The 57671-nt window shown below is 40.1% G+C and carries 51 protein-coding genes and 1 riboswitch (2 of these 52 cut by a window edge); of the genes, 42 read left to right on the forward strand and 9 right to left on the reverse strand.

Annotated features, from left to right (window positions below; all coding sequences use genetic code 11):
* Positions 1–534, reverse strand: partial view of a glycerol-3-phosphate 1-O-acyltransferase PlsY gene (plsY, locus tag BDR01S_RS11405; RefSeq protein WP_066249832.1) — the 5' portion only. The gene continues 87 nt to the left of window position 1, outside the view; 534 of the gene's 621 nt are visible here — the first part of the coding sequence; it begins with the start codon at positions 532–534; its stop codon lies beyond the left edge, outside the window.
* A 151-nt stretch (positions 535–685) separates the two neighbouring features.
* Between plsY and BDR01S_RS11410 the strand changes: the two genes are divergently transcribed.
* From BDR01S_RS11410 to BDR01S_RS11445, 8 genes are all read left to right on the forward strand, one after another.
* Positions 686–1333, forward strand: a complete 648-nt coding sequence (locus tag BDR01S_RS11410) for a pentapeptide repeat-containing protein (RefSeq protein WP_066249835.1) — start codon at positions 686–688, stop codon at positions 1331–1333.
* Between the two features lie 155 nt (positions 1334–1488).
* Positions 1489–2067 (forward strand): RNA polymerase sigma factor, encoded by a 579-nt coding sequence (locus tag BDR01S_RS11415; RefSeq protein ID WP_235846547.1) that lies wholly within the window; start codon positions 1489–1491, stop codon positions 2065–2067.
* The gene (locus BDR01S_RS11420; RefSeq protein WP_066249838.1) at positions 2064–2543 is read left to right on the forward strand and encodes an anti-sigma factor family protein; all 480 of its coding nucleotides are present in this window, start codon (positions 2064–2066) and stop codon (positions 2541–2543) included. The genes BDR01S_RS11415 and BDR01S_RS11420 overlap by 4 nt, the downstream gene beginning before the upstream one ends.
* Positions 2540–3619 (forward strand): DUF6677 family protein, encoded by a 1080-nt coding sequence (locus tag BDR01S_RS11425; RefSeq protein ID WP_066249840.1) that lies wholly within the window; start codon positions 2540–2542, stop codon positions 3617–3619. Before BDR01S_RS11420 ends, BDR01S_RS11425 begins: the two co-directional genes overlap by 4 nt.
* Positions 3620–3703: 84 nt before the next feature.
* Positions 3704–4624, forward strand: a complete 921-nt coding sequence (locus tag BDR01S_RS11430; RefSeq protein WP_066249843.1) for a hypothetical protein — start codon at positions 3704–3706, stop codon at positions 4622–4624.
* Between the two features lie 225 nt (positions 4625–4849).
* The gene (locus BDR01S_RS11435; protein ID WP_066249846.1) at positions 4850–5791 is read left to right on the forward strand and encodes a diacylglycerol kinase; all 942 of its coding nucleotides are present in this window, start codon (positions 4850–4852) and stop codon (positions 5789–5791) included.
* Between the two features lie 102 nt (positions 5792–5893).
* Entirely contained in the window at positions 5894–6457 is a 564-nt protein-coding gene (locus BDR01S_RS11440; RefSeq protein WP_066249851.1) for a cysteine hydrolase family protein, read from the forward strand.
* A 64-nt stretch (positions 6458–6521) separates the two neighbouring features.
* Complete coding sequence (locus BDR01S_RS11445; RefSeq protein WP_066249853.1) at positions 6522–7985, forward strand: nicotinate phosphoribosyltransferase; 1464 nt, start codon at positions 6522–6524, stop codon at positions 7983–7985.
* 301 nt (positions 7986–8286) lie between these two features.
* Here BDR01S_RS11445 and BDR01S_RS11450 read toward each other — a convergent pair whose 3' ends face one another.
* Positions 8287–8610, reverse strand: a complete 324-nt coding sequence (locus tag BDR01S_RS11450) for a hypothetical protein (protein ID WP_066249855.1) — start codon at positions 8608–8610, stop codon at positions 8287–8289.
* Positions 8611–8797: 187 nt separating this feature from the next.
* On the opposite strand from BDR01S_RS11450, the gene rlmD reads away from it, so the two are divergent.
* The 5 genes from rlmD (at position 8798) to BDR01S_RS11470 (ending at position 11866) form a co-directional block, all read left to right on the forward strand.
* A complete protein-coding gene (rlmD, locus tag BDR01S_RS11455) occupies positions 8798–10177 on the forward strand; it encodes a 23S rRNA (uracil(1939)-C(5))-methyltransferase RlmD (protein WP_066249857.1) in 1380 nt (459 codons plus the stop codon).
* Positions 10178–10214: 37 nt separating this feature from the next.
* Entirely contained in the window at positions 10215–10586 is a 372-nt protein-coding gene (locus tag BDR01S_RS11460) for an MmcQ/YjbR family DNA-binding protein (protein ID WP_066249860.1), read from the forward strand.
* A 385-nt stretch (positions 10587–10971) separates the two neighbouring features.
* Positions 10972–11103, forward strand: a complete 132-nt coding sequence (locus BDR01S_RS26495; protein WP_268874674.1) for a hypothetical protein — start codon at positions 10972–10974, stop codon at positions 11101–11103.
* 54 nt (positions 11104–11157) lie between these two features.
* Positions 11158–11469, forward strand: coding sequence for a hypothetical protein (locus BDR01S_RS11465; RefSeq protein WP_066249863.1), 312 nt, complete (start codon positions 11158–11160; stop codon positions 11467–11469).
* Between the two features lie 109 nt (positions 11470–11578).
* Positions 11579–11866: a putative quinol monooxygenase gene (locus BDR01S_RS11470; protein WP_066249865.1), complete on the forward strand. Its 288-nt coding sequence runs from the start codon at positions 11579–11581 to the stop codon at positions 11864–11866.
* Between the two features lie 87 nt (positions 11867–11953).
* On the opposite strand, the gene BDR01S_RS11475 is transcribed toward BDR01S_RS11470, so the two are convergent.
* Positions 11954–12454 (reverse strand): hypothetical protein, encoded by a 501-nt coding sequence (locus BDR01S_RS11475; RefSeq protein ID WP_066249870.1) that lies wholly within the window; start codon positions 12452–12454, stop codon positions 11954–11956.
* Positions 12455–12710: 256 nt separating this feature from the next.
* Positions 12711–12891: riboswitch (cobalamin riboswitch) on the forward strand.
* A 181-nt stretch (positions 12892–13072) separates the two neighbouring features.
* Between BDR01S_RS11475 and metE the strand changes: the two genes are divergently transcribed.
* Positions 13073–15364 carry a 5-methyltetrahydropteroyltriglutamate--homocysteine S-methyltransferase gene (metE, locus tag BDR01S_RS11480; RefSeq protein WP_066249873.1) on the forward strand — a complete coding sequence of 764 codons (2292 nt, stop codon included), beginning with the start codon at positions 13073–13075 and terminating at the stop codon, positions 15362–15364.
* Between the two features lie 291 nt (positions 15365–15655).
* Positions 15656–18979 carry a DEAD/DEAH box helicase gene (locus BDR01S_RS11485; RefSeq protein WP_066249877.1) on the forward strand — a complete coding sequence of 1108 codons (3324 nt, stop codon included), beginning with the start codon at positions 15656–15658 and terminating at the stop codon, positions 18977–18979.
* A gap of 142 nt (positions 18980–19121) precedes the next feature.
* Here the strand turns inward: BDR01S_RS11485 and BDR01S_RS11490 are convergent, their stop codons facing one another.
* A complete protein-coding gene (locus tag BDR01S_RS11490) occupies positions 19122–19487 on the reverse strand; it encodes an SET domain-containing protein (RefSeq protein ID WP_066249881.1) in 366 nt (121 codons plus the stop codon).
* Positions 19488–19730: 243 nt separating this feature from the next.
* Between BDR01S_RS11490 and BDR01S_RS11495 the strand changes: the two genes are divergently transcribed.
* Both BDR01S_RS11495 and BDR01S_RS11500 read left to right on the forward strand, forming a co-directional pair.
* A complete protein-coding gene (locus BDR01S_RS11495; protein WP_157406155.1) occupies positions 19731–20111 on the forward strand; it encodes a DUF5655 domain-containing protein in 381 nt (126 codons plus the stop codon).
* A gap of 249 nt (positions 20112–20360) precedes the next feature.
* Positions 20361–21374, forward strand: a complete 1014-nt coding sequence (locus BDR01S_RS11500) for a DUF418 domain-containing protein (protein WP_066249886.1) — start codon at positions 20361–20363, stop codon at positions 21372–21374.
* A gap of 165 nt (positions 21375–21539) precedes the next feature.
* Here the strand turns inward: BDR01S_RS11500 and BDR01S_RS11505 are convergent, their stop codons facing one another.
* Entirely contained in the window at positions 21540–22022 is a 483-nt protein-coding gene (locus BDR01S_RS11505; RefSeq protein WP_066249892.1) for a PM1805 family lipoprotein, read from the reverse strand.
* A 642-nt stretch (positions 22023–22664) separates the two neighbouring features.
* Here BDR01S_RS11505 and BDR01S_RS26585 point away from each other — a divergent pair.
* Both BDR01S_RS26585 and BDR01S_RS11515 read left to right on the forward strand, forming a co-directional pair.
* A complete protein-coding gene (locus BDR01S_RS26585; RefSeq protein WP_066249894.1) occupies positions 22665–24059 on the forward strand; it encodes a M28 family peptidase in 1395 nt (464 codons plus the stop codon).
* A gap of 210 nt (positions 24060–24269) precedes the next feature.
* A complete protein-coding gene (locus tag BDR01S_RS11515) occupies positions 24270–25733 on the forward strand; it encodes a PAS domain-containing sensor histidine kinase (RefSeq protein ID WP_066249896.1) in 1464 nt (487 codons plus the stop codon).
* A gap of 67 nt (positions 25734–25800) precedes the next feature.
* On the opposite strand, the gene BDR01S_RS11520 is transcribed toward BDR01S_RS11515, so the two are convergent.
* Positions 25801–26337: a ribonuclease H-like YkuK family protein gene (locus tag BDR01S_RS11520; protein WP_066249899.1), complete on the reverse strand. Its 537-nt coding sequence runs from the start codon at positions 26335–26337 to the stop codon at positions 25801–25803.
* Positions 26338–26608: 271 nt separating this feature from the next.
* On the opposite strand from BDR01S_RS11520, the gene BDR01S_RS25355 reads away from it, so the two are divergent.
* The 4 genes from BDR01S_RS25355 to BDR01S_RS11540 all read left to right on the forward strand — a co-directional run bounded on the left by BDR01S_RS25355 (position 26609) and on the right by BDR01S_RS11540 (position 29466).
* Positions 26609–26929 carry a hypothetical protein gene (locus BDR01S_RS25355; RefSeq protein ID WP_066249900.1) on the forward strand — a complete coding sequence of 107 codons (321 nt, stop codon included), beginning with the start codon at positions 26609–26611 and terminating at the stop codon, positions 26927–26929.
* Between the two features lie 143 nt (positions 26930–27072).
* Positions 27073–28146, forward strand: coding sequence for a DUF2157 domain-containing protein (locus BDR01S_RS11530; RefSeq protein ID WP_066249903.1), 1074 nt, complete (start codon positions 27073–27075; stop codon positions 28144–28146).
* Positions 28139–28669 (forward strand): GDYXXLXY domain-containing protein, encoded by a 531-nt coding sequence (locus tag BDR01S_RS11535; RefSeq protein WP_066249906.1) that lies wholly within the window; start codon positions 28139–28141, stop codon positions 28667–28669. The genes BDR01S_RS11530 and BDR01S_RS11535 overlap by 8 nt, the downstream gene beginning before the upstream one ends.
* Positions 28670–28869: 200 nt before the next feature.
* A complete protein-coding gene (locus BDR01S_RS11540; protein ID WP_066249908.1) occupies positions 28870–29466 on the forward strand; it encodes a biotin transporter BioY in 597 nt (198 codons plus the stop codon).
* A 651-nt stretch (positions 29467–30117) separates the two neighbouring features.
* On the opposite strand, the gene BDR01S_RS11545 is transcribed toward BDR01S_RS11540, so the two are convergent.
* A complete protein-coding gene (locus BDR01S_RS11545) occupies positions 30118–31065 on the reverse strand; it encodes an ABC transporter substrate-binding protein (protein ID WP_066249910.1) in 948 nt (315 codons plus the stop codon).
* A 346-nt stretch (positions 31066–31411) separates the two neighbouring features.
* Here BDR01S_RS11545 and BDR01S_RS11550 point away from each other — a divergent pair, with 346 nt between their 5' ends.
* Genes BDR01S_RS11550 through BDR01S_RS11565 form a run of 4 tightly spaced genes read left to right on the forward strand, consistent with a single transcriptional unit; the run spans position 31412 to position 35276 of the window.
* Positions 31412–32410, forward strand: coding sequence for a FecCD family ABC transporter permease (locus BDR01S_RS11550; protein WP_066259590.1), 999 nt, complete (start codon positions 31412–31414; stop codon positions 32408–32410).
* Entirely contained in the window at positions 32410–33429 is a 1020-nt protein-coding gene (locus BDR01S_RS11555) for a FecCD family ABC transporter permease (protein ID WP_066249912.1), read from the forward strand. The genes BDR01S_RS11550 and BDR01S_RS11555 overlap by 1 nt, the downstream gene beginning before the upstream one ends.
* 14 nt (positions 33430–33443) lie before the next feature.
* Positions 33444–34268, forward strand: a complete 825-nt coding sequence (locus BDR01S_RS11560; protein WP_066249915.1) for an ABC transporter ATP-binding protein — start codon at positions 33444–33446, stop codon at positions 34266–34268.
* Positions 34269–34280: 12 nt separating this feature from the next.
* Entirely contained in the window at positions 34281–35276 is a 996-nt protein-coding gene (locus tag BDR01S_RS11565; RefSeq protein WP_066259593.1) for an NAD(P)/FAD-dependent oxidoreductase, read from the forward strand.
* Between the two features lie 150 nt (positions 35277–35426).
* Here BDR01S_RS11565 and BDR01S_RS11570 read toward each other — a convergent pair whose 3' ends face one another.
* Positions 35427–36629 carry an MFS transporter gene (locus tag BDR01S_RS11570; RefSeq protein WP_066249917.1) on the reverse strand — a complete coding sequence of 401 codons (1203 nt, stop codon included), beginning with the start codon at positions 36627–36629 and terminating at the stop codon, positions 35427–35429.
* A gap of 400 nt (positions 36630–37029) precedes the next feature.
* Between BDR01S_RS11570 and BDR01S_RS11575 the strand changes: the two genes are divergently transcribed.
* Together BDR01S_RS11575 and BDR01S_RS11580 are read left to right on the forward strand one after the other, a co-directional pair.
* Positions 37030–38403 carry an alkaline phosphatase gene (locus BDR01S_RS11575; protein ID WP_066259599.1) on the forward strand — a complete coding sequence of 458 codons (1374 nt, stop codon included), beginning with the start codon at positions 37030–37032 and terminating at the stop codon, positions 38401–38403.
* 109 nt (positions 38404–38512) lie between these two features.
* On the forward strand, positions 38513–39184 hold the full coding sequence (locus BDR01S_RS11580; protein ID WP_066249919.1) for a DUF4352 domain-containing protein: 672 nt from the start codon (positions 38513–38515) through the stop codon (positions 39182–39184).
* A 76-nt stretch (positions 39185–39260) separates the two neighbouring features.
* Here BDR01S_RS11580 and BDR01S_RS11585 read toward each other — a convergent pair whose 3' ends face one another.
* Positions 39261–40103 (reverse strand): hypothetical protein, encoded by an 843-nt coding sequence (locus BDR01S_RS11585; RefSeq protein ID WP_066249922.1) that lies wholly within the window; start codon positions 40101–40103, stop codon positions 39261–39263.
* 232 nt (positions 40104–40335) lie between these two features.
* Here BDR01S_RS11585 and BDR01S_RS11590 point away from each other — a divergent pair, with 232 nt between their 5' ends.
* From BDR01S_RS11590 to galT, 13 genes are all read left to right on the forward strand, one after another.
* Positions 40336–40716 carry a GntR family transcriptional regulator gene (locus BDR01S_RS11590; RefSeq protein ID WP_066249925.1) on the forward strand — a complete coding sequence of 127 codons (381 nt, stop codon included), beginning with the start codon at positions 40336–40338 and terminating at the stop codon, positions 40714–40716.
* Positions 40713–41615, forward strand: a complete 903-nt coding sequence (locus BDR01S_RS11595) for an ATP-binding cassette domain-containing protein (RefSeq protein ID WP_066249928.1) — start codon at positions 40713–40715, stop codon at positions 41613–41615. Before BDR01S_RS11590 ends, BDR01S_RS11595 begins: the two co-directional genes overlap by 4 nt.
* Entirely contained in the window at positions 41596–42345 is a 750-nt protein-coding gene (locus tag BDR01S_RS11600; protein WP_066249930.1) for a hypothetical protein, read from the forward strand. Before BDR01S_RS11595 ends, BDR01S_RS11600 begins: the two co-directional genes overlap by 20 nt.
* Positions 42342–43067, forward strand: coding sequence for a hypothetical protein (locus BDR01S_RS11605; RefSeq protein ID WP_066249933.1), 726 nt, complete (start codon positions 42342–42344; stop codon positions 43065–43067). The genes BDR01S_RS11600 and BDR01S_RS11605 overlap by 4 nt, the downstream gene beginning before the upstream one ends.
* A 160-nt stretch (positions 43068–43227) precedes the next feature.
* Positions 43228–44787, forward strand: coding sequence for a response regulator transcription factor (locus tag BDR01S_RS11610; RefSeq protein ID WP_157406156.1), 1560 nt, complete (start codon positions 43228–43230; stop codon positions 44785–44787).
* Between the two features lie 13 nt (positions 44788–44800).
* The gene (locus BDR01S_RS11615) at positions 44801–46564 is read left to right on the forward strand and encodes a sensor histidine kinase (RefSeq protein WP_235846548.1); all 1764 of its coding nucleotides are present in this window, start codon (positions 44801–44803) and stop codon (positions 46562–46564) included.
* A gap of 175 nt (positions 46565–46739) precedes the next feature.
* Entirely contained in the window at positions 46740–48026 is a 1287-nt protein-coding gene (locus BDR01S_RS11620; RefSeq protein WP_066249938.1) for an ABC transporter substrate-binding protein, read from the forward strand.
* A gap of 193 nt (positions 48027–48219) precedes the next feature.
* A complete protein-coding gene (locus tag BDR01S_RS11625) occupies positions 48220–49146 on the forward strand; it encodes a carbohydrate ABC transporter permease (RefSeq protein WP_235846550.1) in 927 nt (308 codons plus the stop codon).
* Positions 49139–49963: a carbohydrate ABC transporter permease gene (locus BDR01S_RS11630; protein WP_066249944.1), complete on the forward strand. Its 825-nt coding sequence runs from the start codon at positions 49139–49141 to the stop codon at positions 49961–49963. Before BDR01S_RS11625 ends, BDR01S_RS11630 begins: the two co-directional genes overlap by 8 nt.
* 65 nt (positions 49964–50028) lie before the next feature.
* On the forward strand, positions 50029–53064 hold the full coding sequence (gene lacZ, locus BDR01S_RS11635) for a beta-galactosidase, LacZ type (RefSeq protein ID WP_066249947.1): 3036 nt from the start codon (positions 50029–50031) through the stop codon (positions 53062–53064).
* Positions 53065–53228: 164 nt separating this feature from the next.
* Positions 53229–55466: an alpha-galactosidase gene (locus BDR01S_RS11640; RefSeq protein ID WP_066249949.1), complete on the forward strand. Its 2238-nt coding sequence runs from the start codon at positions 53229–53231 to the stop codon at positions 55464–55466.
* A gap of 139 nt (positions 55467–55605) precedes the next feature.
* Positions 55606–56787 (forward strand): galactokinase, encoded by a 1182-nt coding sequence (locus BDR01S_RS11645; RefSeq protein WP_066249951.1) that lies wholly within the window; start codon positions 55606–55608, stop codon positions 56785–56787.
* Positions 56788–56820: 33 nt separating this feature from the next.
* Positions 56821–57671: the 5' portion of a UDP-glucose--hexose-1-phosphate uridylyltransferase gene (gene galT / locus BDR01S_RS11650; RefSeq protein ID WP_066249953.1), read on the forward strand. 634 nt of this gene lie beyond the right edge of the window; 851 of the gene's 1485 nt are visible here — the first part of the coding sequence; it begins with the start codon at positions 56821–56823; its stop codon lies beyond the right edge, outside the window.

Below are 57671 nucleotides of genomic sequence, written 5' to 3' on the forward strand. Positions count from 1 at the left end.
GATATTCGAGCGATGCAGATAAATGAGGAATAACGAGAATAATGTAAAAATAAGTTCAAATTCAACTTTGGAAGACACAAAAGAATAGACGAGCATACTAATACCAACCGTGATGGAGCCGATAAAAACGTACTTTGTTAAAAAGATGACTAAAAAGAAAGCAACATACGCAATAACTAATAGATAAATATTGACGACTAATAAGGCCCCCGCAGTGGTGGCAATCGCTTTTCCACCCTTGAAGCCTGCAAAAATCGGAAAGCAATGCCCAACAACAGCTGCTAACCCAAAGTAAAGGGGTTCTGCATCAAGGTTGAAGTAAATAGGCAGGTAGGCTGCCAAGGAGCCTTTGGCAAGGTCTATGATCAATACGAAAATAGCTGACTTCTTACCGAGAACTCTCAAAGTATTGGTTGCACCAGGATTTTTACTGCCATGGTCCCTGATATCCACCCCAAAGACCAACTTGCCCACAATTAGTGCTGTGGGAACGCTTCCAATTATGTAGGAAGCTAGAATCAACAGCCAGAACATAAGCACCATCCCCTATCTATTCTTTTAGTAAATTCGTATTATTTATAGATAATATCACATTTCAGTGGTATTATTTTGTTGAATTCTCCCGAGATACTTATTAAAAGACATACGCACAGCACTTGATGAACGACATTACCTCTTGAAAAGGATGATCCATTTGAGTCAGAAGCTTAAAATTCAAAAGCCAAAAATTCCAACCCAGTTAACTCCCTTTGATTATAATGATAGAGAGGATTCATATATTAACATGGCACTTATTAGTGACTGTTCAATTTCACAAGAGGAAGTTGAAAAGATAAGATTCGAAGAGGTTGTGTTTAGAAATGTTACCTTTCTAGATGGATCATTTCGCTTTGTTCAATTAACCGATGTTATTTTTGAACGGTGCGACTTGTCCAATGTCGATTTTACCGATGGAATCATCCATCGTGTCGAGTTTCGGGATTGCAAACTATTAGGATTAAATCTTGCTGATGCTGCGCTAAGAAATGTCTTATTTGAGAATTGTAATTTAAATATGGGCTCGTTTGGATATGCCGATTTGAAGGAAATGAGGTTTGAAAATTGTTCCCTTCGCAGTGCAGATTTTTATGAAACAAAGTTTAATAAATTAGGGTTTAAAGAGTGTGATCTCGAGGATGTGAATTTTACAGGAACCTCACTTAAAGGAGTGGACCTTAGCACCTGCAAATTTAACCACCTAAACCTCTCACTAGATAGTGTGGCCGGGTGCATAGTTTCTGCAGATCAGGCGATTGGTTTTGCCAGGCTGTTAGGATTGGAAATTAAAGAGTAATTTACTTATATATTTGCTAAAACCGTGCGGCTTCCACCCGCGCGGTTTTTATGTTCAACCATTACAAATATCACCATGGTATGATTAATTGAATGGGAAAAAATATTTTTTAAAAAATAGTGTAGGGGTTTTTCAATAGCCTTTCGTCTATTAAGGTGAGTAACAAAAAAGGAAAGGGGGAGAGAACCATTAATGAAGCAGTCTTAATAGAAAAGGTGTTGGACGGCAATGATCATGCCTTCCGCCTTTTGGTTGAGAAGTACCGCAATGATGTGTTCCGGACCATATTTGCCGTTCTTCGCGACCAAAAGGAAGCAGAAGATGCAGCACAAGAAGTATTTATGAAAATCTATCTGTCTCTCCCCCAATACCAAAATCAAGGTTTCAAAACGTGGATGACACGAATTGCCGTTAATCATGCGATAGATATCAAAAGAAAACAGGTGAGAAGAAGAGAGGAAGTGGCAGAAGAGCTCGAGTTGCCGTTAACCTGGACAGCGAAGGATAGTGTGGAAAAAGAGATCATTGAAACGGACCGAAGAAGGCTCGTCAGGAAAAAGCTTGATGAACTGCCGGACAACTACCGTGATGTCATCTACGGATTTTACATTGCGGAAAAAAGCTATCAGCAAATGGCTGAGGAGCAAAATGTCCAGGTGAAAACAATCGAAACGAAGCTGTACCGGGCACGTCATTGGATGAAAAAGAATTGGAAGGAGGACGATTTTTCATGAAGCATTACACTTATGATGAGTGGCTGCAATACGTTAAGGACGAAATTAGTGAAAAAGACAAACAGGAACTAGAAGATCATTTATATACGTGTGACCAATGTCTAACCCATTACTTACTGGCGATCGAAGCAAATGAAACATCGCTTCCAATTCTATCAGACATAAGCGAGTTCACCGATTCAGTCATGGCAGAGATTTCAAAACAAAAAATTGTGGTGCCTGACACCAAAACCAAAACTGAAATTAAGAAGAAACCTTTTTATCAGCAGGCGGTGTTCCATTATTTATTAGCGGCGGCGGCGACGATTTTGTTGACTTTCACTGGTGCTTTTCAATCGCTCGCTACGTATGCGAATTCGTTAGAAAGCCCGCAACAGCAAGTTCAGGAAAAAAAGCCTTCGGTGACTGAAGGAGTTATTAATAAAACTTTTGCATGGATGGATTCACTAGAAAAAAAGGAGGCAAATAAGAAATGAAAAATCCGACAAAAGCATTGACCTTATCCTTATTCCCAGGTCTTGGTCATATTTATTTCGGCAACATGTTTCGAGGAGTACTTTATTTAATGGCCGTAATGGGGCTGGCATTCGTTACTGTCATTGGGTTGACAACGAATAATCAGGAAGTTTCAATTGTTACCTTTATGTTAGGAATTTTCATTTACCTCATCAGTTTTATCGACATGGGTGTGCAGGTCTCCAAACATAAAAAAGCGCTGAAGACAGCGAACCCGGATGAGCCTCAGCTACAGATTGCCCAAGATTCAGAACGGTTTTATACGATTGTTTTATCGTTTATCCCAGGCTTAGGGCACTTCCAAATTGGATTGATGAACAGAGGCTTAACACTTTTGGCCACGTTTTTGGGGCTGGGGGTAATGGTTACCTTTGTAACAGCTCTTTCCAATCGTGGTGAATTTATGGTCTTCATGGCCGCCCTGCCGATTATCTGGGTCTACGGATTCTTTGATGCCGTACAACAAGTGAATAAAAAGCAGCGCGGTGAGGAATTAGTCGATCGTACGATTTTTGAAGACTTTGAAATGCGCCGTGAGGATGGAAAAAAGAGTAAGTCGATTGCGACTTTTCTTTCAATCTTCCCAGGGGCAGGCCATCTCTATTTAGGCTTACAGCGCCGGGGCATCCAGTTAATGGCAGCGTTTCTCTTTTCTATCTATATTTTAGATATCTTACGACTTGGTATCTTCTTGTTCTTGATCCCAATTATTTGGTTTTACAGCTTTTTTGATGCGATGCAAAAGGTTTCAAAGTACGGCGAAGACGAGATGGAGGACGTTCCGATTATTGCTTATTTCCTTAATCATCAGAAATGGGTCGGCATTGGCCTAGTCTTGTTGGGACTTTACTATCTCGTGATGAACGTCCTGCTTCCAGCTTTTTCGCCATTCATAAACAGGCTCATTAATATCGATGTGATGTATTGGGTTCAAAGTTATTTTCAAACGGGGCTTGTTTGTCTGCTGTTGATAGGCGGAGGAATCAAACTTTTATCTGGAAGCAAGCAAAAGCAGGGGGCTGAAAAGAATGAGTAGGTGGGGAAAAACAATTGCAGGCGCAGCGATTATCGGATTCGGGATTGGGTTCCTTTTTAGAAAAAGAAAGGGAGGGGAAGCAGTATGAGAACTTGGCGTGTTGGAACGTTTTCGATGGGGGCCTCGCTCGTTTTCCTTGGTCTCTTCCTGTTTTTTTCAAAGTTTTTGGGGTTAGATCTTGTACAGGTTATGACGGCTTGGTGGCCGCTTTTATTGGTTGTTCTTGGGATTGAAATTCTCGTTTATTTATTTTTGTCACGACGGGAAAAGCAGGTGTTAAAATATGATTTCCTTAGTATTTTCTTTGTCGGAGTGATTGGAACGGCGGGGATTGTGTTTGCGATTTTAAGTACAACAGGAATTATGGGGAAGGTGGAAGAAGTGATGGCGAGGGAAGAACGCTCGTTTGAACTGCCTGCTTTCTCCTACCAAATCGATGACAGCATCAAACGGGTGGTGGTCAGGACGGTCGGCCATCAGATGACGGTCGAGTCGACGGAGGAAAAAGAGGTTTCTATGTTCGGTACCTACCGGGTACAAACAGCTAAAAAGGCGAAGTTACTCGAAAGTGCAGATGATATGGTTTCGGCCAACCAAAAGGGGGATACGCTTTATTTAAATATGAAGTCCCTGCCAAACGATATTGGCCTATTTAATGGTTATGGAGAGACAGCTGCGACGCTTTTGGTTCCGAAGCATGTAAAGCTTGAGGTGATTGGCAGTGATAATTCACTCACCTTGAAGCCGCGCGCACTTGAGAATGACTGGAATATTGAAAGTGTGTCATCGATTGTGGTCGATGTGGCGGAAAAAAGCAATTTGAAGGTGGATGCAATTGGCGCCCAAGAGGTAAGAGGGAAAGAGGGCGACTGGAACGTGGCTAAAGAAAAGGCAGACGATGGAACGGATAATGGCAGGAAAAATGCGGTGTATCAATCGGGTGAAGGAAAATACAATATTACTATTGCCAATGCCTATGAGATTAGCTTGAATACAAATCAGTAAACATATGGAGCGCTCCAGTCCTGTCGTGCGCTAAACGGGCGCTTCCGCTTTTTTGTTTTTTTTTGCAAAAAAATAAAAAAGCGGTATGATAGGAAATGAATGTTTGAGGGTTATTAGTAGATACGCTTGGCAATATGTTTGTCAGTGAGAATGAGAATTGGTAGAATATTGAAGTGAGTGGATAGTTATTACCGATGTTGATTTCAAAAATAGGATGATGAAACGATGAAAAGAGCAAGACTGATTTACAATCCTACCTCAGGACGTGAAATTCTAAAGCGGAATCTTCCGGAAATTCTCCAAAAGCTAGAAATAGCTGGGTATGAGGCTTCTTGTCACGCGACGACTGGGGCAGGGGATGCGACGGAAGCAGCACGGTTAGCTGTTGAGCGCAAGTATGATATTGTCATCGCAGCCGGCGGTGATGGAACGATTCATGAAGTAGTCAATGGTCTAGCAGAACAGGAGTATCGGCCAAAATTAGGAATTATTCCAGCCGGAACAACCAATGATTTTGCCCGTGCCTTGCAGATTCCGCGAGATATCGGAACTGCAGTGGATATTATTACAAAAGGGGAAATGATTCCGGTCGATATTGGACGCATCAATGATCGATATTTTATAAATATTGCTGGCGGCGGTAGAATTACCGAGCTTACATATGAAGTACCAAGCAAATTGAAAACGATGCTCGGCCAACTGGCCTACTATTTAAAAGGGATGGAAATGCTGCCTTCCATTAAACCTTCTGACGTTTCTATTGAATATGATGGGAAATTGTTTGAAGGGGAAGCGATGCTGTTTCTTGTCGGTTTGACCAATTCGATCGGTGGCTTTGAGAAACTAGCACCTGATGCCTCTATAAATGATGGCTTATTTTCACTGCTGATTTTGAAGAAGACCAATCTTGCTGAGTTTATCCGGATTGCCACATTGGCTCTTCGCGGGGAGCATGTCAATGATCCGAATGTCATCTACACACAAGCCAACCGCATTAAAGTTCATGCGACGGAAAAGGTTCAATTAAACTTGGATGGCGAATTTGGCGGATTGCTGCCAGCTGAATTTGAAAACCTCTATCGTCACTTAGAGGTGTTTGTACCACTTGAAGATATTCGTCCGAATGACCGTCCAACTGATTGGGAATCGGGGAAAAGATATAGCTAAGATGTCCGTTCCATTGGAGCGGGCTTTTTTGCAATTGAAAAAGGGAAATTTGTAAGTGTTCTCGAATATTTTGTAGGATGGATGATAAATAGTTGAAAAGCAATGAAGGGGCGATGGGAATTGAAGGCGTTAATTAATATTGATTATACTTACGATTTTGTAGCTGTGGATGGGGCACTGACGTGCGGGGTGCCTGGACAAAGGATTGAAGGGAAGATCGCTGCGTTAACAAAAGAGTTTATGGCAAGTGGGGATTATGTCGTCTTTGCCATAGACGTCCATGACAACGGAGATGAATTCCATCCGGAAACCAAACTGTTCCCGCCACACAATCTGCGTGGAACCTCAGGCAGGGATTTGTTTGGATCCTTGAAGGAGGTATATGAAAGGAATCGTCAGCTTGAAAATGTCGTGTTTATGGATAAAACGCGGTACTCTGCGTTCGCGGGAACAGACCTTGAAATCAAATTACGGGAGCGTGGAATTACCGAAGTTCATTTGGTCGGCGTTTGTACGGACATTTGTGTCTTACATACTGCTGTTGATGCTTACAATAAAGGCTTTAAGATTGTCGTTTACAAGGATGCCGTTGCTTCTTTTAATCAGGAAGGTCATGAATGGGCACTTGGACATTTTGAACAATCCCTAGGAGCAAACGTTAAATAGACTTTCGAGGGTAATATTGGTTATAATAATGGAAAAGCTGAAATAGTACTTCGGAGGTCTGATTATGAAACACTTTTATCACGATGATAGTTTAACTCTGCATACGGATCTATATCAGATCAATATGGTGGAAACGTATTGGAGAGATGGGATACATAATAAACGTGCGGTCTTCGAACTATTTTTCCGCAAGCTTCCGTTCGGGAACGGCTATGCAGTATTCGCTGGATTGGAGAAAGTCATTCAGTTTATACACGGCTTCCGCTTTAGCGAGGAAGACCTCGAGTATTTGCAAAATGAAGTAGGTTATAAGGAAGATTTTATCCAATATCTTAAAGAGATCCGTTTCACCGGAACCATCTGTGCAATGAAAGAAGGCGAGCTTGTTTTTGGCAATGAACCGATCTTACGTGTCGAGGCTCCACTTGCGGAAGCACAATTGATTGAAACAGCGCTGCTTAACATTGTGAATTACCAAACATTAATTGCGACGAAGGCATCGCGAATCAAGCAAATCGTCGGTGATGAAGTAGCGATGGAATTTGGGACAAGGCGTGCACAGGAAATGGATGCAGCGATTTGGGGAACGAGAGCCGCATACCTTGCCGGTTTTGATTCAACGAGCAACGTAAGAGCGGGGAAACTGTTTGGTATTCCTGTATCTGGAACACATGCCCATTCGTTGGTCCAAGCGTATAAAGACGAATACACGGCTTTCATTAAATATGCACAAACACATAAGGATTGTGTTTTTTTGGTTGATACATATGATACACTTCGGCTCGGCGTTCCAAATGCGATTAAAGTCGCAAAAGAGTTGGGCGATAAAATTAATTTTATCGGTATCCGCCTGGATAGCGGAGATCTTGCTTACCTATCGAAGGAAGCAAGAAAAATGCTGGATGAGGCAGGTTTCACTAATGCTAAGATTGTGGCCTCAAGTGATTTAGATGAATATACAATTATGAGTTTAAAATCACAAGGTGCAAAAATTGACAGTTGGGGTGTGGGCACAAAGCTGATTACCGCTTACGATCAGGCAGCGCTTGGTGCCGTTTATAAAATTGTGTCGATAGAGAATGATAACGGAAAAATGGAGGATACGATTAAGATCTCTTCCAATCCGGAAAAGGTGACGACCCCAGGATTGAAGCGGGTTTATCGTATTATCAATAATACAAACCACCATGCAGAAGGGGATTATATTGCATTAGCGGATGAAAAGCTCCCGGAAAAGCGCGTGCGGATGTTCCATCCAACCCACACGTATATGAATAAGGTGGTTACCAACTTTACGGCAAAAGAATTACATGATGAAATCTTTTCTAAAGGCGAGCTTGTTTATGAAATGCCTTGCTTGGAAGAATCTCGTGATTATTTGAAGCAAAACCTTGATGCACTTTGGGACGAGTATAAACGGATTACGAATCCAGAGGATTACCCAGTCGATCTAAGTCAAAAATGCTGGGATAATAAGATGAGAAATATCGAAGAGGTTAAAGAAAAAGTTGAAGCAATGAAAAAGTAACAATGCGGGGTATTTTAATAAAAGGAAATTTTTGACACTATAACAAGTTGATTGAAGCGCCTGGAGCGGAAATCAACATCCAAGTAACAGAACCAAATAAAAAGGGCAGACTTCAGTGCGGGGGGGAATTTACTCCCCCATCGAGTCTGCCCTTCATTTATTTTTGCTTAAAAAAATCCACAAAAGCATGGAAAATTTCGACGCCCTGGTAGGTTAGCATGCTTGCAGCTGATAGTGAAAAGAAGCCAATGATTACAAAGCGGATCCACATATATATTTCCTCCCTTATTTTGGTGTTAGCTTAGAATTCGGGAGAGTGGATCACATAGTTTGATTGATGAAAAATAGGGATAAGGAAAATATGGCTTTTTTTCAAAATTATTGACAAATAAATAAGCGGTGTTGCAGCTGTTAAAAGGATGAACGTAAGCACAAAATGAATTTGAATGTCTAGGGGCAGCTTTTTTTGATCATCCCATTGCCCTTTCGAGGCACCATCATCTACATTGATGACGGCTTTGAAATTAGCGTGCGAGTGCGGAAGTGAATAAGCCAAGTGGATGAAGGTGAAAGCAAGAAAGGCAAGGAGTAAAGGCACGGCAAGGTTCTTCTTCAACTTGATCATCATTCACTCCTTCCAATAATGAGATTGTTTTAATCATATACACTTTTATTATATTTGAAAATAAAAATATTCTGACAATTTTCTTGGTTTTTTTTATAAAAAGGGCTTTTGCTCTTTTGAAGTTTCGCAAACTGTCAGGCTTTGTGATACAATCTTAGCTAGTCAAAACAAGCAAAGGAAGAAACGAATGAGCAGAATTGTACCGGTAAATAAAAATGATTATATAGATGTTGTTTTTGAAGATTTAACCCATGACGGAGCGGGTGTGGCTAAGATTGATGGCTATCCGTTATTTGTTCCCAATGGACTGCCTGGTGAAAAAGCAAAAGTTAAGGTGATTAAGACGGGCAAAGGCTATGGCTTTGGGCGTCTGGTTGAGATTTATGAAAAAAGTCCTTACCGAGTGGAGATTGAGAGCAGTGAGTTCCATAAATATGGCGGCTGCCAACTTGAGCATATTAGCTATGAAGGACAGTTGAAATATAAAGAAAACCAGGTCCGTCAGGTGCTCACACGTATCGGAAAACTGGAGGATGTAGTCGTTCATCCAATTTTGGGAATGGACAATCCTGTGCATTACCGCAACAAGGCGCAGGTGCCGGTTGGGGAAAAGGACGGCAAACTGATTGCAGGCTTTTTTAAACCGAGGAGCCATGAAATCGTTGATACGAATGAGAGTATCATTCAGTTGCCTGAAATCAATGAGGCGGTACAGGTGGTCAAGGAGATTTGCAGTGAACTAAGGATTCCGGCTTATCATGAGGAATCACATAAAGGCGTACTAAGACATATTATGGCCCGTTATGGTCAACAAACGGGTGAACTCATGGTGGTCGTTATAACAAGGACGGCTGACCTTCCTCATAAAGACAAGCTTGTGGAGCAAATTGTAGCACAACTTCCGAAGGTAAAGTCGATTGTCCATAATGTCAATTCAAAGCGCACCAACGTGATTATGGGTGAGAAAACGAATGTTTTGTGGGGGAATGAAGTCATTTATGACTTTATCGGTGATGTTAAATTTGCTATATCTGCGCTGTCCTTTTATCAGGTTAATCCCGTTCAAACCAAGGTTTTATATGATAAAGCCCTTGAATATGCCGACCTTAGCGGCGAAGAAAGCGTCATTGACGCTTATTGCGGGATTGGGACGATTTCCTTATTTTTAGCACAAAAAGCAAGAAAGGTATTCGGCGTAGAAGTGGTTCCAGAGGCAATAGAGGATGCGAAGCGGAATGCAGAATTAAATGGTATGACGAATACAGAGTTTGCGGCTGGGGAAGCAGAGGTCGTGATTCCGAAGTGGTATAAGGAAGGGAATTCAGCCGATGTCTTAGTCGTTGACCCGCCGCGCAAAGGCTGTGATGAGGCTTTGCTGCAAACGATTATTGAAATGAAGCCGAAAAAAGTCGTCTATGTCTCCTGTAATCCAGCTACCCTTGCAAGAGATTTGCGAATCCTGGAGGACGGGGGATACAAGACGGTGGAAGTGCAGCCAGTCGATATGTTTCCGATGACAACGCATGTGGAATGTGTTTCGCAGCTAGTTTTAGTAGAAGGCAACTAACTATACAAAATAGTTTCGATTATAGGTGAATAAATAAATGAAAATACAAGAAACGGCACTCATGCTTGAAAATGTGCGCAAGATCTGTCTTGCACTGGACGAAGCTTTTGAACATATCGACGGATTTGGTCACAATACTTTTAAAGTAAATAGAAAATCTTTCGTAATATCGGGTGAAAGCGAGAAAGGATTTAGCTTGTCGTTCAAGTCAGATCGAGAAACTCAAGCTATATTGTTACAGAAAGAGTATTTTTTCAAAACCCCACATATTGGGCATCACGGGTGGGTATCTATTCAAAATCCGGCTGAGGAAGACTGGGATGAATTGACTGATCTCATTCAAGAAGCCTATTTACGTGCGGCACCGAAGCGTTTGGTTAAGAAATGGAATGAGTTGCATAAAAAGTGAGAGAATTAAGCCCTTTCTTCGGAGTGGGCTTCTTTTTGTGAGGATTAGAGAAAGACCGATTTTGATGAAGTTCGCGCATAAATGTGATTGATGCCAATCAGAAAAATCCTTCTTAAATTGAAACGATGTTCACGTAATTGTACTAAATTTTTAGAAAAGACAAAATTATTATTAAATGCAGTATGATATAATTCTACCGAAAAGGAGGTGGAATAATGTCGAAACAACCATAAAAGCAATAAATATTATCGAATTTAATCCCTTTCTATTAAACCTGCAATCTTCCCCTTTCATTCTCATCATTTTAAATCCACTATCTTGCGCCTCTTTAATAACTTCCTGTTAAAATGCTGAAGCTAATAAAATCACTTAATTACTAAAATCAATGGGAATATTGCCGCTAAAACGTGAAATAAAGGCCATCGTTCTGCATTTTACCACGGATAATACGACCCTAGAACTTCTAAATGAACGATTCAAACAGATGAAGGAAAAAGTAAATGAAATTCTAAGTTAAGCTCCCGACTAAAGGTTATGGTAAGTAATTTTATATATCTGAAGGAGGATAATAATGGGTCACGATATATCAGGATACAATAAAGCAGGAGAAGAAATTGCTTATGCTCGTTTTAGCATGGGGAATCATAATGCTACCATACTGTATAATTTACTTGATGCAAATAATTACTATGCAGGAGTTAGTGGATCAGGCGGCAGTTCTACCTTCTCGATACAACAGATTGAAAAGGCTTTGAATGGCTACAAACAATTTTATAAAAATAGTCATTTCTTAACTTTGGATCAAAAACAAATCTCGGAGTTTATACAAAATTGTTTAGCAACTGCCAAAGTAGAAGGTAGTGTAGGAGTGTATTTTGGCTAATGTTTTAAGGTTTTGACGAAATCGACAAGGTTGATTTTTGCCGTCGTGCTTTATTATATAATAAAGGGGATAGTCAAAACTAACTAAATAAGAATGGGGAGCTAGTAAAATGATTAGAGTTGTTGCGAAAGGTAAACTGAAACAAGGTGTAAAGTTAGAAGAATATTTAACACTTGCCAGAGAACTCGTTACTGAAACTAATAAAGAAGAAGGTTGCATTTCTTACGCTCTTCATGAAGATATTAATGACCCAACCATTGTTACTATGATTGAAAAATGGGTGGATGAAGAGGCAATAGAACAACACAACAGCAGCGAACATGTTAGGAGAATTGTGCCAGGACTAAGGGAATTAAGAGAAAGTACAGAAATAAATCTGTACAAAGAAATTAAATAAATAGTTTTCATTAAACTAAAAAAATGCCTGGAATTAATATTCTGGGCATTTTTAATTGGAAACCTTAAAATTTAACATAGCTAATTGTTAAATAGGAATAAGCATATGGATTAGAAATATAACCGTAAAGGTCATTGCGATGATTCGGTGGAACTTTTTTCGAAATCCAGATGCTTTTTTGTGACGTAAATATCCAGCAAACAATGTGACAAGTAGAAAGATAAAGGAAGTATAACCCATCAACATCTTGATATGACCGTAACCAAGGATAGGACCTATTTTAAAAAGATTAATCCAAGAATGACCGATAATAAGGAGTGTAGCTGTAATAGCTATTTTAATATGCCACTTCATGAAATATCTGGAGAAGGTGGCAAGCCGAATCTTAACTTTCCTTTGCTTGGTTTTACGAATGAGTAGAAAAATAAAATACATATTCACATTAAAGATAAATAAGATCATGGCGATTTGAGCTGAAAATTGGCTAATTACAATCAAAATGGAGTCATGCGGACGAAAAAACCAAATATAAATGATGGAGCCTATAATAAGCAAAAAATTAGAAAACGTCCATATTCTATGGTACACACAAATCCCTCTTTCTGGTTGGGGCTTTTTAGTTTTTGCAAGGATTTAAATATTACTCATTTCAAAAATCACCAGTAAAAATCCAACCTATCAACTAAGAGAAAGTACAGAAATAAATCTTTATCGAGAAGTAAAATTAATGTGGCAGTGTGGATAATGGAATTTGGAATTCACATTCAGTATATCATCATATGAGATCAATTTTTCAGAAAATTGTATACAGCAAATTATGAATATGTTATAGTTATTCAAAATTACATATCGTGTAAGAATTGGTGCCAAGCTACGGCTTGGCTTAATAGGGAAGAACGGTGTAATTCCGTCGCTGTCCCGCAACTGTAAATCGGAGTGAATCACAAATACCACTGTCTTAGGACGGGAAGGTGTGAGGAGCCATGATGATAAGCCAGGAGACCTGCCAAATTCCAGTACACACCAGATACCTACGTGGAAATAGGTGGTGACAGTCATTTGTACGACAAACGAGTTATGAGCAGCGATGTTTATGCAAGTTTTTATTAGCATATCGATAACTTGAATGTAGAGCCATTTCCATTTTGCGGAGATGGCTTTTTTGTATTTGGGACTTGTAGTTTATAAAAGTAGGAGGAATGAAGCATGAATTTAGTCAGTACAGCCATTGGTTACCCGTACATTGGGGAGAATCGAGAGTGGAAACGTTGTGTCGAATCGTTTTGGAAGGGTGTGAAATCAGAGGAGCAATTTATTGCAGAGATGAAAACGCACCGCTTGAATAATTTGGAGCGTCAGCAATCACTAGGCTTAGAATACCTAACCGTTGGGGATTTTACCTTTTATGACCGCATGCTTGATCTTGCAACAATGTTCGGACTGGTTCCCAATCGTTATCAGTGGACAGGTGAAGAAGTCGACATAACAACCTATTACGCAATGGCGCGTGGGGCAAAGGATGTGGTCGCTTGTGAAATGACGAAGTGGTTTAACACAAACTATCACTACATCGTCCCTGAATATGAAGGCCAGTCCTTACAATTAACGAAGAACTACCTGCTAGATTATTTTACAGAAGCGAAAGAAGAATTAGGTCTGAACACAAAGCCGACCATTATTGGTCCGTATACGTTTGTGAAACTAGCAAAAGGGTACGATGCCAAAACCAAAGCATTTTTTATTTTAAAACTCATCCCGCTCTATGCACAAGTATTCCAGCAGCTTGTCGATGCAGGGGCAAAGTGGATTCAAGTGGAAGAACCAGCCCTAGTCCTATCGCTAACAGCAGATGATGTAAAATTAATCCAAGTTATTTACAAACAATTAGCAGCAGAGGTACCAGCTGCACAAATTATGGTACAAACCTATTTTGAAGGATTATCAGCGTATGAAGAACTATCTCAATTACCGGTTGCCGGGATTGGTCTCGATTTCATCCATGGTGCCGAAGAGAATATGGCTTCCCTTCGTAAACACGGCTTCCCGCAAGATAAAGTATTAGGGATGGGTGTCGTCAATGGACGTGATATTTGGCGGGCGAATTTGGCTGAAAGAGCGACCCAGACGAAAGCTGTTTTATCCTTAAGCGGTGTAAAAGAAGCGTGGATTCAGTCTTCATGCAGTTTTCAGCATGCCCCTGTGACGACCAAGTCGGAAACGCGTCTAGATGCCACATTAAAAGACGCCCTGTCATTTGCTGATGAGAAAATCGTTGAGTTAACAGATATCACATCCTATATACGTGACGAGGCATGGACTGGAAATAAGAGCGTATCACAAAGTATGATGGCGACCCAAGCTTTAGCGCAACATAAGGCGAGGAAGAATGCGCGTGTGAAGGAGCTTGTATCACAAGTAACACCTGAACATTTTGCCCGTCCAATGACATTTAAAGAACGTCAGCCTGTGCAGAAAGAGGCACTAAAGTTACCAGACTATCCAACGACAACCATTGGCAGCTTCCCTCAGTCCAATCAAGTAAAACGTACACGGACAGCATGGCGTAAAAAAGAAATGACGGAAGCTGAATATACAGCGTTTCTAAAAAGTGAAACCGCCCGTTGGATACAAATTCAGGAAGAAATTGGACTGGATGTGTTAGTCCATGGTGAATTTGAACGTACAGACATGGTGGAGTACTTTGGAGAAAAGCTAGAAGGCTTTGCTTTTACAGAAAAAGCCTGGGTCGTATCCTATGGGTCACGCTGCGTCAAACCACCAATTATTTATGGTGACGTCGAGTGGATAGGCCCAATGACAGTGAGGGAAGTAGATGAGGCACAGCAATTAACGTCTAAGTATGTGAAAGGGATGTTAACAGGTCCTGTCACAATCTTAAATTGGTCGTTTGTCCGTGATGATCTTTCACGTGAACAAGTCGCCAACCAACTAGCCTTAGCACTACGAGAAGAAATTCAAGCGTTAGAAGATGCAGGCATTGCCATTATTCAAGTGGATGAACCGGCATTACGTGAAGGATTGCCGTTACGGAAAGAAAACTGGGCCGACTACTTGGCATGGGGAGTCAATGCCTTTAAGTTAGCGACTTCAAGTGTGAAGAATGAAACACAAATTCATACACATATGTGCTATTGCGAGTTTAATGATTTTATTGAACCGATTCGTGCCCTTGACGCAGATGTGATTTCGATTGAAACGTCTAGAAGCCATGGGGAACTGATCCAATCGCTTAAACAAAATCCATATGAACTTGGGATAGGTTTAGGAGTATATGATATTCATAGCCCGCGTGTACCAAGTGAAGAAGAAATCGATGCGATTTTAAACGATAGTTTAGAAGTGATTTCAAAAGATCAATTCTGGGTCAATCCAGATTGCGGTTTAAAAACACGTCAGGAAGAAGAAACCATTGCATCGTTAAAAAACATGGTGGCGGCCGCTCGGAACCTACGCCAACAGCAGAAACAAACGGTATAAATCTAATCTTAATGAAAATAATGTAAGAATAATTGATGAAAAAACAGCCATTCACCGCGAACCGCACCACTTGTCTTGTCAAAGGACATGTTGCGGTTTTTTTATTTGTATTTGTTTTTCAATGAAATCCTTAAGAAAAATCCGCAGCTTGAAACTGAATTAAGTATGCCATGATTACTGTAGAAAATTTACATATGTAAAATTGTATTATTGCAGTCTAGAATATTAGATAATAGGAAAATATGAAAGTAATAGTCTATTTCCTTTGATGCTTTAGGTGGAGGTAAATTTATGTTTGAGCAATTAACAAAAGATAATATAAAAGATCTGTTTACAAATGCAGTTTATCGTCGTGGGCTTGGTTACTTTCAAGAAGGACGTGTCAGAGATTTATCTCATGATCCCATTAAAAATATCTGGAGTGCAAAAGTAAGAGGGTCAGAAACCTATCAAGTGACAATTGAGGATGATAGGTTAGGAATTTCCTCAGATTGCAACTGTCCTGCCTATGGTAAATACTGGGAGCCGTGTAAACATATTGCTGCAGTTATGCTGAAAATTCACGACAATACCCAGGGGGAAATTATCTTTAGTAACCCTCATCGCGATAACCAAAGTTTTCTTGATAGGAAACGAATACAAGAGAAAGAATTACAAAATCGACAATTGGAACTAGAAAGGCAAAGGGAAGAAAGACAAGCAGCTTATGTCAAGCAGCTGACGAATCAATTTATTCAAAACTTCTCTAGTATATTACAAGGTAGTAAGGAACAGAAGATAGAGAGAATCAAGGAGCCCTTACTAGTAGAATGGATACTGAAAGTATATAAGCCGTACTACGCAACAAAACAATTTCTAACATTAGAAATGAAGGTAGGCCAAAAGAGGGCCTATATTGTAAAGAATATTAAGGATTTTCTTAAGACTATAAATATACAGGTCCAGTACCCGTTTACAAAAAGTTTTACCTATGACCCGATAGAACAAGAGTTTACCCCGAATGATCTGGAGATTATTAACCTTTTGCAGGATGCGATTAAGTACGAGGAGATCTACCAGGAATTCCAATCTCCTTATAATAGAAGCTATGGTTCATCAGATGAACGGGCACTTACGATTCCCCCGATGATTGCGGCAGAGCTACTTAAAAGGCTTGAAAACAGAGAGGTTCACTTTGAACATGGTAGAGAAGCTTTTAATCAGATTGTAATCGATCAATCGGAATTGCCTTTTACGATACAATTAGATAAAGGAAAAGCAGATGAGTTTCAATTAGACTTGACTTCACTAGCTAATTTTACCTTCTTAGATCTATATGGATATATCATCGTAGATCATCGCTTTTATAAGATTTCGGTTGAACAGCAGCTACTCATCAAGGAATTGAAAAAACTGATTGAACAGTCAAACAATCCTGTTCTACCAATTGCTAATGATCAAATTGAACCGTTTATCTCTCAGGTGGTGCCTAGTATTGATAAGATTGGACAATTGGAGATTACGGAAAACGTATCAAGCAATATTGCAAAATTCCCCCTAGAGGCAAGGATTTATGTTGACCGAATCGACGATCTCCTCCAGGCTTCACTTGAATTCCATTACGGTGAATATAAGATACATCCGTTTGAGCAAACGACTCCTGAAAAGAGCGGTCCAATTTTAATGAGGGATGCAGAAAAGGAACAAGCAATCATGGAAGTGATTCAATCTACTTCTCTAAGATTCGAAGGAAAACTTCTTTATGTTGAAGGCGAAGATGGGATATATGAATTTTTATATGAAGTTTTACCGCGGCTTGAAGACAAAACAGAAATTTTCTTAACAAGTGCCGTCAGGTCATTTGTATTACCGGACAAACATGCACCCGTTACCAATATCGACGTCGATTCTTCAGGTAATTGGCTGGAGGTGAGCTTTGATATGGCAGGGATTGAGCAGAAGGAGATTAGGAATATTCTACAATCTGTTGTGGAGAAGAAAAAATATTATCGACTGCCAAGCGGTGCGTTCGTCTCATTGGAATCACAAGAATTTCGAACGATTCAAAACATGCTTCAAGAGTTAAAGATTAAACCATCACAATGGGAAAAAGACACGATTCAGCTTCCAATATACAGAGGAATGCAGCTGGATGAATTGGTTGATAAGGAAAATGGCAGCAAAGCCAAATACGGAAAGCCATTTCGTCGGTTATTAAACCGTTTGAAAAACCCTGAAGAGTTGGAATTTGAGTTGCCTGATTTGCTGCAGGCTAAATTAAGAGACTATCAGAACTATGGCTTCCAATGGTTTAAAACGCTTAGCTACTACCGTTTGGGTGGCATTCTTGCAGACGATATGGGGCTTGGGAAGACCGTGCAAAGTATTGCCTTTATTTTATCAGAAAGAAATGGGAACAAAAACGCGAAACCAGCGTTGATTGTAGCCCCGGCATCACTTGTCTACAACTGGAAAAATGAATTTCAAAAATTCGCTCCATCATTAGCAACGGATGTGTTGATTGGAACACCGCAAGAGCGGTTGGAACGGCTGCAAAGTGATTTGTTACCTGATGTTTGGATTACATCTTATCCAACCTTAAGGCAGGATATTGATTCTTATGCACAGCATGAATTTAGTACGCTAATATTAGATGAAGCACAGTCGATTAAAAATTATGCAACTAAAACAGCGAAGGCGGTAAGGGATATTCAAGCAGAAACATGTTTTGCACTTAGCGGGACACCAATAGAAAATTCAATTGATGAGCTTTGGTCCATTTTTCAAACGATTATGCCAGACTTCTTTCCAAATCAGAAGGCGTTTCGTCAGATGGAACCCGCTAAGGTAGCAAAGATGATTCGCCCGTTTTTATTGCGAAGAGTGAAGAAGGATGTATTAAAAGAATTACCAGACAAAATTGAAACGGTCAACTATTCTGAGCTTACAAAGCAACAAAAAGAGCTATACCTTGCTTATCTTGAAAGAATCCAGAAGGAAGCAAAAGAATCGCTTCAAGGAGAAGGCTTCCAAAAAAGCCGTATGAAGATCTTAGCTGGTTTGACAAGACTCCGTCAATTATGCTGCCATCCTTCCTTGTTTTTGGAAAATTATCAAGGCGATTCAGGTAAGCTTCAACAACTAATGGAGATCGTCAGTAATGCCATAGAGAACGGCAGGCGACTGCTAATCTTTTCACAATTTACAAGTATGCTTTCGATTATACGTGAACAGTTATCGAGTTCTGGTTTGAATTTCTTCTATTTGGATGGGCAAACAGCACCTAAAGAACGGGTCAAAATGGTTGATCGGTTCAATCAAGGTGGGGCTGATATCTTCCTCATTTCTTTAAAAGCAGGAAATACAGGACTCAATTTAACAGGAGCGGATACGGTGATCTTATATGATCTTTGGTGGAATCCAGCTGTTGAGGAGCAAGCAGCCGGAAGGGCCCACCGAATTGGCCAAAAAAAGGTTGTTCAAGTCATCAGATTAATCACACAGGGAACGATCGAAGAAAAAATATATGAGCTCCAACAAAACAAAAAAGAACTCATCGAAACCGTCGTCCAACCTGGAGACCAAGCAACTTCAAGAATAACGGAACAAGAGATTAGGGAAATATTAAATATTTAGGTGCCTGATACTACGTATTATATGTATATAACAAAGCTCTTCCTAAATATCATTAGGGAGAGCTTTTGGTGTAAATTATTATCCAAAAGAGTCCTTATCCGGATTTCTAATGGGATAGGGGCTCTTTTTCACATATGTTTACTTATTCCTCAAACCATAATCGCGTTTTGTCATCAGGGTCACCATTATAATTAATCCGTATTTCGTCTCCTTCTTTAATATCGGCATATGCATAAAAATTGATTGTTCCTTTTTTTAATTTCCTTTTGAAAATGGCATTTGGTGTGCGGGAATGATTGAATAGCGACCCAATACCTAAGGCTAACGCGCATTCATCGAAATCTTTTCCCCACCAGAATACATAGTCGATCAAAGTTGTTTTTTCCAAATACTTAAACTCTTCTTTTGGAAAGATGATGACAGGTGAAACCTCCAGAAGTTCATCTTTCTTAATATCCCGAGTGGCAAAAATTCCTCTCCCGTATTGAGATTGCCTTACCTCCAACATAGCTCTATTTACCTCCATTTTTCAAACATCTCAGGTGCATTTATTTATTAAGGTATGAAAAAGGAAAGTGTTTGGTATGGGTCCACAGTGCAGATGTTGTAATCATCAAAGGACGACGATTTAACTTTATATATCCAATTTATGGTTTTATACTAAGGGGAGAAGAGTTAATTGACATTGTCATTGTCAATGGTGGTGAGGAGTGTTTTGTAACCTATAATATAAAACGGGGTGGGATAAATGGTGAATCCGTCTTATCGAGAAGATGTAGAACGTTTCTTTACCGGCCAAGAAAAACATATTTCGTTGTTCCATGCTGTGGAAGCGATGATAAATTCGATCGGTCCAGTAACCATTGAAGTGAAGAAATCCGTTATCTCTATTGGTACAAAAACAAAATTTGCCTGGGTATGGATGCCACAGCCCTGGTCAAGTACACGTCCTGAGGATTGCCTTGCCCTGACCTTTGTGGTTGACCGATATATTGAAGACGAAAAAATTGTAGAAGCAGTTGAGCCGTACCCTGGCCGCTGGATTCATCATGTTATTATTCAAGTGGAAGATGATTTAAATGATGATGTATACCGGTGGCTGAGTGAAGCATATACTTTTTCTCAAAATTGAGGGAAGTGCTTCGAGCAATGGAGAAGACTTAATAATCCTGATGTGTACCTTTTGAAGTTTTCGAATGATAAACTGACAATTGATAGGCTATGGCAGTGTTAGAGATTAATAGATTGTAATGGATCCGTGAGTTTGGAATGAGGATGAGGAACATAAAACACAAAAAGGCTGACAGTATCAGCCTTTTTGTATTTGCCTCGATAGGTGAAAGTTGAGTAAGCGGTTATAATGATAATGGAGTTGATTTAAATGAATACAAAGGAGTTAACCAAACGGATTGATACCCTCGATTATTTGCGGGGATTTGCGCTCCTGGGCATTATTCTGGTGAATATCATTCCGTTATTGTCGGTTAAATTACCTGTTCCTGGAACCACCGATGCATCGTATTTAAGATTCTTATACTTGCTTGTAGAAGGTCGCTTTTATACGATCTTTACCTTTTTATTTGGTGTGGGGTTCTATATTTTTATCTCACGGGCAAATGCGAAGGGGAAAAATGGGTATGTTTTGTTTTTGCGGCGGATACTTGTATTGTTTTTCTTTGGGTTAGTTCACGTGCAATTTCATCCAGGGGAAGCCTTAACCGTTTACGCTATTTGCGGTCTGATCATTTTGCCTTTTTACAAAGCTAATAAGCTGGTAAATCTTGTGTTTGGAACGGCAATGTTGGTTGTACTGGGCTTTTTTGCAGAAAAAATCTTCATGGTCGTTCCGTTGATGTTGCTAGGCATCGCCGCAGGGCAATATCAGGTGTTTGAACAAATATTAAATTGGAAAAAGACATCCATTTTTACTTGCCTTATATTTGTGGTAAGTGTGGCAGGTCTGATTTATCAATATCAATACGCACCATTTGTGTTTGGAAATGGATCTGATGAGAATTTCTTAGAAACGCAGCGATTCTTGCATATCGGAATCACAATCGGCCCAATTGTCTCTGCATTTTATGTGGGACTGCTGATTTTGCTTCTCAATTTTCCTATTGTCCGGCAGGTTTTATCTCCTCTAAAAAGCTATGGACGAATGGCGCTAACAAACTATGTTTCGCAAACAATCTTAATCCTAGGTTTGGGGCAGGTGCTAAATTTAGTCGATCATTTGAGCTATATCCAATCACTGGTTCTATGTATGGCTATTTATACCATCCAACTGACTTTCAGTACCATTTGGCTCCGCTACTTTCGGTTCGGTCCATTAGAATGGGTGTGGAGAATGCTGACTTATTTCGAATGGATGCCGATCCGTAAAGCAGCTGATTAATGTGGTTAACATCACCTGTTGCGGCCCCGATAAATTTAAATAGGTCAGTCCTCCTTCCGTTTTTTTTAAGAGAAGGGGGCTGACCTTTTTGGCTATTTAGTTTATGCATTAGCTTCGGCAACTAGAAAAACTATAGTTTCCGTTATTAGTTTAGGAGAATTTTTGTTAGTTTTTAATGTCTACATCGTGTTCCTTTGCAAGTTTATTTAATTTTGTTTGATATTCCCGGATATGCGATCTGGCATCCGCTAGCATATCGTTCGCTTCCTGGATCAAATCTGCGTCCTGGTTTTCTAAAGCCTGTTTAATTTTTGCAAAGGCATTCATTTGAATATTTGCCCCTTCTATATATATTTCGTGAATTTCTCGTACCTCATCTGTTTTAATCTTTACAGATTCTAGCTCTTTAACAAATTCGGAGTAATTCGGAATAACGTCTTTCATTAACGCATCGTACATTGTTTGATCATCCTGATAATTTGTACCCGAGACCCCTTCATAGGCTGAAACGGCAGTACTCTCCAGTTTTCCTACTTCCTTCATTTCTTTGTTTACATAATTAAGTAAGTCGTCCTGGACTGGATCACCAGAGCATCCTGACAATAACAATATAAGGGGTATGATTAAGGCAAATAGCCTTTTTTTCATTTGAATCACCTCCTATTGCCCAATTTATGAGGCAGAGGAAGTCCATTATGAGCAGGGAAAATAATATTTAATGAATGGCCATAGTATTACTTTTGAATATATCAGGGAGGAAAATCAGGACGTGTTATTTGTTATTGACCGTGCAACAGCTGTTGAGGGCGAAATTGGGAAGAAAGAAATCGGCTAAAAACGGGTAGGTAAAAAAAGGCGAATATTTAGTAGGCACGTATTTTGGCAGGAAAATATCTATCAAACTGCGTGCTTTTTGTATGTGAAGATTTTGTCATTTTTGCGCAAAAATTGAGGATTTATCCTATTAGGGGATAGGGGAATGCAAAATATGTTCCTTTTCCTCGAAGCAGGTCATTTATAGGTAGAATAATCTATCTTTTTCTAGATGTTTAATCCCAGGCGGATGAGATGATGTACTCAAAAGTGGCTATTTTTAAGTGATATGTATGTTAAATTAAGACTACTAAGTTTTGATAGTTTTCTTAAAAGGAACTATGTTTTTATACTCCACATAGTGTAAATCTGCCGGAATTAGAGGGAATATATAGTACTTTGTAGAACGATTATTGTTTACTAAATTTTCTAATATAGGAATAATAAAGTAGATTGATAATAAAAAGGGGGAATTACATGTTTCGTCGTAAATCTATTATTACTATTCTAGCAGCCAGTATGGTTTTGTCGGGCGGGGCCGTTTATGCCCAAACAAACGGTGCACCAAATGGACAATCAGCCACAGCCTTTGACAATAAGATTATCAAGAAAATTAGTGCGGATAATATGTATAACAATATTGCACTATTATCTGAACAGCCAAGGGAGGCTGGAACCGAAGGGGAAGTTCGTGCCGTAAAATACATAGAGGGCCAATTTAAGAGCTTAGGCTTTGAGACAAAGGTATTACCATTCCCAATCTATGATTATCGGACAAACCATGTTTGGGTGAAAATTGGTGGAGCCGATATCACAGGAACCGCACCACGTGCTTTTAGCGGCAGTGTAAGTGGAAAGGTGACGAAACAACTAGTGAATGTTGGTAAAGCGAAGCCTGAAGAGATTGGCGATGAGGTGAAGGGGAAAATTGCCTTGGTGGAACGTGGCGACATAACGTTTATCGAAAAAGTGCAAAATGTTTTAAATAGAGGTGCAGTGGGTGTACTCATGTATAACAATAGTTCTAATGGTAACGCCTTTGGCCAAGCGCAAGAGGGGCAAAATATTCCGGCTGTAGCGATCACACAAACACAAGGCTTGGAATTGGTTGGAAAATTAAAGTCTGGACCGGTTGAGGTAACCTTAGACGTCGATATCGAAAAAATCGAGAAAACATCCTATGTTGTTGAAGCTAAATTGAAGCCAAACAAGAATAAGGATACAGGTCAAATTGTTACTGTCGGTGCCCATCATGATTCAGTTCGTGGTGGCCCAGGTGCAAACGATGATGCCTCAGGTGTATCTGCTGTTCTAGAATTAGCGAGGATTTTTGCGAAAGCACCAATTGATACAGAAGTTCGCTTCTTAACATTTGGTTCGGAGGAACGAGGTTTAGTAGGGTCATCTTTCTATGCTTCACAGCTTCCGAAAAGTGATGTGAATCGCATGGTTGCCCACTTCCAAATGGATATGATCGGCGGTCGGGATGCCGGAGCGGATAATCCAGCGGGCGGATTAATTATGTATACGATTGACGGTAAGAAGAACCTTGTTACCGATTTGGGAGCAGCAGCAGGATTAAGGACGATGGATGTAGCGATTCCTTATGGCCAACTAGGTCGAAGCGACCACCAGCCGTTCCACGAATTAGGAATTCCGTCAGCACTATTCATTCATTCACCAGTTGAGCCTTGGTACCATCAGCCAACCGATACTCTAGATAAAATCAGTAAGGAAAAGCTGCAGCAGGCCGCCGAGATTGTTGGCTCGTCCGTGTATCAAATAGCCCGTCCAGACACCCCGGCCTTAGAAAATGCACGAGTGGCACCAGGGACTGTTGATTACGATTTTGAGGACCGCCCAGTCGATTAATAAAAAGAAATAGCAACGCTTGGCCACCTATCACTGTGGTCCAAGCGTTTTTTAGTACCAACACACATAATTGTCCTTGTGGGGTGGATGAAATCAGGTAAATGTCTTTCTGTGGTGCCTGACACCATTTTGAAAATACTTCTTTTCTTTATCGAAAAACTCTGTAAAATGGAGAATGAGAGAATATATGATGTGTTTGGAGAGATCTCTATGTCGAAGAATGTCCCGATTTTTACGAATGAGAAGGAATCTGTGGTGTATAATCCAGATGATTTAATTGACTTATTTCTTGACTGTACAGCAGACGCGATTTGTATGGTTGATATGGAGAATCGGTTTATTCGGGTCAACCATGTGTATACCAAAATGTTTGGCTATTCTGAGGAAGATGTCATAGGAAAAAGGGTGGAGGAATTTTCAGCTCCTGAATTCGTGCATGATATTATTGAATCAGTCAAAGGCGGTGAAGCATTTCCGGATATGGTTACCAAAAGGTACCATAAAGACGGAACCATCCTTGATATAGCTGTTTCATATTCCCCTTTTAGAAGCCCATGTGGGGAAATCATTGCTGTCCTTGCGATTTTCCGTGATATAACGGAGCATATAAATATTGAAAGAGAATTGAAAAAGACGCGAGAGATGTACAAACTAATTACCGAAAATGCAACGGATATGATCAAGGTCTATTCGAAAGATAATAAGATTGTCTATGCTTCTCCTTCCCATGAAAAAGGTATTGGATATACCTCTGAACAGTTAATTGGTAAAAGCGTTTATGATTTTATCATGCCAGAGGAAAAGGGGCATTTTGAAAAAGTATATCAGAGGTTAATAGACACAGAGGAACCGCAACTTCTGCAAACGAAGATACGTACAGGCGAAAATCAAGTGATATATTCTGAGACCACAATTTCTCCCATTTTTAATGAACAAGGAGAAATTGATTCCTTTGTCACCGTCGGCAGAGATATTACGGACCGGGTAAAAAATGATGATGCCCTCCGAAATTTAGATCGCCTTTCAATCATCGGTCAATTAGCTGCTGGAGTAGCTCATGAGATCCGAAACCCTTTGACTTCATTAAAGGGATTCTCAAAGCTATTAAAAGATACAACGAACAAAGAAAAACAAGATGACTATTTATCTATCATAATGAACGAATTAGATCGTATAGATATGATAGTGAATGAATTTATGTCCTTGGCCAAACCCCAAGCCATTCAATTTGATCAAGAAAATCTAAATGCAATCCTAGAAAGTACGGTTAATATCTTACATCCACAAGCATTATTACATAATGTACAAATAACTAACCAATATCAAGATGATACGATTGATTTGCTTTGTAATCCCAATCAGCTGAAACAGGTTTTTGTTAATTTTTTGAAAAATGCCATCGAATCTATGCCCTTAGGTGGAAATGTCAATATACATGTTCAGAGAGTAGAGGGCAATCGAGTGCAGATTTGCTTTTCGGATGAAGGGATGGGTATTGACGGCGAACTTATGCGTTATTTGGGAACCCCGTTCTATACAACCAAGGATAAAGGAATTGGGCTTGGTTTAACTGTCAGCAACAAAATCATCCAGGAACATAACGGCACCATGAAAATCGAAAGTCAAATTGGCAAAGGCACCACAGTAAAAGTTGAACTGGAATGTCTTTTATGAGGATGTAAAAAAAAGAGTGTCAGGCACCACTAAAAGGACGATTGTCTTTTCGTGGTGCCTGACACTCTTATTTGGTGTAACGATTGGCATAGCTGGAAGCAACAAAGGCGTTTGGTTTAATTTTCGGTTCAACCCCCATTGATTCGATTCTGGTGACCATTTCTTTCACAAACTCACTTGTTTTGTTTCTTTTGCCCGCTCCAATATCAATGTGACCCTCCATCGTGAAGGTTGCCCCTTGATATATGTTGGGAAGGACAAGATTGATTAACTCACTTTTTCTTTCCTCCGTGAACATCGAAACGACTTCCTCGGTTAATGATAGTTCAAGAGATATTCGCTCATGTAAATGAGTCATCTTTCTTGGAATGACCACCTTCTTAATGCACGCCCATACTCCATTTCCTTTATTTTGGATGACAAGCCCCGTGATAAAAACAGTCGTTGATTTATGGACTTGAGAATCAGTTCCGACCATTAGTCGGTAGTTCCCATTTGGATCTAACTTCATGAATGTTACGATCCGGTCAAAGACTAGATCGAATGACATCCCATTCTCCTGAAGATTTTGAAACAAATCGTGATAAGCCTCGTTTTTTTTCATATTGAAGCACCACATCTTTCCTTTCCAACTAAAAAAGTTTAAGTCTCGCTTCTTATTCCTATCTTATGGAAAGTGTTTTATTGTCGTGCAGCCAATGAAAGTATTTGATCTTCATAGATATGTATGTAGATTAGTGAGCAAAAATGAATGAGTGGTGTCAGTGTGGTGTCAGGCACTGTGGGAGGAAATGACTGTAAAAAGCATTCTCCTTAAAACGAACTTCTAAACGAGCGAGCATTCGAACAACAAGCTTTTTTTGAAAAACAATTAAATGCCTAACAATATTTGTGCCAGTCCATCATTAGATAAAGAAACGAGAATTTATCTAGATAGGGATGGATGGAAATGGCAAAGAGAAACCGAGGGAAAACAATCAGCTACTTGCCTTCAAATGGCCGCGGGACATGCCCGCTATGTGAAAGAACAAGAATTAAATTGCTATATCCGCATAAGACTGAAACAAACCAAACCATCAAAGTTTGTAAATTTTGCCGGGATAAATAATCATCGATCAATCAATCAATGGTGTCAGGCACCGCTTGTGGACATTTGTCCTTCTAAGGTGCCTGACACCTTTTTCTTCGAATTCTAGAAGCTTGTGGGGGAGCAGTACATTTCCTTTTTTAAAAGGATATTAACGCTATTTGTCGAATAAACTTAACTGTAGAGGAATTGGTTTCAATTGGTAAAGAGGATTGAACCTCATTAAAAAAGACGGGAAAAGGGGTGGGATGGATGGCGAAGCGGATTGTAAAACAGCATGAGTTAAATTTTTTAAAGCGGGAGCTTAAGTTCTTAGAAGACTCCGAGATTCTGCCTGCAGGAAAGGCCAACGAGATAGACGGGATTTACGAGGTGCAGAAATTATCTTTTACAAAAACACTTTTGTATGTGGGTTCTATTTTGATAGGGGCAGGGGTCCTCAGTTTTATCGCGAGTAATTGGGATGAAATTGGAAAGACAGTGAAACTCCTTTTAATAATTGCAATCTTCCTTGCCAGTAATCTGGCAGGATATAAAATGGAAAAAAACTATCCGAAAACATCTAGGGGTTTATACTATTTAGGTATTCTTGTGTTCGGTGCGGGAATTTTTCTGATTGAGCAAATGTTCCATCTCGGCACAAATTCACAAAATGCCTTTTTATGGTGGTCGCTTGGCATAATGCCGCTAGCTTGGGTATTACGGGATAAATGGATTCTTCTTGCCTCTTCCTTATTTGTCCTCAAGTACCTGCTCGATGGACAATATCTTCAAGGCGTAAACATCCCGTATTGGACGTTGTTGTGGATTGCGGCAATTTATATTCTTAATGAAAAAATAGGCTTTTCAAAAGTAACAGGCTTTGTCACGGGCTTGGTTTCGCTGACCTTTATCGGGACGATCGTTAGCTTTATTCTCAACCGCTCTGACTATACTGATTTTCCGTACGTGTATGGACTAATCTATTTGGTAATTGGGGTAGCTCTTGTTCATTCCAAGGGGAAAGTGAGAGACATTTATGTGGTCTTGGGATACCTCGTACATGGGGCGGCAGCACTATTGTTATCTTTTGAGGATACCTGGCCAGTTGATTGGATATATATTCCTTTCTCTGTCTTGTACTTGCTCTATGTGTTGTACTTAATCAAACGAGGCAGCTTAATCAGTATCATCATCCTATGCGTGATGATCTTCCGTTTCTACCTGGATTTATCCTTTGAATTTTTGCCAAAATCGTTCGTATTTATTATTGGTGGATTCCTGCTGCTCGGTTTCGGTTTTTATTTTGAAAAACAAAGAAAAAAAGGGGTGAGTGTGCATGAATAAGCGAGCAAAGCAGTTAGTTTTGGCTTGTTCTTTGCCAGTGGTGATTCTGTTAGGCCTGTGCATCACTCCTGTTTATACCATGTTAACGGGCGAGGAAATGATTCTCCAAACAAAACCGCTGGACCCATCAGACCCATTTCGAGGCGATTATGTGACCCTTCGATATGAGGCGGAAGAAGTCCCGGTCGATTTGGTGGATAAAGCAGTAGTCAAAAAAATGCAGAACCAGGGAGGACCGTTTGACGTATTTGTTCTAATGGAGAAAAATAATGGAGTCCACACGCCGAAAAGAGTAACCCTTGAAAAGCCTAAAAAGGGGATATTTCTAAAAGCCACCATAAACTATACCGACAAAGACAATCAAGGACAGGAAATAGCCTTCCTGGATTACAATTTAGATAATTACTACCTAGAAGACAACACCGGCACAGAATGGGAAAAAGCCTCTGCTAAAGGAGAAATACTAGCCAAACTCAAAGTAAACAATGGGTACGCCGTCCTGATCGATATTACAACAAAGTAAAAGTGGGTGTCAGGCACCGCTCGTGGACAAATGTCCTTTTGCGGTGCCTGACACTTTTTTTAAGGTAATAATAAAAGATCATAAATAGTTGGTGTGAACTAATTCATTCTTATATTGTTAACCTATATTATATTTTAGTTGACAATACCTCTTGTTCCCTTTATTTTAATATTATAACAATTATTAATTGGGGTGGGAGAATGAAAAAAAAATTAAGGGCGTTGGACATAACACTAGTGGGGATGTTTGTTGCATTAATGGCAATTGGCGCTAACATAACCTCCTTTGTACCTTTTATGGTAGTTGGAGGTGTGCCGATTACACTGCAAACCTTTTTTGCTATCTTAGCAGGGGCTATCTTGGGGAGCCGGTTGGGGTCAATAGCGATGACAGTTTATATGCTCGTAGGATTAGTAGGAGTCCCTGTATTTGCTAAATTTGGGGCTGGACCTTCTACCATTTTCGGTCCCACCTTCGGCTTTATCCTCTCGTATATTTTTACAGCATTTATCATTGGAAAAATCGTTGAAAAGAAAAAAACTGTCGCTGTATTTATCATTGCGTCTTTAATTGGAATGACTGTGAACTACCTTTTCGGTACAAATTGGATGTACTTTGCCTATAAAATTTGGGCAGCTGCACCAGAAGGATTCACTTATAAAATGGCTTGGTTATGGATGGTTGTTCCACTTCCAAAAGACCTTATCTTAGCCGTCCTTGCCGGAATGATGGCTCACCGCCTAGAAAAATCCGTCCTATCAAAAGGGCAATTTAAAAATTTAAAGCGTGTCTCCTAAGGGTATTACTCAATAAACAAACGAATGGTGTCAGGCACTTTTTCGATGTCCATGGATGGATGGACTAAAAAACTAATCAAATGTTGGATTAAAAGTACGTGAGTCCATGATACATTTGATTTTTTAGAAAAACAGGAAAACTAATCAAACGTTTGATTAAAAGTACGTGAGACTATGATACATCTGATTTTTTTAGGAAAATGGAAAAACTAATCAAACGATTGGTTAAATCGTGTTGAAGCTATGATATATCTGGGTATTTTAAGAAAAGCTAATAAACTAATTAAACGTTTGATTAAACTTTAATAAAAGGGATGGACTAAGTATCAGATTGTTTTCCCTACATCCGAATTGTTTAGCTCCAGCACGATTGAAGGTTGAATTTAGGATTTATTCGATTCGCTGATAGAACTCGGAAATTCGCTGATAGAATACGAAAATTCGCTGATAGAACACATAAATTCGCTGATAGAACCTAATAATTCGCCAATAGAATGTTTTTCTATCCCTTTACAGAGCGGCAAAGTGTATAAAAAGGTATGTAACATTGAAAAATAACTAAATTTGCGAGTAAATCAACAAAAAAGAGGATTCCACTATGACTTTCATAGCGTGGAAATCCTCTTTTTTAACGTTTTGATAGTTTTCCCTTTATTTTGTAAGTGATTTTACCACTTCATCGATGGTTTTTTCACTGGCTTTCAAACCGTTGATGGTCCAATTACTTGGGTCGTTCATTTCATATACATGTCCATTTTTAACTGCATCCAGCCCGTTCCAGATGGAACTCTTTGCTAATAAGTCTAATCCAGGTTCCCCTTTTTTGCTGACGAGGAAGATGTGATCTGCTTTGATTTCCGGCAATTTTTCAAGTGCAATCGGGTCCCACTGAACAGCGGCACCGCCTAGACCTTCAATGAAGGCAGGCTGCTTAATGCCTAAATCGCCGTAAAGGACGTTGGCACTGAAACGATTGTTTTCCATTAAATAAAACTTATCGGCCATGACCCATAGGATAGCAGCTGATTCATCGCCAATGGCATCGTGGACTTTTGCTTTTGCATCCGCGACCTTCGTATCATAATTCGCTAGCGCCTCTTTTGCCTCTGCTTGTTTACTTAAAATCTCACCCATTTGTGTTAATTGTTTGCGCCAATCTGCACTGACTTCGTCCTTATAGACGTAGGTTGGGGCGATTTTTTTATACTCTTCATATTGGCCCTTTTGAATGGCAGATGGAGAGCTGAAAATAATTAAATCAGGGTTGTTGTTAATTACCTGTTCAAGTGGAAGGTCCCACCCGATTTTTGGAACATCCTTTAACTCTGGTTGCAAATAATCTAAAACTGTGTCCCCGATGGACCATTGAACTGCTGGTCTTACTCCTAATGCTACTAATGAATCCTCTAAATATGGGGCGATAATTCGCTTAGGATTAGCCGGAATCACCACTTCTCCTTTAGCATCTGTTAATGTGACCTCAGTATTTTTTTTCTCAGTTTTCTTGTCCGTACTTGAATTATCAGAATTACTGCAAGCACTTACCAAAAATAACATCAGTAATAAAGTAAAAGATAAATAAAAACGCCTTTTAAACATCGTTAAACCTCCTAAGATAGTGAATACCCTCTTTGATAATGGTAATGATAATCATTTTCATTTACGATGTCAATAAAGAAAACTGTTTAAATTAGGTCAATTTGTGAAAGGAATTTGAAGGATATTTCTGGGAGTCCCTTTTATACTGTAAACATATTGAAAAATAAGTCGTAAATATCTATACTTAATGATAATGATTATCATTCTTTTTAAAAAAATCCACAATTATTCATTTTCAATGTAGTAATATACCCAAAGATTCTTTTTTTATTTAGAAGAGGTGTAAGATTTGAATGGAAATGCACATCAACGAGAAGGCAACTCTTTAGAACTTCATAAAAATAAATTGAAAACATCGATCAAAGGAACTTTTGTATTAATCGTCGGATCGATACTAATCCTAATCTCAATGGGCTTATCGATTGCCTACGGTGCAGCGGATATTAAACTCGGAACAGTATGGGAGGCTGTCTCACATTTTAATCCGGAACTGACTTCTCATCAAATCATCCAAGAAATTCGTATGCCGAGAGCGATCAGTGCCGTTTTAGTTGGAGCCTTACTTGCTGTTTCTGGTGCCGTGATGCAAGGTTTGACACGGAACCCACTCGCATCACCGTCCATCATGGGCGTGACAGACGGGGCAGCGTTTGCGTTAGTTATCACCCTCGCCTTTTTTCCAACTGCGACGATGTTAGGTTTAACCTTTTCATCCTTTATAGGAGCGGGACTTGGCGTAATCCTAGTTTTTACAATAGGGGCTTTTTCAAAGGGTGGATTGACGCCTGTTAAACTTGCACTTGCCGGAGTAGCAGTAGGCTCAATGCTCAGTGCATACTCAAGTGCAATCGCTCTTCATACACAAGTCGCAAAGGACATGAGCTTCTGGTATGCAGGCGGATTAACAACAACAACCTGGGGATCTGTTAAGATTTTACTTATCGCTGGCGGCTTTGGACTACTGCTTGCCCTGTACATCTCTAGGTCGATCACCATTCTTAGCCTAGGTGAGGAAGTTTCAAAAGGACTCGGCCAAAATACACTTTTAGTAAAATCACTTGGGGTCATTGTGGTATTAATACTCACAGGTGCTGCAGTATCGGTTGCTGGTGCAATCGGATTTATTGGATTAGTGATTCCGCATATTACTCGCTTTATGATTGGATCGGATTACCGCTGGATTATTCCTATATCTGCTGTCTTCGGCGGACTGTTACTCGTCTTGGCAGATATTGCGGCAAGAATGGTCAATGCCCCGTTTGAGACTCCAGTTGGAGCAATAACGGCTATTATCGGTGTTCCCTTTTTCTTATACCTAGCACGCGGGGAAAGGAGAGGGCTCTAATGACTCAATCGAAAGCAAAGCAGAAAAAATTTATCGTTCTAATTGGTCTTTTAGTTATCCTAACAGTTATTACTTTTATCATCAGTTTAAATCTTGGTGTGGTGCGGATTGCTCCACTGGATGTATTTAAGACATTACTAGGAATGGGAACAGCCCGGGACCAACTCGTTTTAGTTGATTTTAGGCTGCCAAGAATGATTCTATCCCTGTTAATTGGGGCAGGATTAGCTGTCTCCGGGGCCATTCTGCAGGGAGTGACGAAAAATGATTTAGCGGACCCTGGAATTTTAGGGATTAATTCAGGCGCAGGGTTTATGGTCATCCTCTTTATCTATTTCTTTCAGGGTTCTATGAATAGTGTGACTACGTTTGGCATTTTTTTAATGCCCCTTTTCGCTTTAGTTGGAGCCGTAATCGCTGCGTTTCTGATTTATTTATTGGCATGGAAAAAGGGAATTGATCCCGTTCGGTTAATTTTAGTAGGAATTGGTGTAAATTCAGGCTTTGGAGCAGCGATTGTTATTTTTCAGTTAAAAATGAATCCGCAGGACTTTATGCAGGCGGCCGTATGGCTTTCAGGTGATATATGGGGAGCAAATTGGAAGTTTGTCGCCATTCTTGCCCCATTAATTCTACTGCTTCTTCCGTTAGCTTTATATAAAGCCCACACCCTAAATATCATGAATTTAGGAGATCAAGTCGCGACAGGCCTTGGTATTCGGGTCGAGAAGGAAAGACGACTCTTGCTTTTAGTAGCTGTAGCACTTGCAGGTTTTAGTGTGGCAGCAGGGGGAGGAATTGCGTTTCTTGGATTAGTTGCCCCTCATATATCCAAACGATTGATTGGACCTAAGCACCAACTATTTCTGCCAATAACAGCAGTGCTGGGTTCTTTCCTGCTTTTATTGGCAGACACAATCGGGAAAAATCTTCTGGCACCCACGCAAATACCGGTGGGAATTGTTGTAGCAATATTTAGCGCACCATATTTTATCATTTTACTAATGAAAGCAAAATAAAGGGGGAACGGATTGTGGTTTCACTTTCTACCGAGAATCTTCAGATTGGTTATGGAGACAAGACAATAGTTGAAAACTTGAATTTACAGATAAACAAAGGGGAAATTACTACGATTATCGGAGCCAATGGCTGCGGGAAATCGACGATTTTAAAAACATTAGCACGTGTCCATTCGGCCAAATCTGGAATTATCTATTTAGATGGGAAGATGATTCACAAAGTTCCAACGAAGGAAATCGCTAGAAAAATGGCTGTACTTCCGCAAAGTCCAGAAGCACCCAACTGCTTAACGGTCTATGAATTGATATCCTTTGGTCGTTCCCCGCATCAAAGTGGATTTGGCAGGCTGACTGATAATGATCGAAAGGTGATTGATTGGGCATTAGAGGTGACCGGGCTGACTTCCTTTTCAGCACATCCTGTCGATGCCCTGTCGGGTGGACAACGGCAGCGTGCGTGGATTGCCATGGCGCTTGCACAAGAAACGGACCTCTTGCTGCTAGATGAACCAACCACGTACCTCGATATGGCACATCAGCTGGAGATTTTACAACTGCTTGAAAAATTAAACAGGGAACAGAGCCGGACCATTGTGATGGTTATTCACGATTTAAACCACGCCTCGCGGTTTTCCCATCATATGGTTGCTCTTCGCAACGGTACGATTGTTAAAGAGGGGACCGCAGACGAAGTGATGACTCCGGATGTTTTAAAAACTGTTTTTCAAATCGATGCGGAAATTGTCAAAGACCCGCGGACAAAGAAGCCAGTATGCCTTTGCTATGATTTAATAGAGAAAGAGCAAAGTTTAGATAAGCGAAGAGTCATGAATTTCTAGTTGTTGGATTGGATGGGGAATGAAATGAAAATCTATGATGTAACCATTATCGGCGGGGGTCCCATTGGACTATTCACCGCCTTTTATTGTGGGATGAGAGAGATGGAAACGAAAATAATTGAGTTCCTGCCATATTTAGGTGGAAAGGTTTCCTACTTCTACCCTGAAAAAGTCATCCGTGATATTGGCGGGATTCCTGCTGTTTCAGGTGAAAATCTCATCAAACAGCTGACGGAACAAGCACAAACCTTTAATCCGACGATTGTTTTGAATCAGCAGGTGGTTGGGTTGGAAAGATTAGCAGATGGGACTTTTCAATTAACAAGTCATAATGGTGAGCGGCATCGGACACGTACAATTATCTTAGCGACTGGTTTCGGGACGTTGAAAAGTGCCAACCTGGATGTTGAGGGTGCTGAGAAATTTGAAGGACGGAACCTGCGTTATGGGGTGGAAAGGCTAAATGACTACAGGGATAAACATGTGCTGATTTCCGGTGGCGGAAATTCGGCTGTTGATTGGGCGAATGAGCTGCTGCCGATTGCGAAACATGTGACTGTGGTGCATCGCAGACATGAATTTTCAGGACTTGAGCGGAATATTAGTAATTTGCGTAAATCAGCTGCAACCATCCTGACCCCGCATGTTTTGGACTCTTTACATGGGGCCGATGATCGGATTGAGAGAGTGTGCGTTAAAAACCTTGAAACCAACGAAACTCAGGTCATTGAAGTAGATGAAATCCTTGTTAATCATGGCTTTTGCATTGACCTAGGTCCGATTAAGGGCTGGGGGCTAGACTTCGAATATGGGAATATCAAAGTAGACAATAGGATGCAAACCAATATTGAAGGAATTTTTGCCGCTGGGGATGTGGCCAATTACCCTAATAAATTTCACCTAATCGCAGGCGGTTTCTCAGAAGGCCCCACCGCCGTCAATAGCGCCAAAGCCTACATAGAACCAGAAAAAGAACTCAAGCCCATCTACTCCACTACCCATTTTTGAGACTAGTGGAGGTGACTAGTGCCCGTGGAGGGTAAAAAAACAGTTCAATGGTAACTAGTGAAGGTGACTAGCGGTCATGAAGGATGAAAAATCGGTACAGCGTAATTAAATAAACACAAAAAAACCGGGTAGCACCCGGTTTTTCGTATGTTAGTTATTATGATTAGCTATATGGGTTTGAAGGTATCTGTGTCTCGCATAAAAAACAATTGTCATGATGACCGACAAGCCTCCGAACAGGACACACATTAGCTGCAAGCCAATTAGATCAAGAAGAAAGCCGCTAATGAGCAGGACAATCTGATAGGTCACCCGGTCGAGCATGTTTCGGAAAGAAAAGAATCGCCCATGGAACTCCTTTGGTACCTTCGTTTGAAAAATGGTGGCAGCCGTCGGGAAAAAGCAGCCCACAGAAAATCCAAAAACTGCAAACGCAACAATCGTCAATGCCGGAACGTCAGCCAAATAAAGAAGCAACTGAGAAACCCCAATCAAAAAAGAACAGGCAAATAAGATGATATAGGGGGAAATTCGATCACTGATTAATTTTATGAAAAAAGCGCCAAGCATAAAGGAAATTCCTTCTGTCGTGTAAATCCAGCCCTTTATGGCTGCACTATCTTGCAGCTCACTAATGTTAATGACGACAAGGTTAAAGCCGCCTAGAAAAAGGACCGGAACCAATGTCATAATCAGTGTCATCAAGACAATGGGCAGACCTTTAATAATAGGAAAGACCTCTTTAAAACTTGTTTTTTCTGACCCATTTTTTGGGGCTGTCTGACGATCCCTAGTTTCATCGATATTTAAGAACCAAGTTAAAATGAATAGCGCGATATACGCTACCAGAGAACCGACATAAAGCATCGATAGAGGCAAAACAACTAACAAAATTCCGGCCACCGCTGTTCCGATAATCCGAGAAAGAGTCGATGCATTCATATGAATCCCATTTAATTGGAGCAAATCCTTTTCTGCCACAATCAAAGGCAGAGCTGCTTGTAAGGCAGGAAAATAAAACGCAGCTGAAATCTGCAGTAAGACTAGAAAGACGACCATCCACCAGATGGAGCCTGTCGCAATTGCAATTAACATAAAGATGACACTAATAGCCCTAACAAATCCAGCAATCAGCATAACGGTTTTCTTACTGGCTTCGTCTGTAAGTCTGCCTGCATAGGGTCCAACAGCAATTCCGGCAAGAAGCCCTGCTGCGAGAAGGAGAGATTTTAAGAAGTCTGAAGGCAGCTTTGCTTGCATAAATTCTAAATTACCAATAATGCCGAGCCACAACCCAAGTCCGGCGATAAATTCCCCTGTTAACAAAATCCAAACATTCTTATTCCTCAACATAAACTATGTCCCTCAATCCTCAATTTATATCCATATTAAACTACAATACTATTCAAAATACTAACAGAAAACGGTGTCAGGCACCACGTGTAGATAAATCCCATTTTATGATGCATGACGCCTGTTTTCCGAGTTAACTCTTATTCAATTGTTCAATTTTTGTTAAGAATATATAAAGAAAAGTAGGTCGTTTTCAGGAGAAGCCAGTCCGGAAACGAATTGATAAATACAGCCTATCTGTTCAAATGTATTTTTACTCAGACAAATTTCCTATATTTAGGCTAGATAATGAAATTTGTTTTTACAATTGTTTACATTTGCTTAATACTGCCCCACTATAATGAGAGGCGTAATAACAACTTTAATTGAGGGGGAAATTAAATTGTTTAAGAAACAGCTTATGAAAAAGGTTCTTCCAGTTGCGGTTCTCTCATCTTTGGCGTTTAGCAGTCTTGTTGGAGCTGGTACGGCTAATGCCAAAACGGAAAAAGCAGCTAAAAATAATGCGGAGATTAAAAACGTCATTTTTCTGATTGGTGATGGTATGGGCGTTTCTTATACCTCGGCTTACCGTTATTTAAAAGACGATCCGTCTACCAAAAGAGTGGAGCCAACTGAGTTTGATAAATTCTTAGTGGGACAACAAACTACATATCCGGAGGATGCGAAGCAAAATGTCACGGATTCAGCATCTGCTGCTACGGCAATGGCTGCGGGGGTTAAAACCTATAATGCCGCTATTGCGGTGGATAACGACAAATCTGAAGTCAAAACTGTCCTTGAAGCTGCGAAGGAGCAGGGGAAATCTACCGGTCTCGTGGCAACTTCAGAAATTACACATGCCACACCTGCATCGTTCGGTTCTCATGATGTAAACCGGAATAATATGAATGCGATTGCCGATGATTATTATAATGAAAGAGTGAACGGAAAACACAAAATTGACGTCCTTTTGGGGGGCGGCTCTGATTTATTTATCCGTCAAGATCGTAATCTTACAGATGAATTTAAAAAGGATGGATACAGCTATGTTTCCAACCTTCAAGAATTGAAAAAAGATAAAAATGACCAGGTGCTCGGTTTATTTGCAAAACGCGGTATGCCAAAAATGATCGACCGGACAGCAGAGATGCCTTCTCTAGCGGATATGACGACTTCGGCAATTGAGCGCTTAGATCAAAATAAAAAAGGTTTCTTTTTGATGGTGGAAGGCAGCCAAATCGACTGGGCCGGTCATGATAATGATATAGTTGGTGCGATGAGTGAAATGGAAGACTTCGAAAAAGCATTCAAAGCAGCCATTGATTTTGCCAAAAAGGATAGACATACACTTGTTGTGGCAACAGCGGACCATTCAACTGGCGGATACTCGATCGGGGCCCGCGGCGAGTACAACTGGTTTAGTGCGCCAATCAACGCGGCAAAGCGCACACCTGATTTTATGGCTGAACAAATTGCGAGCGGCGCAGATGTGAAAGATACGCTGACTAAATTTATCAATCTTCCTTTAACGGATAAAGAGATTCAGACCGTTAAAGATGCGGCGGTTTCAAAGAAAGTTGTAGATATCGATAATGCGATCGAACAAATTATTGATACCCGTTCCTTCACTGGATGGACGACTGGGGGCCATACGGGAGAAGATGTAAATGTATATGCATTCGGACCTGCCAGCGAGCGCTTCTCCGGTCAAATTGACAATACAGACAATGCTAAAATCATTTTTGACATTCTTGAAAAAGGTAGCAAAAAAACAGTCATCGAAGATAAGTGAGTTTTATCCTTGTAAGCAAATTAGAATTTGCAAATAAGCAATCCCATTGCCCTTTTAGCAATGGGATTGCTTTCTACAAAGCCATTTTCACTTAATGGGAGGAATCAATATGAAACAAACATTGATTACTATTTTATTAGTTCTACTACTTACAGGCTGTTCATTTGTTTCAATTCACCCAAATAGAGACAAGACCGAATCAAAAACAGAGAAAATCTCCACAGATACAAAAAAGATTTCCGAAGACGATCATAATGCCTATTATAATAACCCGCAGGTGACTGATGATTCAACATTACAGAAACCTGGCCAATCTATTACCGATGAAAAAGGGGAAGCGACCTTAAAGGCGGTCAAACCAATAAATAGTGTTTATCATTTGGGGGAAATCGAGTTCACAATCAAAGAAATGAAACTGCTTCACTACCGGCCAGATTATAGTCTAATTGACTATTTCCACCCGTTAACGGAGGCTGAGGAATTTGATTTTATTAAAATTAATGTTGATATTAAAAATAAATCGAAAGAAAAGCGGAATTTTGCCCCAGTTGCCCTATTTGAAACGAATACAGGAGTAAAAGTGGATTGGAAACAGGATATGTATCTTGAACATTTAAATGGGGAAATTGAAGGGAACCGAATCAAGCGGGGAAGCATTGGCTTTATTGTAGACCATGCAGAGAGTAAGAAAATAGAATGGATTCAAATTCTAACCAGTGACGTGTTTAATGAGAAACAAGAAAGGCTGGAGGAAGCCCAAAAAATCCAACTTCATTTTTAATTATAAATGAAAAGGTGTAGTGAAAAGGTGTCAGGCACCACTCGTGGACATTTGTCCACGAGTGGTGCCTGACACCTTAAGTCCCTTTAGCTAATTGTTTGCTGATTGTTTCTGCATATAATAGTGCTGCTATTGATAATAGAATGTAATACGGTGTATCCCACCATACTTGACTGTGCAAAATACCTGTTATTCTAAGAAGGATTATGGCTGTATACATAGATAGGGCGGTGACAATGTACTTTAACCATCTGGGCATCCAATGGAACTTCGCGATGGCAACATAGAAGAGACTGGCACATAGATAGAAAATGGCCCCAAATGCAGTTGTATCCTTCGCTTGATTTCCAAACCATCCCAATTCATAATATCGATTGGAGAAAAACAAAATCGGAAAAACATGAAAGCTTCCCGCAAAGGTTCCAACGATGAGAAATAGACAAAAGGAATGAAGCATTCCTTTTAACGGAAGCTTGATTTTTTTGTGCAATATTTTTGCAAACAGATAATAAAAAGGAAGCCCCAGTGAGGTGTATCCTATCTCCCACCAATTGTGACTATAGATATCCAGCTTTAGGAATACCCACTCAATCCCTGCAAAAATTCCAGTAATCAAAGCAATCCAAAGCCAATTCTTGTGAAAAGTTGCGAGGAAGGTGGCGCTCACTGGCAATGCTAATGCATTTGATGCGATTGCTCCTAAATTACTATCATAAACAGCATCGTGCTTGATAAGTTTCGGATAATATTGATAACTCCCTAAAAAATTATAAATGACTGCCTCAATGATGTACCCTGCACCGACCATCGCTAAAAAAAGCAGCAAACTCCTTCTTACCCCTTTTTTATAACAAACATAAATCAGAAGAATGATACTTAATAACACTAATCCGAGATAGCATAATGAATTAATATTCACTAATACACACTCCTTCTTAAAAATAGTATCCAAACCTCACTGGAAGTTTATTCATTTTATTTGCACTCCATTTTGCCATATCCATGGTGTCAGGCACTAGCCGTGGACAAATGTCTTTTTGTGGTGCCTGACACCAAAAATGGAAAATTACGTAATTACATTGTTTTTTATTCCCAATTGTTATATACTACATTACAACACTAATGTACTGTGTTAGGTGAGGGGTGATAGCTTGAATCTGAATTTGGACGGGTCGAAACCGATATATTTGCAGGTCTCCGAGTGGCTTGAGCGGGAGATTCTGAATGGGAATTTCGGTAGTGATCAAAAAATTTACTCCCAATATCAACTCGCAGAAATATTTAATATTAATCCAGCAACTGCCGCGAAGGGCCTCAATATATTGGCAGATGAAAATATCCTCTATAAAAAACGCGGGCTTGGGATGTTTGTAGCCGGCACGGCTAAAGAAATGATCCTAAATAAGCGAAAGAATCAAACGTTGAAAAGATTGGTCCAGGAGATTGTCCTCGAAGCGGAACGGTTAAACGTGAGTAAAGCTGAATTAATTGACATGATAAAAGCGGCAAACATAGGGGAGGTAGAGGAATGACTGTCATTGAGTGCAGAGGATTAACCAAAGATTATGGGAGAAACAGAGCATTAAACGGCCTTACAATTAAGATAGAGGAAAATAAAATTACCGGCTTGATTGGACGAAATGGAGCAGGGAAAACAACGCTCTTAAAAATTATTGCAGGCCATATAAAAGAAACGGCGGGGGAGATAAAGGTCTTTTCTGAAAGACCGTTTAACAATCTAACAGTTTCAGCAAACGTCATATTTATCCATGACCAAATGAACCTCCCTACAGCATTAAACCTTATGGAAATCTTAGAGGCGGCATCGAGCTTTTATGAAAATTGGGATCAAGCCCTAGCCAATCGACTATTTGACTATTTCTCCTTCAATCCCCTGCAGCAATATAACGGGTTGTCAAAGGGAATGAAAAGTACGTTTCATACAATTTTAGGATTATCCGCCCGTTGCCCATTAACCCTTTTGGATGAACCTACTACAGGAATGGATGCGGCAGTCAGAAAAGACTTTTATCGAGCTCTCCTTAAAGACTACTTAGCCTACCCACGCTCCATTATTATCTCAAGCCATCATTTGAATGAGATTGAGGATTTACTAGAAGACATTCTTCTCATGAAGGATGGGAAAGAGCACCTTCATCTCCCTGCAGCTGATTTTAAAGAGTGGGCAATTGGAATCCAAGGGAAGACAGGGCTCGTCCATGAATGGACAAAGGAAAGAGAAATCCTTCACACGAAAAGCATGGGTCCTGATCAGTCCTACGTGGTTGTAAGGAATGATCTTTTAGAACACGAATTGCAAAAGGCTCGTGCTACGGGGATTGACTTCTCACCTGTTACTCCAAGCGACTTATGTGTTTATTTGACTAGTAAATCGAAAGGGGGAATAGACGATGTCTTTAACAAAGATTAGTCTACTATCTACTGTGAAAAAACAATATCGCTATAAGCTGAAGGCGTATGTTCAGGTATTTATGACATTAGTTTTTCTCCAACTGTTAGCCATCCTCTTTACATTAAACGGAGTGGGAATGGCAGGTTCGAGCAGCGAATGGGTCGAAGTGGATGTTCATTATTATTCAGCGGATATTGTTGTCTTTTTCACGATGATGTGGGGTTTTATTACGGCCATTCTCATTACTACAAAGGCCTACAGAAATGATGACTTTGTCTTTATCACCAATCGACTTAGTAGTAATCTTTCCAATCTATTGTTCCTGTTGACGGCCAGCATAATTGGTGGACTAACAGCCTTGCTGTCTACTTACTTAATAAAAGTGATCGTCTATTTCTTTGTAGGCCAACTCACGATTGATAGCACGAATGTGGTGAGTGCACCTGTTGAACTACTTTTAGGTATTGTAGCTGCAACTTTCTACATTATTCTATTTAGTGCACTTGGCTATTTTGTTGGAACGCTTGTCCAAATTCATAAAGCATTCGTTGTCTTAGTACCAGCACTTTTTTTCGGGTCGTTGTTTCTCGGAGCGGTTAGTGGGTACGAAAAAACAGTGACAAACATCTTAGGATTTATCTTTACGGAGCCCTCCATCCTGTTATTTATTTTTAAAATAATCGTTGTAGCCGGTATGCTTTTTTCTGGGGCGTTTGTTATCTCCAATCGATTGGAGGTTAAGCAATGAACATGAACATATTTGCACCCATTCTTATCATCTTATTCATAGTCATCATGATTTCCATGTTTATGTTCAAAATCATGAAGAAGACAGTCAACAAAAAGGGGAAATACTCGTACGGCAATCGTGTCCACTGGATCGTTGCTGGATATATTTCACTATTGCTTATCTGTGGAATGGTGGTTACATTCTCCTCTGCGAAAAATAGGGCTGATTTTAAAACAATTAATATCGATGAATTAGATAAAGAAAGTGCTGCGTTAGACAACGCAGCGGTAGCGGGAAAAATCGATACCGTGGACAAGAAATATATCGAAAAAAAATGGTCTTTCGATTATCAGGACCAAAAGCTTAACGTAGTTCTTGTCAACGGGGAGTTTCTAAACACCAAGATTTTTGTGGAAAGAAAGAAAACGAATGATCATAAGATTGAAGCGATTTCTTATAGAACGCGGTCTAGTGTGAATGAGATGGATATCTCCAAGAGAATTAACCCGACGCGCTTAGAATTAGCCGAAGGCACGTTATCGTTAAGGAATCCTAAGAAAACAACATTAGAATTCTCTGTGTTTAATCATGTCTTTGCGGTCAACCAATTTACTGGCGGGGATTCGTTATTCTCACATCATTCTAGTTTTTACGATGGGCAAAGCATTCTCTACATGCGAATCCCGAAAGACCTTGAACTTATCGACAAATCTGATTTAAACATTCAATATGTAAAGTAAAGGTACCATAGCGTATCCATTTAATTGGATGCGCCTTATTTGTATTCTAAGTTATAGAAGCTAGTAGGTGCATTTTTATAAAAAAACAATCAATATTGTTATAGTATAATAAAAATATTGTAATTTCTAATTGTACAGGTCATCTTCTGGAGGGATTGCGTTGACAGTCGGGGAGCTATGCCGAACACTTATTGTAGACGATGAAATGTTAATCAGACAAGGGATTAAGCACTATATCAATTGGGAGCAAGAGGGGTTTATGATTGTCGGTGAAGCTTCGAATGGTCAAGAAGCACTGGAATTAATTGAAGCCACGAACCCACATATCATCATTACAGATATCGTCATGCCTATAATGGATGGAGAAGAACTAACAAGAATTGTGAAGGAAAAATATCCACACATTGAAATCATTATCTTAAGTAGTTTCGGAGAATTCGATTATGTACGATCCACCTTTCAAAGTGGCGTTGTTGATTATATATTAAAGCCCAAGCTCAATGCAGACGGACTGTTAAAAGCTTTAAAAACGGCATCAAGCAGGATCCCTTCGTTTCAGGAAATGGAAAATAAATCAAAGCGTAATCCCCCAGTTGGGCAGATTATCGAGAAACTCATTTCTGGTTATGAAGTAAACTTTGATTCAGAGTTAGTCTCTCAGGCTTTTCCATATAGTTATTATTGTTTAATCGGAGCGGATCTAAGGAGCCACCAATTTAAAAAGAACTCAGATTTTCAAACAAGTATTAAGATGAAAATCGAAGAAGTTATTCAGTTAAACTTAAGCCAAGCTGTTTATGAGCCACTAAGCGTTGAAGATAATATTATCGGATACTTAATTAATATAAACGAGGAGAATCTACCACAGGTCATTAAATTGGCGCACCAACTTGTACAGTCATTTCCGGAAATTAGCCTTGCTATGACGGAGGAGTTTGCGGACCTTGCACGATTAGGGACAGTTTACAAAGAAAGTCTGCTAAAATTGTTAGCTTATCGCTTTTATTTTCCCGAACAATCATTCTTTATGAAACAGAATCTCCCTAATCTGCCTGCCAAACCTGAAAATTTTAATTTAGATTGGTTTACAGAAGAATTAAAGCGCAAACACTTTGATTTAGCCTTTCAATATTTACAGGACCATGTTACAGCGTTGTCGAGCTGTTATACAATGGATGTCTTTGAATTTAAAGCTTTCTTTGGCAACATTATTTTTAACATAACGATTCTCCTCAGTAATATGAAATATAACGTAACAGAACTAGAAAATGCTAAGTATTCCTATTTTAAGTCGATTGATGAAGCGCCTTCAGCAAGGGCTACCGTTGAATTAATGAATCGCTTTACCGAAGAAGCAAAAAATTGCATATTTGAAACGGTGCAAAGCGGGCCTGAAGATATAAATATGAAAAACCTAATCATATATATAGAAGAACATTATGCGGAACCGCTCACCCTTACTGGGGTGGCAAAACATTTTCATTTTAATCCTTCATACCTTTCCAGCTATTTTTCAACACATAATAAAGAAGGATTTATCGAATATCTTAATAGAATTCGGATTGAAGAGGCGTCGAAACTACTTATACAGGGTACAGAATCAATCTCTGAGATTAGTGGAACGGTTGGTTATTCGGACCACAGTTATTTCTGTAAGGTTTTTAAGAAAATAAAGGGAGTGTCTCCAAGCCAATACAAAAGGAAGCAAAAACTAAGATAAGAGATGGTGGATTATGAGATTTATTCCCGAGCGTTTTAAGCATAACGGATTGTTTATCGTTATGTTTTTCATTACGGTTATGATGATTATCACAGTTTCGATAACGATTACTTGGACAACTATTCGGATGTCAGAGCAATTTTTTATAAAAAAGTTTAGCATTACGAACTATAAAGTAATGAGTCAGGTCAAGGAAAGCTTCGAATCCTTTAACTATTCGGTCGTCCTTGCATCGAATAATCTCCTTCAAAGCAATACGATTAAAAATATTCTTACACATGAGCAATTCAGTAATAAAGAGAAGCTCAGTGCCTATTTTAATACGGGCCAACAGTTAAAGCATGTCGAAACCAATTTAGATGCATATGAGGAAAGTATCCAAGTCATGGGCAGAAATGGGTTCAGCTTTGCAACCAACCGTGATTACTGGCCAATTACGGACGAAGAGCTAAGGACAAGCATTCTAGCTAGTAATACGTTTAAGGAGCCAAAGAAACTAATTTATCAATTGGATAAGCGAAATGATGGAACTAATCGCCGGTTCATTGTTGCATCCAAGGTGTTGATGGAACGGATCAACGGTACGGTTTATGGATCAATGTACTTTGCGTTTGAGGAAAGCGAATTTAGAAGGTTCTTCACAAGCTATACAGGCCCTGGTAATAATGTGTTTGTCGTCGACAAGCAGGGGATCATTGTTTCTAGCAACCAGTCCAAGCTCATTGGGAAAAAACCAGAGGGCTTGCTTAGCTATGCGGAAAAAATTGAAAAAAGTTCAGACCATTATATCATTGAGAACTTCATGGGGAAGGACCAAATTATCTCGATGGAATATCTTCCTTCCTTTGACATGTACTTATTTAATATGATCGATAAGCAAAAAGCAGTCGGGGACCTCATTGATAAAAAGGATATCGTGCTTATCTCCATGGCGATCGTTTTTGTGGCGCTAATTATTGTCTTTCTAGCGACAAGGAGATTGACCAATTCGTTATCGAGTCTTGTTAAGCAGATAGAAGATGCATCCAAACATGAATTCCACCAATATGTGTCTTCAGCCGGCACCTATGAAACCATGAAGATCGGCAACGCCTTTAATTCCATGCTTGATGAACTCCATCTGTATGTTGATCAACTGGTAGAATCACAAAAGCAGAAGCGCAATGCGGAATTAGCCGCATTGCAGCAGCAAATCAATCCACATTTTTTATATAACACATTAACGTCAATAAAATTCATGGTGCAGCAAGGTGGAAAGGAAGAAACCGAAGCCACAATTAATGCGTTGATATCCCTGCTTCAAAATACCATTGGCAATGTTAGCGAGACGAATACGATTAGCCAAGAAGTGGATAATTTAAAAAATTATGCCCTTATCAATCAGAAGCGGTATGGTAATCGGATAAAAGTTAATTATTTCGTAGCACCGGATTGCTTGGAGTATCACGTACCAAAGCTTATCCTGCAGCCTTTTATGGAAAATTCATTCTTCCATGGGTTCAACCGAAAGCCTGGCGGGTATATTAATGTTCTTGTCTGGCAGGAGAAGAGTACGTTGATTTGTGAAGTAGTTGATAATGGGGATGGAATGGAAATCTCTTCTGAAAATAAACTACCCAATACAAAACGGAAACAACAGATGTTTTCTGGAATCGGAGTGCGGAATGTTCATGAGCGGATCCAGCTGATTTACGGAGAACCGTTTGGTGTGACAATATCCAGCGAGTTGGGCGAAGGAACAAAGGTCCGTGTAGAACTTCCGATTTCATCCATATAAAAATAGTCATAAAATCTAAAAATAATCCAAATTAATTAATTGGAAGCGTGTTCATGTTACAAAGATATTACTAACCATTAAAAATATCGTCCTAACGATACGGTCCTTTCAGGTGATAACATTATATTTGTAAGCAAGACAACGCTTACAAAACTAGAATGTTGGGGGAATATCAATGAAAAAAGTACTAGCACTCTTTCTAGTTAGTATATTGATGCTAACTGCCTGTTCTTCGGGATCAAATAAAGACACTTCCGACAAGGGCAAGGATACAAAGGAAGTAACTGTATGGGCTTGGGATCCAAATTTCAACATTAAAGCAATGAATTTAGCAAAAGAAGCTTACAAATCTGAAAACCCAGATGTAAACATTAAAGTAATTGAACATGCACAAGATGATATTATCCAAAAGCTAAATACCAGCTTAAGTTCTGGCACGACTAAAGGACTTCCGAATATTGTCTTAATCGAGGATTATCGGGCACAAAGCTTCCTTAAAGCGTATCCAGATATGTTCCATGAATTAACTAGTTCTTTTAAAGCGGCTGATTTCGCTCAGTACAAAATTGCACCTACCAGCTTGGATGGCAAAAACTACGGTCTTCCATTCGATACAGGTGTAACAGGACTATACGTTAGAACGGACTATTTAGAAAAAGCAGGCTACAAAGTGGCAGATTTACAAAACATGGACTGGAACAAGTATATTGAAGTAGGTAAAAAGGTTAAAGAAGCAACTGGTAAATCAATGCTTACACAGGATCCAAAAGATCTTGGTCTAATTCGTATGATGATACAAACGAGCGGTTCATGGTATTTAAAGAACGACGGCGTTACACCTGACATCGCAGGCAACGCAGCATTAAAGGATGCATTCCAAACCTATAAAGCAATTTTAGATGCAGATTTAGTGAAACCTGTCTCTGACTGGGGTCAATTTGTAGCAGGCTTTAACAGCGGCGACGTTGCAACTGTTCCAACGGGTAACTGGATTACTCCATCCATTAAGGCTGAAGCTTCACAAGCCGGCAAATGGGCTGTTCTTCCGATGCCAAAACAATCAGGTATTGCAAATTCTGTAAACGCTTCTAACTTAGGCGGAAGCTCTTGGTATGTGTTAAATATCGATGGTAAAGAAAAGGCTGCGGACTTCTTAGGCAAAACATTTGGATCCAATGCTGATTTTTATCAGACTCTGAATAAAGAAATGGGCGCGATTGGTACTTATAAGCCAGCTTCTGAAGGCGAAGCTTATAAAGCAGCAGATGATTTCTTTGGAGGACAAAAAGTCGTTTCTGACTTTGCCGCCTGGACAGAGAAAATTCCTCAAGTCAACTATGGTATGCACACCTATGCAATTGAAGATATTTTAGCTGTGAGCATGCAGGATTACCTTAAAGGTAAAGATCTAGATAAAGTATTAGAGGATGCTCAAAAGCAAGCAGAAGAACAAATTAAATAACACAATAAGCTAGAAAGTATCAAATCTTCTTTTTAAAGAGATTATGCCTTAGAAATTCGCCGGCTTCTACCATTCATGTATTGGAGCTATCTGATGTATCAGGCGACTTTCTAAGGCGTTTTCTTTTCTTGGCCGCTCGCCAGTCGGCGAGTGTTTTCTTTAAACTTACAACGTAAGGAGTTGACTAAAATTGATAACAGCGAAAGAAAACCACACCCAAGCCCTTCAAAAAGTAAATTCTGGTCGCAAAACTCGGTTGAAAAATAATGTCATTGGCTGGTCCTTTGTAATTATCGCTGCCGTAATGATCTTTTTGTTTTACTTCTACCCAATGGTTCAGGCTCTTATTTTATCTTTTCAAACAGGTGTTGGTGCGAACCTAACCTTTACAGGTATCGATAATTATACGCGTTTATTTAAGGATCCAACATTCCTTACCACGGTGAAAAATACAGTCATTTATTTAATCATTCAAGTACCGGTTATGATTTTACTGGCTTTATTTCTATCGGTTCTACTGAATAATAAAACGTTAAAGTTTAAGGGCTTTTTCCGAACAGCCATCTTCTTACCATGCGTAACCTCACTTGTTGCCTATTCCGTAATCTTCAAATATTTGTTTGGTCAAGATGGCATTATCAATATGATGTTAATGAAAATTTCATTAATCTCGGAACCAATTCAATGGCTCACGGATCCCTTTTGGGCAAAAATTGCTATTATCATAGCTATCACTTGGCGTTGGACCGGATACAATATGATCTTCTATTTATCCGCCCTTCAAAATGTCGATGAATCTATTTATGAAGCAGCTAGAATTGACGGGGCATCGCCAATTCAGCAATTTTTCAAAATAACCATCCCAATGTTGAAACCGATTATCCTATTTACATCGATTACTTCAACCATTGGTACACTGCAATTATTTGATGAGGTCATGAATATTACCAAAGGTGGACCTGGTAATGCGACAATGACCATTTCTCAGTATATCTATAATTTATCGTTTAAGTATACTCCGGACTTTGGGTATGCGGCGACTGTCTCATATGCAATTGTCATTATGATTGTTATCTTCTCTATCATTCAGTTTAAGGCGGCAGGTGATAATAATGAATAAGCTAAAAAGCACATTCAGCTATACAGTTCTAGTCATCGCAGCCATTGTTTCTATGTTTCCCTTTTTATGGATGATTGTGAGCTCGACCAACAAGTCTGTCGATGTGACGCAAGGAAGGATGATGCCTGGCAGTCACTTTATGCAAAACCTTCACAATCTGCTGGACACGGTGGATCTTGTACCTGCGTTAATTAATTCAACAAAAATCTCGGTAATAACTACTATCCTTGCCATGCTGATTGCTTCCTTGGCGGGATATGGATTTGAAATTTATAAAAGTAAATCCAAGGATTTTGTATTTAACATTTTGTTAGTTTCGATGATGATTCCTTTTGCTGCATTGATGGTACCGCTCTTTAGAATGTTTGCGACCATTTCACAATCCTTACCGTTTATTGGCATTGATACAATTGCAGCTGTCTTATTACCGACCGTTACAACCGCCTACTTGATCTTTTTCTTTAGACAAAGTACTAAGATGTTTCCGAAGGAAATCCTTGAGGCAGGGAGAATCGATGGACTATCCGAATTGGGATGTTTCTTTCGGATTTATCTTCCGACAATGAAGACAACGTACGCTGCAGCAGCCATTATTACCTTCATGGCCAGCTGGAACAGTTATTTATGGCCGCTTGTTGTGTTGCAGTCACCAGAGAACCAGACCATTCCACTGTTAATTTCGAATCTCGGTTCCAGTTACTCACCGGACTTTGGAATGATCATGACAGCAATTGTGATTGCAACCTTGCCGGCAGCAATTATCTTCTTCATTATGCAAAAGCATTTTGTCGCTGGCATGATGGGATCTGTTAAATAGTAGCAAGGTAAAATGATTTCTATTTTTACCATTTTGAAAAAATGTAGATTGAAAGAGTGATGATGATGACAACAATTCCAAAAATAGATTGGCTGACGGATGTGAATGTGTTTGCCGTGAATCGATTGCCTGCACACTCCGATCACTTATATTACGAAACATTGGAGCAAGCAAAAACCTCAGGTCCAATGGCGATGCGCCATGACCTAAACGGAAACTGGAAATTCAACTATAGCGTCAATCCGGATAATCGTCCGGAGAACTTTTACCAAGTGGATTTTAATTGTTCTGGCTGGGGAGACATTACCGTACCTGGGCACATACAGCTTCAGGGCTACGGAAAACCACAATATGTAAATACGATGTACCCATGGGATGGCCTTAATGAGATTCGTCCGCCTGAGATTCCACTCGATCATAATCCAGTGGGCAGCTATGTGAAGATGTTTACGGTGCCTGAAAACATGATAGATAAGCCTTTGTACATTTCTTTCCAAGGAGTAGAGTCAGCGTTTTATTTGTGGCTAAACGGGGAGTTTGTCGGCTACAGTGAGGATTCTTTCACACCAGCGGAGTTTGATCTCACCCCTTTCCTTACGAATGGTGAAAATAAGCTAGCCGTGGAGGTATACCAGCGAAGCACAGGAAGTTGGCTGGAGGATCAAGATTTCTGGCGTTTTTCAGGTATTTTTCGCGATGTTTATCTCTACACTGTACCGGAAATTCACGTCTATGATGCCTGCGTTCGTGCCGAATTGAATGATGCCTTTACGCAAGGAACGCTTAAAGTAGACCTCAAGCTATTGTCTGGTAACGCTTCTCCTTCAAAAATTGTAACAGAATTGTACGATACAGAAGGCAGCTTGATATCAACCCGTACGATTGGCAATAATGTCGGAAAATGGTCAGCAATGATGGACGTTGAGACTCCCAAATTATGGAGCGCAGAAAGTCCATATTTATACAAGCTTTATATTCAAGTGTATAACGAGAAAGGTAGTTTGGTAGAAGTTGTTCCGCAAAATGTGGGCTTCAGAAGGTTTGAACTCATTAATAAAATCATGCATCTCAATGGGGAACGGATTGTATTCAAGGGCGTGAATCGTCATGAATTCAATTGCCGGACGGGCCGTGCGATTACAAAGGAAGACATGCTTTGGGATATTAAAACGCTGAAACAAAATAACATCAACTCTGTTCGGACGTCTCATTATCCGAATCAAAGTTACTGGTACGAGTTATGTGATGAATACGGTGTTTATGTCATTGATGAAATGAACCTGGAAACGCACGGATCATGGCAAAAGATGGGGGCTGTCGAGCCGTCCTGGAATATTCCCGGGAATAAGCCGGAGTGGGAGAATATTGTTATGGATAGGGCTGTTTCCATGGTTGAACGGGATAAGAATCATCCGTCCATCCTGATATGGTCATGCGGGAATGAATCCTATGCAGGTGAGGTTATTCTTAACGTGTCTAAATATTTTAAGAGAGTGGACCCAAGCCGCTTAGTTCATTACGAAGGTGTATTTCATGCTCGTGAATATAATGAAACGAGTGATATGGAAAGCCGTATGTATGCCAAACCGGCTGATATTGAGGACTATTTGAATGCAAATCCGGAAAAGCCATACATTAGCTGCGAATATATGCATGCAATGGGAAATTCACTTGGCGGGATGTACAAATATACAGATCTAGAGAAGAAGTATCCAATGTATCAAGGCGGTTTTATTTGGGATTATATTGACCAATCGCTAATCAAAAAAGATCGCTACGGGAAGGAATTTTTCGCAACGGGCGGTGACTTTGATGACCGTCCGACCGATTATGGCTTCAGTACAAATGGGATCGTTTATTCTAATAGAGAACTTTCACCTAAGATGCAGGAAGTCAAATATTTATATCAAAACTTTAAGCTAAACCCTGATCAGACCGGTGTATCAATTATCAATGACAGCCTGTTCTCTGATCTAACTGACTATGATTTGGAATACTTCCTTTACCTTGAGGGCAAGGAATTGTATCGAAATAAGCTTGAGGTAAATGTTGGACCTCTTAGCGAGGGAAGAGCAGAATTTAAACTGCCTGCTGGTGTCATGAGTGCTTCCGGGGAGTACTGTATTCAAACCTCCTTGGTCTTAAAGCAAAAAACACTCTGGGCTGAGGCTGGTTATGAGATTGCATTTGGACAATTTGTATTTCAGGTAAAGGCGGTAGAAAAGTCTGCCGCTGCACAGGGAGAGTTAAGAGTCGTTGAAGGTGATGTCAATATAGGTGTCCATGGCAGGGACTTTACGATTCTGTTCTCGAAACAGGCCGGCAGCCTCGTTTCACTTAATTACGCGGGAAAAGAGATGATTGCTCTTCCGCCGGCACCATTATTCTGGCGGGCGACCACGGATAACGATCGCGGTTACTCACAAGGCTTTCATTCAGGGCTTTGGTACGCAGCCAGTCTGACCAGAAGATGTGTTGGTATTGAACTCGAAAATGACAAAGGCCAAGTGACTGTTGCTTTTACCTATCAATTATCTATAAGTGAAGAAGTTGTGGTGAAAATAGGTTATACGGTTTTTGCCGATGGCAGTGTGCGTGTGAAATCGATTTATCAAGGTGCAGATCATCTTCCACAGATGCCGATTTTTGCCGTATCCTTTAAGGTGCCGGCGGATTATGATCAATTAGAATGGTACGCCATGGGTCCTGAAGAAAACTACTCGGACCGTGCACAGGGAGCCAAACTTGGTATCTTTAACAATAGTGTATCAGAGAATTTGAGCGGATATGTTATGCCGCAAGAGTCAGGCAACCGCACTGGAGTACGCCGGGTAAGTGTGACAAACCAGGATGGACAAGGACTAAGAATTTCTGCTGTTACCGAACCATTGGAGTGCAATTTTTCTCCATATACAGCTTTTGAACTCGAGAATGCTCAACATCATTACGAGCTTCCGAATGTCCATTACACGGTTGTGACGGTAGCAGGCAAGCAGATGGGTGTTGGTGGAGACGACAGCTGGGGCGCACCGGTCCATGATGAACACCTCATTCATGCTGACAAAGACATAGAATTCGAGTTTATCATTAATCGAATTTAATTATAAAATGGATCAAATAAAGAAAGAGCCTGACATTCCAGGCTCTTTCCTTATAAGTAACTGCTGAATTTTATAAAGAAAAGTTGATTGGAGCGGAAAGCGAAGCGCCTGGAGCGGAAATCAACTTATGTTTTATATAAACCAACTTTGTGAAGGAGAAAGTTATGCTTATTCATGTGAATCAGGAAAACAGCCAGTTTCATTTAACAAATGGTCAAATAAGTTATATTTTTCACGTGATGAAAAATGGACAATTAGGCCATCTTTATTACGGTAAGGCATTGCGTCATCGCGATGATTTCTCCCATTTGCAAACGTATGATGTACCAACTGGGGCAACTACTCACATATACGCAGACGACCCAGCCTTTGGTCTGGAAACTTTGCGTCAAGAATTCCCAGCCTACGGAAATTCCGATTTTCGCGAACCAGCGATTAGTGTATCAAAAATAACGGCTAACCATATTCCCAATTTCATCTATGATTCGTATCTGCTGGTAGAAGGAAAACAGCGACTTGAAGGTTTGCCTGCTACCTATACAGAAGACAATCACGACGCAAGTACACTTCAAATCATTTTAAAAGATGAGTTTCTTCAAGCGGAATTGCACTTGAATTATACAATTTTCCGTGACAAACCTGTGATAACGAGAAGTGCCGCCCTCATCAATAAAGGTACAGAGGAATTAGTTATCGATCGATTAATGGGAGCATCACTCGACCTTCCGGATAGAGACTTTGTATTTACCCATTTAGCTGGTGCGTGGTCACGGGAGCGCCATGTCAAGGAGAGAAATCTTGAAACAGGCATACAGTCTATTTCCAGTCTGCGCGGTGCCAGCTCTCATCACCATAATCCATTCTTGGCCCTCAAACGGCCCGAGGCGACGGAACATGCCGGTGAAGTATTTGGCTTTAATTTTATCTATAGCAGTAATTTCCTCATGCAGATAGAAGTGGATCACTATGACATGGCTCGGCTTACTGTCGGGATTCATCCGTTCGGCTTTAAGTGGAATTTACAGCCGCAAGCAACCTTCCAAACCCCGGAAGTGGTTATGGTGTATTCTGATCAAGGTTTAAACGGGATGAGTCAGGCCTTTCATGCTCTATACCGCGAGCATCTCATTCAAGCTCAATGGAAGAAGGCTGTGCGCCCGATATTGATCAACAATTGGGAAGCCACCTACTTTGATTTCGATGAAGATAAGCTTGTGAAGATTGCAAAATCTGCGAGTGAACTAGGAATCGAGTTATTTGTCCTAGATGATGGCTGGTTTGGAAAACGGAATGATGATACGTCCTCACTAGGCGATTGGCATGTCGACTTAAATAAACTTCCAAATGGGTTAGAAAGTTTAGCGATTAAAATAGCAGAAACGGGTATGAAATTCGGGCTTTGGTTTGAGCCGGAAATGATCAGCCCGAATAGTGAATTATTTACCGAGCATCCAGATTGGGCAGTGGGTTTGCCTGGCCAGCACAATACTTTGGGGCGCAATCAATTGGTCTTAGATTTTTCACGGCAGGAAATAGTGGATTATCTGTATGAGAAAATGTCCGCCATCATTAAACAAACAAACCTATCTTATATTAAATGGGATATGAATCGAAACATAACGGAAGCATTCTCGCAAAAACTTCCTGTTGGTCAGCAAGGGGAGTTTTTCCACCGCTATATCTTAGGGGTTTATCAACTTTATGAACGGTTAACGAATGAATTTCCGCAGGTGTTGTTTGAATCTTGTGCAGGCGGGGGCGGACGGTTTGATCCTGGTATGTTGTATTATGCACCACAGGCGTGGACGAGCGATGATACGGATGCGATTGAAAGACTTAAAATCCAGTATGGTACATCCTTTGCTTATCCACTTTACAGTATGGGTTCGCATGTCTCGGCTGTTCCGAATCACCAAACATTACGGCGGGCACCCTTAAAAACAAGAGCAAACACCGCTTATTTTGGGACATTTGGCTATGAACTGGACCCTCTGACATTAACCGCAGAGGAACGCGAGGAAGTTAAAGAGCAGGTGGCTTTTTATAAACAGTATCGAGGATTAATACGTGATGGTCACTTTTATCGCTGCTTAAGTCCGTTTTTGAATAATGAAACGGCTTGGATGGTGGTTAGCCAAGATCAGTCAGAGGCATTGATTGGTTGGTATAAGGTGTTGGCAACGCCAAATCCTAGAAAACATCAGACAATTTGTCTTAGTGGACTAGATGAATCGAAAATGTATAAAGTCTCTGGCAGCGAGCGAATGTATTATGGTGATGAACTAATGCAGGTGGGACTGCCGCTTCCGACGGAGTTTAATGGATGTAATGGCGGGAGTGCCGAGCGTGGCGGCGACTTTCAGTCATATGTTTTTTATTTGAAAAGTACTGAAGCAAATTAATTGGAACAAAGTAGGACGGGTAGCAATATCCGTCCTTTTTTAGTTAAATTTTTAGTAAAATAATTGAAAAATTTTACTAAAGAAGGTAAAATAAAATTATAATTACTTACAAGACACAAGACTGCTGGAGGAATATAAAATGAACGTTATCACGCTTAATAAAGTATTTTTAGATTTATTTCAGGTTTTACCAAGACAAGCTTTTTTTGCTCCGGGACGGATTAATTTAATTGGCGAACATACCGATTATAATGGCGGTCATGTGTTTCCTTGTGCGATTACTTACGGTACCTATGCTGTTGCGAGGAAGCGGGAAGACAAAGTGATTCGCCTGTACTCAACGAACTTTCCTGAAAAGGGAATCATCGAATTTAACTTAAACGAACTAGATTATCAGAAAGAACACAATTGGGCCAACTATCCAAAAGGGATGATTCGCTACATTATTGAGGCGGGATATGAGATTCCATCAGGATTTGATTGTGTCATTCAAGGCAATATCCCGAATGGTGCAGGACTTTCTTCATCTGCTTCCATTGAACTGTTAACTGGAGTGCTAGTGAACGGCTTATTTGGATTAGAAATTCCTCGCCTCGATCTCATCAAGCTTGGCAAAAAGGTAGAGAATGAATTTATTGGTGTGAATAGCGGCATTATGGATCAGTTTGCGATTGGCATGGGGATGAAAGATGCAGGGATCTTGCTGGATTGCCAAACGTTGAAATACGAGTACGCACCGATTCATCTAGAAGATTACAAAATCTTGATCATGAATACAAACAAGCGCAGGGAATTAGCTGATTCGAAATACAATGAGCGAAGGGGAGAATGTGAAGAGGCGCTAGCGCAGCTTCAGCAAAAGCTTCCGATTGAGGCGCTTGGACAATTATCTGAGGCAGAGTTTAATGAAAATCAATATCTAATTACCAATGAAACGGTTCGCAAACGGGCAAAGCACGCAGTCTATGAAAATGTGCGAACAATTAAGGCTCTAGAAGAGCTTAAAGCCGGAAATTTAGAGGCATTTGGACAATTAATGAATCAATCACATATTTCCTTACGTGATGATTATGAAGTGACCGGAGTGGAATTGGACAGTTTAGTAGAAGCAGCATGGAAACAGCCGGGAGTTCTTGGTGCGCGAATGACAGGTGCAGGTTTCGGCGGTTGTGCGATTGCAATTGTCTCAAATGAAGAGGTTGAGAACTTTATTGCGAATGTTGGGGCGGCTTACCTAGAGAAAATAGGCTGCGAGGCAGAATTTTATGTGGCGAGTATTGGTGACGGAGCAAAAGAAATTCAAATGGAGGAAGCAATTTAAGGATTTAATTGCTTCTACATAGAGGGGACCAATATGATCTATCAACTAATACAACAATTAATCAATCAAGCAATAGCCACTCAACTAATTGAGCGGGAAGATGAAATCTATGCGCGCAATCAAATTTTGTCGTTCCTCCATCTATCGGAGTTTAAGGAAACGGACCAAGTATTGGATAGTACCCTTGATATCCCTGATTTACTTGATTTGATCGTAGACTATGCCTGTAACCAAGGAATCATTGAAGAATTATTTGATGAAAAGGAAATTTTTTCAAGTAAGATAATGAACTGCTTTACAGCACGTCCATCAACTATAAATCATCTATTTTATGAAAAATTTAAACAAGATCCAAAAGCAGCAACAGCGTATTTTTACGAGTTAAGTAAAAATAACAACTATATTCAGATGAAGCGCATTCGTAATAATATCGAATATAAAACCGCTACCGAATATGGTGAACTGGACATTACGATTAATCTATCCAAACCTGAAAAGGATCCTAGAAGTATCGCACTAGAGCGGTCGGTACAGAAAACGGATTATCCAAAATGCTTATTGTGTGTGGAAAATGAAGGCTATGCGGGGAGAATTGGGCATCCGGCCCGGTCGAATCACCGGATGATTCGTGTCAATTTATTAGATCAGCCATGGTACCTCCAATATTCACCGTATGTCTATTACAATGAGCATTGTATTGTGCTTTCAGAAAAGCATACCGATATGGTGGTTAGTTCAACGTCTTTCTTACGGCTGTTAAGCTTTGTGGAACAATTCCCACATTATTTTGTCGGCTCGAATGCGGATCTGCCAATTGTCGGTGGTTCGATTTTAACCCACGATCATTATCAAGGCGGAAATTATCAATTTGCGATGGCAAAGGC

Origin of the sequence: Neobacillus drentensis NBRC 102427, from assembly GCF_001591445.1 — a bacterium.
In the GTDB taxonomy this organism is placed as follows: domain Bacteria; phylum Bacillota; class Bacilli; order Bacillales; family Cytobacillaceae; genus Neobacillus; species Neobacillus drentensis.

Excerpts from the sequence above, each read along its gene's own strand:
- BDR01S_RS11410 (WP_066249835.1), top strand. The coding sequence starts at position 686 with ATGATCCATTTGAGTCAGAAGCTTAAAATTCAAAAGCCAAAAATTCCA.
- BDR01S_RS11420 (WP_066249838.1), top strand. The coding sequence starts at position 2,064 with ATGAAGCATTACACTTATGATGAGTGGCTGCAATACGTTAAGGACGAA.
- BDR01S_RS11425 (WP_066249840.1), top strand. The coding sequence starts at position 2,540 with ATGAAAAATCCGACAAAAGCATTGACCTTATCCTTATTCCCAGGTCTT.
- BDR01S_RS11430 (WP_066249843.1), top strand. The coding sequence starts at position 3,704 with ATGAGAACTTGGCGTGTTGGAACGTTTTCGATGGGGGCCTCGCTCGTT.
- BDR01S_RS11435 (WP_066249846.1), top strand. The coding sequence starts at position 4,850 with ATGAAAAGAGCAAGACTGATTTACAATCCTACCTCAGGACGTGAAATT.
- BDR01S_RS11440 (WP_066249851.1), top strand. The coding sequence starts at position 5,894 with ATGAAGGGGCGATGGGAATTGAAGGCGTTAATTAATATTGATTATACT.
- BDR01S_RS11445 (WP_066249853.1), top strand. The coding sequence starts at position 6,522 with ATGAAACACTTTTATCACGATGATAGTTTAACTCTGCATACGGATCTA.
- BDR01S_RS11450 (WP_066249855.1), bottom strand. The coding sequence starts at position 8,610 with ATGATCAAGTTGAAGAAGAACCTTGCCGTGCCTTTACTCCTTGCCTTT.
- rlmD (WP_066249857.1), top strand. The coding sequence starts at position 8,798 with ATGAGCAGAATTGTACCGGTAAATAAAAATGATTATATAGATGTTGTT.
- BDR01S_RS11460 (WP_066249860.1), top strand. The coding sequence starts at position 10,215 with ATGAAAATACAAGAAACGGCACTCATGCTTGAAAATGTGCGCAAGATC.
- BDR01S_RS26495 (WP_268874674.1), top strand. The coding sequence starts at position 10,972 with ATGGGAATATTGCCGCTAAAACGTGAAATAAAGGCCATCGTTCTGCAT.
- BDR01S_RS11465 (WP_066249863.1), top strand. The coding sequence starts at position 11,158 with ATGGGTCACGATATATCAGGATACAATAAAGCAGGAGAAGAAATTGCT.
- BDR01S_RS11470 (WP_066249865.1), top strand. The coding sequence starts at position 11,579 with ATGATTAGAGTTGTTGCGAAAGGTAAACTGAAACAAGGTGTAAAGTTA.
- metE (WP_066249873.1), top strand. The coding sequence starts at position 13,073 with ATGAATTTAGTCAGTACAGCCATTGGTTACCCGTACATTGGGGAGAAT.
- BDR01S_RS11485 (WP_066249877.1), top strand. The coding sequence starts at position 15,656 with ATGTTTGAGCAATTAACAAAAGATAATATAAAAGATCTGTTTACAAAT.
- BDR01S_RS11490 (WP_066249881.1), bottom strand. The coding sequence starts at position 19,487 with ATGTTGGAGGTAAGGCAATCTCAATACGGGAGAGGAATTTTTGCCACT.
- BDR01S_RS11500 (WP_066249886.1), top strand. The coding sequence starts at position 20,361 with ATGAATACAAAGGAGTTAACCAAACGGATTGATACCCTCGATTATTTG.
- BDR01S_RS11505 (WP_066249892.1), bottom strand. The coding sequence starts at position 22,022 with ATGAAAAAAAGGCTATTTGCCTTAATCATACCCCTTATATTGTTATTG.
- BDR01S_RS26585 (WP_066249894.1), top strand. The coding sequence starts at position 22,665 with ATGTTTCGTCGTAAATCTATTATTACTATTCTAGCAGCCAGTATGGTT.
- BDR01S_RS11515 (WP_066249896.1), top strand. The coding sequence starts at position 24,270 with ATGTCGAAGAATGTCCCGATTTTTACGAATGAGAAGGAATCTGTGGTG.
- BDR01S_RS11520 (WP_066249899.1), bottom strand. The coding sequence starts at position 26,337 with ATGAAAAAAAACGAGGCTTATCACGATTTGTTTCAAAATCTTCAGGAG.
- BDR01S_RS25355 (WP_066249900.1), top strand. The coding sequence starts at position 26,609 with ATGCCTAACAATATTTGTGCCAGTCCATCATTAGATAAAGAAACGAGA.
- BDR01S_RS11530 (WP_066249903.1), top strand. The coding sequence starts at position 27,073 with ATGGCGAAGCGGATTGTAAAACAGCATGAGTTAAATTTTTTAAAGCGG.
- BDR01S_RS11535 (WP_066249906.1), top strand. The coding sequence starts at position 28,139 with ATGAATAAGCGAGCAAAGCAGTTAGTTTTGGCTTGTTCTTTGCCAGTG.
- BDR01S_RS11540 (WP_066249908.1), top strand. The coding sequence starts at position 28,870 with ATGAAAAAAAAATTAAGGGCGTTGGACATAACACTAGTGGGGATGTTT.
- BDR01S_RS11545 (WP_066249910.1), bottom strand. The coding sequence starts at position 31,065 with ATGTTTAAAAGGCGTTTTTATTTATCTTTTACTTTATTACTGATGTTA.
- BDR01S_RS11555 (WP_066249912.1), top strand. The coding sequence starts at position 32,410 with ATGACTCAATCGAAAGCAAAGCAGAAAAAATTTATCGTTCTAATTGGT.
- BDR01S_RS11565 (WP_066259593.1), top strand. The coding sequence starts at position 34,281 with ATGGGGAATGAAATGAAAATCTATGATGTAACCATTATCGGCGGGGGT.
- BDR01S_RS11570 (WP_066249917.1), bottom strand. The coding sequence starts at position 36,629 with ATGTTGAGGAATAAGAATGTTTGGATTTTGTTAACAGGGGAATTTATC.
- BDR01S_RS11575 (WP_066259599.1), top strand. The coding sequence starts at position 37,030 with ATGAAAAAGGTTCTTCCAGTTGCGGTTCTCTCATCTTTGGCGTTTAGC.
- BDR01S_RS11580 (WP_066249919.1), top strand. The coding sequence starts at position 38,513 with ATGAAACAAACATTGATTACTATTTTATTAGTTCTACTACTTACAGGC.
- BDR01S_RS11595 (WP_066249928.1), top strand. The coding sequence starts at position 40,713 with ATGACTGTCATTGAGTGCAGAGGATTAACCAAAGATTATGGGAGAAAC.
- BDR01S_RS11600 (WP_066249930.1), top strand. The coding sequence starts at position 41,596 with ATGTCTTTAACAAAGATTAGTCTACTATCTACTGTGAAAAAACAATAT.
- BDR01S_RS11605 (WP_066249933.1), top strand. The coding sequence starts at position 42,342 with ATGAACATGAACATATTTGCACCCATTCTTATCATCTTATTCATAGTC.
- BDR01S_RS11615 (WP_235846548.1), top strand. The coding sequence starts at position 44,801 with ATGAGATTTATTCCCGAGCGTTTTAAGCATAACGGATTGTTTATCGTT.
- BDR01S_RS11620 (WP_066249938.1), top strand. The coding sequence starts at position 46,740 with ATGAAAAAAGTACTAGCACTCTTTCTAGTTAGTATATTGATGCTAACT.
- BDR01S_RS11630 (WP_066249944.1), top strand. The coding sequence starts at position 49,139 with ATGAATAAGCTAAAAAGCACATTCAGCTATACAGTTCTAGTCATCGCA.
- lacZ (WP_066249947.1), top strand. The coding sequence starts at position 50,029 with ATGACAACAATTCCAAAAATAGATTGGCTGACGGATGTGAATGTGTTT.
- BDR01S_RS11640 (WP_066249949.1), top strand. The coding sequence starts at position 53,229 with ATGCTTATTCATGTGAATCAGGAAAACAGCCAGTTTCATTTAACAAAT.
- BDR01S_RS11645 (WP_066249951.1), top strand. The coding sequence starts at position 55,606 with ATGAACGTTATCACGCTTAATAAAGTATTTTTAGATTTATTTCAGGTT.